The sequence below is a fragment of the Pseudomonas fluorescens genome (assembly GCF_902498065.1).
Taxonomy (GTDB): Bacteria; Pseudomonadota; Gammaproteobacteria; order Pseudomonadales; family Pseudomonadaceae; genus Aquipseudomonas; species Aquipseudomonas fluorescens_BJ.
Genome location: NZ_CABVIR010000010.1, coordinates 55922 through 112248 on the forward strand (window position 1 = coordinate 55922; position 56327 = coordinate 112248).

The following is a 56327-nucleotide window of genomic DNA, read 5'->3' on the forward strand; positions in this document are numbered from 1 at the left end:
ACGTGACGAGATGTTCTTGTGTAAGAAGTTTCTGAAAATAATTAAAAGTCTCAAGACTTTGTTGGGTGTGTCGATATTCAGCTTGTGGCTTTAACTCAAGAGGAATAATCAATGAGTGTGATAATAAAAACGCCCGCCTTATCGAAGCAGGCTGATGCCTACGTTATTAAAAATCCGTACGAGACAACCAATGTGCACACGATAACGGATGCCAGGGACGCTGCGGGGGTATTGAAACTGAGGAGTGACGCTATAATTGACAATTTAAAAAATTTTATTAAAGGGTTTGATTTTACATCGATAAGCACTAATGAGCTTGCCAGGGTTGGGTCTGAACTCTATGCGAGTGAGTTGATAGATAATCATGTGGCGAGCCATTTTATATCCGGCAATATGGCTTATGATCAGTATGGTCGCCAGACTGAAAAAGATGTCAAATTTAATGCGATTGCGCTGTTCAATCAAAAGTTAGGTGATAACAAGGATTACGCCAGCAGTTGGCCCATGTACGCTCACCAAGAGTCATTCAAGGAGGTGACGAGGGCCTTGCTGGGGGCTAATCAAGTCATCAATGCACTCTCCTATTTTTCCCGATCAACTAGGAATGATTTGTCAATTAGCATTCAGGCCTGAATCACCGGCATCCGAAATATTTTTTGGACGCCGGTACTTTGTTGGCTATCGATTATAGCGGGTGGTTCCAGAATATTGTCTGTCGACCGTTAGAGTGTTGGAGTGGCGGATTCTGTAAGTTCCCAGAGGGCCAAGCACAGAGGCAGTATTGCCAGTGCCACCGGCGACCGTCCTCCAGGTTGATCCAGTTAATCTTTCAATATACAAATCCGGGGGAGAACCCGAGCCTACAGCAGTAATAGTGGAAGAGATGTTGGCTTGCCGGCATCCGTTTGCGCCGGTAATGGTAAAAGGCCCTTGGGCAATGACGTCGGAGCTGGCGGATACCGTGCCATTGTAGGTATTCCGAATACTGGTGCATGCTGCCGAAGCTTGACTCGCAAGGATCAGCCCTGCGAAAGAAAACGCAATAAGGACTTTCATAGAGACGCTCGTTGGAAAATTAGTAGGTTGTGCGGTAGCGGCGCAATGCGTGTTCCGCATGACAAAAGACTATCGATGATGCCCCTTACCCACCAGTTCACGCCGGCCACCAAGCCTTGAGTGAAACGTCCGAGCAAGGCGTCCTTAAAGACCGATTTTTTTTTGAGAAAAAGAGTTTTTCCTACCTGTGTGATGCCCTTGTCTGAAAGGCGATGCTTGCAATCAGGCGATTGCACATCTCGCGCCCCTTATTCCCATAAGCCATAAGCACCGCACTTTGCGTGATATGGCCTTCCAACGTTTGCCGGTATGATAGGCGCCCCCGCAGTCTGGATTGCGAATACGCCATGACCTTGCAGTACCCAACCATCGCCGATTGCGTCGGCAACACTCCGCTGGTCCGTTTGCAGCGCCTGCCCGGCGCCACCAGCAACACCCTTTTGCTCAAGCTCGAAGGGAACAACCCGGCGGGTTCGGTCAAGGACCGTCCGGCGCTGTCGATGATTACCCGCGCCGAGTTGCGCGGGCAGATCCACGTCGGCGATACGCTGATCGAAGCGACCTCGGGCAACACCGGGATCGCCCTGGCGATGGCCGCCGCGATCAAGGGTTACAAGATGATCCTGATCATGCCGGACAACTCCAGCGCCGAGCGCAAGGCCGCGATGACGGCCTATGGCGCCGAGCTGATTCTGGTCACCCAGGAAGAAGGTATGGAAGGCGCCCGCGACCTCGCTCAGCGAATGGAAGCCGAAGGCCGTGGCAAGGTGCTGGACCAGTTCGCCAACGGCGATAACCCGGAAGCGCACTACACCACCACCGGCCCGGAAATCTGGCGTCAGACCGAGGGCACCATCACCCATTTCGTCAGTTCGATGGGCACCACGGGCACCATCATGGGCGTGTCGCGCTATTTGAAAGAGCAGAGCGACACCGTGCAGATCGTTGGCCTGCAACCGATGGAAGGCTCGGCGATTCCGGGCATCCGTCGCTGGCCGCAGGAATACCTGCCGAAAATTTACCAGGCCGATCGCGTGGACCGGATCGTCGACATGGCGCAAAGCGAAGCCGAGGACGTGACTCGTCGTCTGGCCCGCGAAGAAGGCATCTTCTGTGGCGTGTCCTCGGGCGGTGCCGTGGCAGCGATGCTGCGCCTGTCCAAAGAAGTTGAAAACGCGGTGATCGTCGCGATCATCTGCGACCGTGGCGACCGTTACTTGTCGACCGGCATTTTCGACGCGCCCAACTGATGGCCAAGCACGAGAGAGGCCTGCGCTTCCAGCCCACCGGCGGCAGCAAGGCCCCGCAAATTCCGACCGGCAAAAAGCAGCGCCTGACCATCGAGCGTCTGGCCAATGACGGTCGCGGTATCGCGTTTTTCGAAGGTCGGACCTGGTTCGTCCTCGGCGCATTGGCCGGTGAAGAAGTCGAGGCGCGCGTGTTGGGTGCCCACGGCAAAGTGGTCGAGGCGCGCACCGAACGGGTGTTCCAGGCCAGCGAATTGCGTCGCCCGGCGCCGTGCCCGCATGCCGGTCGCTGTGGTGGCTGCAGTGTTCAGCACCTGCCTCACACCGAACAACTCGCCCTGAAACAGCGCATGCTCGCCGAGCAATTGTCCAAGGTCGCCGGTGTCGAACCCGAAGAATGGGCAGCGCCGTTGAGCGGTCCGGAGTTCGCTTACCGTCGCCGCGCCCGTGTAGCGGTGCGCTGGGACATGAAAGCGAAAAAGCTCGAAGTCGGTTTCCGTGCGGCGGGCAGTCAGGACATCGTTGCAATCAATGAATGCCCGGTGCTGGTACAACCCTTGCAGCCGATCATGACCCGCTTGCCGGAGATGTTGCGGCGCTTGAGCAAACCTCAGGCGCTGGGGCATGTGGAATTGTTCAGCGGTTCGTCGCTGGCGGTGTTGCTGCGGCACATGGCGCCGTTGTCCGAATCCGACCTGACGATCCTGAAAGATTTTTGTGCATTCCATGAAGCTCAATTGTGGCTGCATGGCGAGGGCGAACCGCAACCGGTCGAGGCCGATCAGTCATTGGGCTATCGCCTTGAACAGTGGGATTTGAACCTGGCGTACCGGCCGGGAGATTTCATTCAGGTCAACGCGGCGGTCAACGAAGCGATGGTCGCCCAAGCGCTGGACTGGCTGAAGCCGAACGCGGATGAACGCGTTCTCGATCTATTCTGTGGGCTGGGTAACTTTGCCTTGCCGCTGGCCAAAGCGGTTCGCGAAGTGGTGGCGGTCGAAGGTGTGCAGGCGATGGTCGAGCGGGCAGCCGCGAACGCCGCTAGCAACAATCTGCATAATGCGGCGTTTTTTCAGGCCGATTTATCCCAGCCTTTGACCGATGCCGAATGGGCGCGCGAAGGCTTTTGTGCGGTACTCTTGGACCCACCGCGTGACGGTGCTTTCGAGGTGGTGCGCAAGCTCAAGGCCCTGGGCGCCGAACGATTGGTGTATGTGTCGTGCAACCCTGCAACTCTGGCGCGCGACACGGTCGAATTGATCAAGCAGGGCTACCGGTTAAAACGTGCCGGGATTCTCGATATGTTTCCTCAGACGGCACATGTCGAGGCCATGGCGTTATTTGAAGCGAGCTAGGAAGGCTCGTCTGGTCCGACTGGCCGGCCCGTGCAGCCGCGTACCAGCCCGATGTGGGCTCATGGGCAACGAAGGTCAGCGATTTGACGCATTGAATCTGCGTCGTAGGGAAGGTAAGCAAGATGGTACAGGTGAGAGCACACCAGCCGATCAACACCGACGGCAGTATCAATCTCGAGGCTTGGCTCGATCATGCGGTCAGTGTCGATCTGGCACTGGATCGCGAAGCCTTGAAGGACGCGTGCGAGTTCGCTCGCACCTCCGAACAACAAGCCAATGCGGCGAAAAACCTGTGGTCCGAAGGGACTTCGAGTTTCCGCACCGGCCTTGAGATCGCCGAGATTCTCGCCGACCTCAAACTCGATCAGGATTCGCTGGTTGCAGCGGTCCTGTACCGTGGCGTGCGCGAAGGTCAGATCGAACTGCCGGCGGTCAGCCAGCGCTTCGGTCCGGTGGTCGCCAAACTCATCGACGGCGTTTTGCGCATGGCGGCGATCAGCGCCAGCCTGAGCCCCCGTCAATCCTTGGTGCTGGGCACGCAAGGCCAGGTGGAAAACCTGCGCAAAATGCTCGTGGCGATGGTCGACGACGTGCGCGTCGCGCTGATCAAACTGGCCGAGCGCACCTGCGCGATCCGTGCGGTGAAAACCGCAGACGACGAGAAGCGCAACCGCGTCGCTCGGGAAGTCTTCGACATCTACGCGCCGCTCGCCCACCGTCTCGGTATCGGTCACATCAAGTGGGAACTGGAGGATTTGTCCTTCCGTTACCTCGAGCCCGATCAATACAAACAGATCGCCAAGTTGCTGCACGAGCGGCGTCTGGATCGTGAGCGCTTCATCGCCGATGTGATGAACCAGCTGAAAGTCGAATTGCAGGCCACCGGCGTCGAGGCCGACATCAGCGGCCGGGCCAAACACATCTATTCGATCTGGCGCAAAATGCAACGCAAGGGTCTGGAGTTCAGCCAGATCTACGACGTGCGTGCCGTTCGCGTGCTGGTGCCGGAAATGCGCGACTGCTACACCGCGCTCGGCATCGTCCACACCTTGTGGCGGCACATCCCGAAAGAATTCGACGACTACATCGCCAACCCGAAAGAGAACGGCTACCGCTCGCTGCACACCGCGGTGATCGGCCCCGAGGGCAAGGTGCTGGAAGTGCAGATCCGCACCCACGCCATGCACGAAGAAGCCGAACTGGGGGTTTGCGCGCACTGGCGCTACAAGGGCACCGACGTCAAATCCGGCTCCAACCATTACGAAGAGAAAATCTCCTGGCTGCGTCAGGTGCTCGAATGGCACGAAGAGTTGGGCGACATCGGCGGTCTGGCGGAACAGCTGCGGGTCGATATCGAACCGGACCGGGTGTACATCTTCACCCCGGACGGTCACGCCATCGACTTGCCGAAAGGCGCGACGCCGCTGGACTTCGCCTACCGTGTGCACACCGAGATCGGTCACAACTGCCGTGGCGCGAAGATCAACGGGCGCATCGTACCGCTCAACTACAGCCTGCAAACCGGTGAACAGGTCGAGATCATCACCAGCAAGCACGGCACTCCGAGCCGCGACTGGCTGAACCCGAACCTGGGTTACATCACCACGTCCCGGGCGCGGGCGAAGATCGTTCACTGGTTCAAATTGCAGGCGCGCGATCAGAACGTCGCGGCCGGTAAAACCCTGCTGGAACGCGAACTCAGCCGCCTTGGCTTGCCAGCGGTGGATTTCGACAAGCTGGCCGACAAGGCCAACATGAAAACCGCCGAGGACATGTACGCCGCATTGGGCGCCGGCGATTTACGTTTGGCGCAACTGGTGAACCTGGCGCAACAACTGGTCGAGCCGGAACGCGGCAACGAGCAGCTGGAACTGATTCCGCGCAAGGCCACCGGCTACAAACCGGGCAAGCGCGGCGACATTCAGATCCAGGGCGTCGGCAACCTGATGACGCAAATGGCGGGTTGCTGCCAGCCATTGCCCGGCGATGCAATCGTCGGTTACATCACCCAGGGGCGCGGTGTGAGCATTCACCGCCAGGATTGTGCCTCGGTGTTGCAACTGGGCGGGCGCGAGCCGGAGCGGATCATTCAGGTCAGCTGGGGCCCGGTGCCGGTGCTCACCTATCCGGTTGACATCATCATCCGCGCCTACGACCGTTCCGGTTTGCTGCGTGACGTCTCGCAAGTGCTGCTCAACGAGCGGATCAACGTGCTGGCGGTCAACACTCGTTCGAACAAAGAGGACAACACCGCGTTGATGTCCCTGACCATCGAGATTCCGGGACTGGATGCGCTTGGGCGGTTGCTGGGGCGGATTTCCCAGTTGCCGAACATCATCGAAACCCGGCGTAACCGTACCCCTTGAAGATGCCCCCGTGTGGGAGCAGGCCTGCCAGCGATGCAGGCACCTCGGTCTTTCAGTAGAGTCGAGGTGATGCCATCGCTGGCAGGCCAGCTCCCACAGGTTTTGTGGTGAGAGATAAATGATGTACGGCCTTGAAGACTTGCTGCACCTGATGAACCGACTGCGCGATCCGCAGTTCGGCTGCCCGTGGGACATCAAGCAAACCTACGCGACCATCGTCCCGCACACCCTTGAGGAAGCCTACGAAGTCGCCGACGCCATCGAGCGCGGAGACTTCGATCACTTGCAGGGTGAATTGGGCGATCTGCTGTTCCAGGTGGTTTATTACAGCCAACTGGCCCGGGAAGAAGGGCGCTTTGAATTCGCTGGTGTCATCGACAGCATCACCCGCAAGCTGATCCGTCGTCATCCCCATGTCTTCCCTACCGGTGATCTGTACGCGCCGCAGGATGTTCCGCGTTTGAGCGAAGAACAGGTCAAACAGCGCTGGGAAGAGATCAAGGCTGAGGAGCGCGCCGAGAAATCTGCGGCGCCGCAACAACTGTCCTTGCTTGATGACGTGCCCGCCGCGTTGCCGGCATTATCCCGTTCGGCGAAGTTGCAGAAGCGCGCAGGGCAGGTTGGTTTCGACTGGCCGGACGCCTTGCCAGTGCTGGACAAGGTCCGCGAAGAGCTCGATGAAGTGCTCGAAGCCATGGCCGATAACGATTCGGCAGCGATTGCCGATGAAGTCGGTGACCTGCTGTTTTCCGTGGTCAATCTGGCGCGTCATTTAAAGGTCGATCCGGAAACCGCACTGCGTGGCGCCAACAGCAAATTCGAAAGACGCTTCCGTTTTATCGAACAGGCATTGCGCGACACCCACCGTCCCATAGAAGATTGCACCCTCGAAGAGTTGGACGCCTTGTGGGGCGAAGCCAAACGTCAGGAAAAGAATTTGCCCAGCTGCGGTTGAGCAGTGGCCTAAGTGAGAAATAAGCACCATGAGCATTTCCCTTCGCGACCAGTTGCTCAAAGCAGGGCTGGTCAACCAAAAGCAGGCCAAACAGGTCGGCAAAGAGAAACAGAAACAGCAGCGTCTGGTCCATAAAGGCCAGATCGAACAGGACGATACCCAGCAGCGTCTGGCGCAGGAAGCACTGGCCGAGAAGGTCAAACGCGACCAGGAGCTGAACCGTCAGCAACAAGAGAAGGCGGAGGCCAAGGCCCGCGCCGCGCAGGTCAAGCAATTGATCGAAGTCTCGCGCCTGCCGAAGCTGACCACCGAGGACTACTACAACTTCGTCGACGACAAGAAGGTCAAGCGCTTGTCCGTCAATACGCTGATGCGCAACAAGCTCAGCAACGGCTCGCTGGCGATCGTGCACCATGCCGGCGGTTATGAAGTGATCCCCCGTGAGGCGGCCCTGAAGATCCAGGAGCGCGATCCGCAGCGCATCGTGCAGCTGAACGTGCAAACCGAAGAAGCGGCGGCTGAAGACGATCCGTATGCGGCCTATCAGATTCCTGACGATCTGATGTGGTAAGCAGTTAACGGCTGCTACAACGAAAAACCCCGCTCATGGCGGGGTTTTTCGTTTTCAATGCTGTCATTGCTTATGCGGATTGGAGCGCTCGTTGCTGCTCCAGTTTTTCCAGTTCGGCCTTGTAGCTGTGGGCGTCGGTCTCTGAGTGGAACATCCCCACCAGCATGTCTTGTTGGTGCACGTCCCAGATTCGGATACCGGCGGCTACGCCTTCGTGGGACTTATGTGAATCGTCGCGTTCAGTTACTTTTACAGTCATCGGCTAGCTCCAATCTCTGTTATCTGCAGCAAGGCGTGTGCAGGCCTTTGTTATATGTTTGGTTAGCCTGCTAAGTAAACGACAGAGTTTGCCAACGGTTTTTTGCAAAAATGGAGAAAGTCCTGCAGGCCGCGGAATACGCGGCATTCGGTCGCAGGGTGCTTAGTTTCATGACAAAAGCTTCATGTTCGCGATGGCTCGAACACCGCAAAACCTGTGGGAGCTGGCAAGCCAGCTCCCACAGGTTTTGTGCATTGTCTGACCATTTGTTTCAGACACAAAAAAACGCCCCGAACCAGTCGGGGCGTTTTTGTGTGCTGCGTAGCGACGGGGTATTACTTACCCTGCCAGCGCTTCAGTACCAGGGTCGCGTTGGTGCCACCGAAGCCGAAGCTGTTGCTCATCACGGTGTTGATGGTGGCGTTTTCGCGGGTCTTGGTCAGGATCGGCATATCAGCTACCGCCGGGTCCATCTCGTCGATGTTGGCAGAACCGGCGATGAAGTTGCCTTCCATCATCAGCAGGCAGTAGATCGCTTCGTGAACGCCGGCGGCGCCCAGGGAGTGACCGGACAGGCTCTTGGTAGAGCTGATGGCCGGAGCCTTGTCACCGAATACCGCACGCACGCCTTCCATTTCCTTGGCGTCGCCGACCGGAGTCGAGGTGCCGTGGGTGTTCAGGTAGTCGATTGGGGTGTCCACGGTGGACATTGCCATCTGCATGCAACGGATGGCGCCTTCGCCGCTTGGGGCAACCATGTCGTAGCCGTCGGAGGTCGCGCCGTAGCCAACGATTTCCGCGTAGATTTTCGCGCCGCGAGCCAGAGCGTGTTCCAGCTCCTCGACCACTACCATGCCGCCACCGCCGGCGATGACGAAACCGTCACGCTTGGCGTCGTAGGCACGGGAGGCCTTTTCCGGAGTTTCGTTGTACTGGGTGGACAGGGCGCCCATGGCGTCGAACAGGAACGACTGGCTCCAATGCTCCTCTTCACCGCCGCCGGCAAACACGATGTCCTGCTTGCCCAGCTGGATCTGCTCGACCGCAGTACCAATGCAGTGAGCACTGGTGGCGCAGGCGGAGGAGATCGAGTAGTTCACGCCCTTGATCTGGAACGGCGTGGCCAGGCAGGCGGAAACGGTGCTGCCCATGGTCCGAGTCACTCGGTAAGGACCAACGCGCTTCACTCCTTTCTCGCGCAGGATGTCCAGCGCTTCCATCTGGTTCAGCGTGGAGGCGCCACCGGAACCGGCGATCAGGCCGGTACGCGGGTTGGAGACTTGCTCATCGGTCAGACCGGAGTCGGCGATGGCGTCTTTCATGGCCAGGTAGGCGTAAGCCGCCGCGTGGCCGACGAAGCGATAGATCTTGCGATCGATCAGCTCTTCGAGGGGAAGGTCAATGGAGCCGGAAACCTGGCTACGCAGACCCATTTCGGCATATTCCGGGTTGAACCGGATGCCAGGGCGGCTTGCACGCAGGTTAGCGGAGACGGTCTCTTTGTCATTGCCCAGGCACGAAACGATGCCCAGACCAGTGATAACGACGCGGCGCATGCGGATAACCCTTAGAAGTTGTCAGTGGAGGTGAAAACGCCGACCCGGAGGCCTTCGGCGGTGTAGATCTCGCGGCCGTCGACACTGACCGAACCATCGGCAATGGCCAGGTTCAGCTTGCCCTTCAGCACGCGCTTGATCTGAATGTTATACGTAACTTTTTTGGCGGTCGGCAGGACCTGACCAAAGAATTTCACTTCGCCCGAACCCAGCGCGCGACCGCGGCCCGGCAGGCCTTGCCAGCCCAGGAAGAAGCCGACCAGTTGCCACATGGCGTCGAGGCCCAGGCAGCCCGGCATCACCGGATCACCTTCGAAGTGGCAGGCGAAGAACCACAGGTCCGGAGTGATATCCAGCTCTGCGACCAATTCACCTTTGCCGTACTTGCCACCCTCTTCGCTGATATGGGTGATGCGATCCACCATCAGCATGTTCGGGGCGGGCAGTTGCGCGTTACCTGGGCCGAACAGCTCACCGCGACTGCAGCGCAGCAGGTCTTCCCGAGTAAAGGCGTTTTGTTTGGTCATGCGAGCTCCTCAATAGTCCCATGCGGCAGGTGGGGCGAATCTTCCCGGCCGATCGAAGCGTTCATGCCTCGAGTCAGCAGCCTACTCATAGACTATTGCGTTGTGGTGAAAGTCACAGCACCAAGGACATGAATGTACACTTGTGCACTGAAATTTTTATTCAAGCCCCATTTCGGGCTTGTTCGGGTGCCTAAGACTGCCGCACTTTCGCCTTTCACGCCAGTCGCAGATGGTCGAAAGGCCTGCACTACTGCACCCATCGCTGCAGAATCTGCTGCAGATCAGTGCGTTTGAAGGGCTTGGCCAGGTAATCGTTCATTCCCGCCGATAGACAGGCTTCGCGGTCGCCCTGCAAGGCGTTGGCGGTCAGCGCGATGATCGGCAGGTCGGTACAGCCGGGCAATTGGCGGATCTGGCGGGTGGCCTCGTAGCCGTCGATGATCGGCAGTCGGCAGTCCATCAGAATCGCTTCGAAAATCAGACTTTCGGCACTTCGCACCGCTTGAACGCCGTCGGTGACGACGCTGACAGTAAAGCCCAGACTGCGCAACATTGCTTCGATCACGGTCTGGTTGACCGGGTTGTCCTCGACCAACAACACATTGCGCCCTTCACCATCGCCGCTGCCGGTCGGTATGCGGGGTGTCAGTACCGGCAGCTTCTGTTTATACAGGGCCAGCGGGATTTCCAGGGTGAACACTGAGCCGCGACCTTCCTCACTCTGGGCACGCAAGGTGCCGCCCATGCGTTCCGCCAGGGTGCGGGCGATCGGCAGTCCCAGCCCGGTGCCGCCGTAACGCCTTGAAATAGAACTGTCGGCCTGCTGGAACGCGTTGAACATCAGCTCCAGGCTTTCGGCCGAGATACCAATCCCGCTGTCGCGCACGGTGCAGGTAAACCACAACAGTTCGTGATCCAGCGACTGCCACTGCGGTTCGATGGTAATGCGTCCCTGCTCGGTGAACTTCAGCGCATTGCCCACCAGGTTCACCAGGATTTGCCGGATACGTGTCGGGTCGCCCTGAACCTGCAATGCACGCATATCCTCGGGAATCAGCAACGCCAGGTCGAGCCCACGCTGCACCGCGCTGTGCGAGAAGGACTGGGCGCAACTGCTGATCAGGTCGGCGAGGTTGAACGGGATGTGCTCCAGTTCCAGCTCCGAACGTTCGATGCGCGAAAAGTCGAGAATGTCGTTGATGACTTTGAGCAAGTGTTCGGTGGACTCCGAGGCCAGCGCCGCGTACTCGACCTGCTCCTCGGTCATGTCGGTGGTTTCCAGCAGTTGCAGCATGCCGAGCACGCCATTCATCGGTGTCCGCAGTTCGTGGCTCATCATCGCCAGGAAATCCGACTTGGCGTTGTTGGCCTTTTCCGCTTCTTCGCGCGTCTGGATCAACTGCGCCATCGCCTGATGCTGTTCGCGGCTGGCCTGTTCGAGGCCGCTGGCGAGGTTGTTGATGTGTTGCGACAGCGCGCCGAGTTCGGTGTCGTCGACAATCGGCAGCGGCGTTTTGTAGTCACCGCTCTGGATCGCCTTGACCGCGTTGCCGATGTCGCGGATCGGCTGCGACAGGCTGCCGGCCAGGCGCCGGGCGATCAGGAAGGTAAATAGCAGCGCAAACAACGCCAGGATGCCGGCCTTGAAGAGGATTTCCTGTTGGCGCTTGTTGAAGGCGTCATTCGACAGACCGACGATGACCCGGCCCAGATAATCCTCGGAGGGGACGGTGATGGCGGCTTTACTGCCCTGAAAGAAATCATTGTGCAGCGCGATGCGTTGCAAGCGCACCGGCGCCTGGAACACTTCAACCTGTTGCGAGCGGGTGTGGGTTTCCGAGGGGTGCTCGACGTACACCAGAATCCGGTTGGCGCTGTCCTGGACTTCCAGAAAGCGCACATTGGGTGTCGCCAGGGTGGCTTTGAGCAAACTTTCAAGCACCTCGTTGTTGCCGGAAATTACCCCGTATTCGGCGGCCGGCGCCAGTTGGTTGGCGATCAGTTGACCGGTGTGATTGAGCTCCTGGCGCAGGTCCTGGATCCGCACGAAGGTGAAGAAGCTGATCAGCAGCAAGGTCAGCAGCAGGGCAGGGCCGAGGCTGATGATCTGGGTTCGCGTGTTGATGTCCCAACGACGATGAAAAGTCATGGGCGGCTTTCTCCTTCGGCCAACTGTGTTGCGACCAACGCTTCATTGATCTGTTCAATACCTAAAGAGCGAGCCACTTGCGGGTTACTCAATACTTTGAAGCGATTGGCGTAGTGCGTGCGCGGCCAGGTGGCCGGTGGCTGGTCGAGCAGATCGTCGAGAATCGCCAGCCAGTCGCTCTGATCGCTGTAGGTGCTGGCCAGGCTTCCGGCCTTGACGAACCCGGCGTTGGGACCGATCAGCGCGATTTGCCGTGTGTAGCTGCTGAGCAGCAGGTTTTTCGCGGTTTTGGGGTTGTACAGGTCGGGATCGTCGAGGCCCAGCAGCACGTCACTGTTTTTCAGCAGCGCCTGCAACGGTCGGCTGTCATGGGTGTTGTCCCAGCGCTCGGTGACGATTTCCAATCCCAGGGGCCTGGCGATCTCGCGCAGTTCGTCCAAGAGAAATTCGCTGTGGCTGTCGTAAAGCACCCCGACCCGTTTGACCTCAGGCAATAGGATTCGGGTCAGGCGCAATTGCCGATCCAGCGGTGGATCGCTCCACAACAGGCTCAAATGTGCCGGCAAGTTCGCGCCGAGGCGTTGGCGGGCTTGCAGCCGGCTGATGCGCAGCACCAACGTCGCCGGGCCTCGGGTGTCTTGCAGGCGCCAGTCGAGACTCGGCAGGTCCAGCAGAATCAACCGGGTGCCGTCGGGCAATTTGTCCGGCGTCGGCAGATTGGCCAGTGGCTGAAAGCGCACGTTGTCAGCCGGGCGCAAGTCGCTCAGGGCCTGGGCGAAAGACTGCATGCCCGCGCTGTCGTCGGCACCGGCCAGCAGAATCTCGGCAGCGCTGGCCGAGAGGCTGCCCAACCCCCCGGCAACCACCAGGCACAACCCGGCCAGCAGCAGGCCAGGGTTTGGCATCATCCGTGATAGAGAGCGCAACATTTAGAACGCCATCTCCGCGCTGAAGTAGAGCACTCGCCGTTGGTCGTAGCGGTTGTCGATGAACGTCGAGGGCTGATTGTCGAGGCGCTGCGCAAGCACGCCGGCCAGTTCCAGGTTGGCTTTGCCCAGGCCAATGCGCTTGGCGATGCGCGTGTCGACCCGCTCGAAGCGATAGCCGTTCAACGCGTCGTCACCATAGTAGAAGAGCGCGCTGTTCCAGCCGTGGCCCCAATCGCGCAGCCAGCCGGCGGAGCCGCTGTTGCGCGCGGTCTGTTGCGCATCCAGCGGATTGCTCGCCTCGGCATCGACGTAGGCGTAAGTCAGGCGCAAGCGGTCGGCACTGCTCAGGCGCCAGTCGAGCTGGGTTTCCGTGCCGGTGAAACGCGAGCGGTTGCCGTTACTGGCGATGTACTGATTGTTGCGCAGCGGCTCGCTGATCATGCTGGTGATTTCGTCGTGAAACACCTTCACGTCCACCGCCAGTCCCCATTCGGCGAAGTAGCCGTTGTAGCCCAGTTCTCGTGAACGCATGTGTTCTTGGTCGAGATTGCCGGGGCCGCGGGTCCTGACGAAGTAACGAGCGCTGTTCTGGCCATACGCAGCGGGTTGCAGGTTGGTCACCCGGTAACTCCAGTTGACGTTGTTCTCGAACATGTCCGGCGAGCGGATGGCTTGCGAATACACCGCGCGCAAACCGTGGCGAGGCGTGATCAGGTAGTTGACCGCCATTCGCGGCGTCAGCGAGCTGCCGATCAATTGCGTGTCTTCGAACATCGCACCGCCCTGTAGCAACCAGTGGTCGCTGGCGCGCCACTCGAGCTGGCCGAACGCGCGCCACGTCGTGTCGTCGAGTGTGCCATTGAAGTAAGTCTCGGAATCTGCCCGGTCGTAACGATAGTTCAGGCCGCTGACCAGTCGCAGACTGTCGGACAGGCTGAGGGTGTCTTGCAGTTCGAGGTCGTAGCGCGATTCGCGGGTGCTTTGGTCAATGTCACCGCACAGGGTTTGTCGGGCGCCGTTGCGCCACTGGTCTAGCACCCTATTGGCCAAGGCCTGTTCCGCCGACGTGCCGGAGGGTGCGCCGGAGCCGACGTAACGCGCAATGTTGCGCGCCAGGCGTTCGGTGTAATTCGGATTGAGCTGCCAGAGCTCGGTCAGTTCAGGGCTGAACGAGACCTCGGCGTCGCAGGCGCGCCAGGTTTGCTGACGATCCCAATGCTGGGCCGAGCCCTGAATATAAAGACTGTGATCAGGATTTACATCGAGGTTCCAGCGCAGGGAGCCGGCGTAGTCCTTGGCCACGACGTCGGAATTGTTCCCGGCGGCGGTAATCCCCGAGAACACCGGGCGGTAGGTATAAGGCCGCTGGTTGCTCCCGTCCTTGGCATTCAATTGCCAATCGAGGCTTTGCTGTTCGTTGAGCGTCTGGCTGACGGCGAGGTTGAAGCGGTTCAAGCGGCGGCTGTCGCGGTAATCGGCGCCGCTGCGGTCCGAGTCAAAGCCGTCGTCCTGCTGGCCGGACAGCGACAGGCGCAGGTCGCCACCGTCCCAATCCACACCCTGACTGGCGTAAAAGTCATCGATGCCGCGCTGGCCACGGGTGACTTTGAGCCGCGTACCGTGGCTGTCGGCCGGGTTGCGGGTAATGATGTTCACCACTGCCATCAACGCATTGGCGCCATAGCTGACCGTGTTCGGGCCGCGGAAAACCTCTATGCGCTCGATGTCTTCCATGGCCACCGGAATGTCGCTCCAGTCGACCGTGGCCAGGCCGGCGCGGTACACCGAGCGGCCGTCGATCAGCACCTGCATGCGCCGCGCTTCGCTGGCGTTGGTGCCGTGATAGTTCACCGTCGCCTGATTGCCGCTGATATTGCCGACCATCATCCCCGGCACCAGTCGCAGCAATTCGCTGATGTCGCGGGCACCACTGGCGTTGATCAGTTCGCTGTCGATCACCGTCATGCTTCCCGGAACTTCCGCCGGCGACTGTTTAAGACGCGTAGCCGTCAGCACTTGCGGCAGCGGCTCGTTGTCGAGAAACAGGTCGTCGGCCAGCAATGGCGGGCTGAATATCAGCGCCAGAACCAGCGGTGAGCGAGGTGCAGCGGGGCCAAACGACACAACACATCCTTGATAGCGATTGACGGGCGCGCATGTTAACCGAGCGGGTCGACTTTTTCAGTCACGATGCCGGCATTTTCCTCGGTTTTATCAGTCTTCTTTCTACAAGTGTCGGTAATTGACGCGAGGGCTGGTCGCCACTGGGCCGCTCCGTATAATGCCGACATCGCCACTGGTATGGATTAACGGATTGCATATGACTGAACAGCGCCCAATTGCGGTCCTGGGAGGCGGAAGTTTTGGTACCGCCGTGGCTAATCTGCTGGCCGAGAACGGGCATCAGGTCCGGCAGTGGATGCGTGACCCCGAGCAAGCCGAGGCCATTCGGGTCAATCGCGAGAACCCGCGTTACCTCAAAGGCATCAAGATTCTCCCGGGAGTGGAAGCGGTCACGGACCTGCAAGCCACACTGGAGGCTTGCGACTTGTGTTTCGTTGCGCTGCCGTCCAGCGCACTGCGCGCGGTATTGGCCCCGCACGCCGAACGTTTGAGCGGCAAGCTGCTAGTCAGCCTGACCAAAGGCATCGAAGCCCACACGTTTAAACTGATGAGCGAGATCCTCGAAGAGATCGCCCCGCAAGCGCGCATCGGTGTGCTGTCCGGGCCGAACCTGGCCCGTGAAATCGCCGAACACGCCCTGACTGCCACCGTGGTCGCCAGCGAAGACGAAGAACTCTGCCAGCGGGTTCAGGAAGCGCTGCACGGCCGTACCTTTCGCGTGTACGCCAGCGCCGACCGCTTCGGCGTGGAGTTGGGCGGGGCGCTGAAAAACGTCTACGCGATCATCGCCGGCATGGCGGTGGCGCTGGGCATGGGCGAAAACACCAAGAGCATGCTGATCACCCGGGCGCTGGCGGAAATGACTCGCTTTGCCGTGAATCAGGGGGCCAACCCGATGACGTTCCTGGGGCTCGCGGGGGTGGGTGATTTGATCGTGACCTGTTCGTCGCCCAAGAGCCGCAACTATCAAGTCGGCTTCGCCCTCGGCCAGGGTTTGAGCCTGGAAGACGCGGTGACGCGGCTGGGCGAGGTCGCGGAAGGCGTCAATACCCTGAAAGTGCTCAAGGCCAAGGCCCAGGAAGTGGGCGTGTACATGCCGCTGGTCGCCGGGCTGCACGCGATTCTGTTCGAAGGGCGCACGCTGAATCAGGTGATTGAATTACTGATGCGCGGCGAACCGAAAACCGACGTCGACTTTATTTCCACCAGCGGTTTCAACTGATCACGCTTTCCAGAAAAGCAGGGAGTTGCACATGAACGATCCGAAAACAGAAGCCAAGTACGAATCCATCCTGCTGCGGGTGTTGTGGATGATCGTCTTCCTGCTGGTCTGGCAGGTGGCGCAGTTCATCCTCGGCGCCGTGGTGCTGGTGCAACTGATCTATCGTTTGTTCTATGGCGCCCCGAGCGCCAGCCTGATGAATTTCGGCGACAGCCTGAGCCAGTTCCTGGCGCAGATCGGTCGTTTCGGCACGTTTCATAGCGACCAGAAACCCTGGCCGTTCGCCGACTGGCCGACGCCGCGTACACCGGAAGGTGAAGCGCCCCACGTCGTGGCGCCTGCACCGCATCCGGTCCGAGATGAGGAACCCAAGCTATGAAACTCTGGGTATTGCGTCATGGTGAGGCCGAGCCTTACGGCTCGCGTCCGGACTCCGAACGGGCACTGACCGCCCACGGTCGTGAAGAGACGCTGCGCAGTGCTGCCGAGCTGATCGGTCAGCCGATCACGGCTATCTATGCCAGTCCTTATCTGCGTGCTCAGCAGACGGCCGAGCTGGTGCGTGAAGCACTGGGTTTTCAGCCGGACATTCGCACCGTCGAATGGCTGACCCCCGATAACCGCCCGCAAGCGGTGGCAGAGCAATTGGTGTCGGTGGATTACGCGTTGCTGGTGAGCCATAACCCACTGGTGGGCAATTTGCTGGGTTACCTGCAACACGGTCATGTACAACAACCCGAAGCGGTGAAAACCGCCGGCCTGGCGGAACTGGAGGGTGATTTGCCGCTGGCGGGCGCGATGAAGCTCAACGGCATCAAGCACCCGTAGCCTCAGGTGCCCTCGTTCTACTGTGGGAGCGTGGCTTGCCCGCGATGATATCTACTCGGTTTCCCTGATACACCGCGGTGCCTGCATCGCGGGCAAGCCACGCTCCCACAGGAGCGGTGGCGTTACTGATTTTTTGTAATGAAATAGTCAACCAAGCAACCGCTTGGTTGACTACGCTTGCTCCAGACCAAAAATAAAGGAGCGAGTCGCATGTCTGCTGCTTTTCGTTTGCCGCTGGACGTCTTCTACGAGCGCGAAGCCCGTCATCCCCGCCAGCGCTTTCTGGTTCAGCCCACGGGCGGTGGCCAGGTCGAAACCCTGACCTGGGAAGACGTCGGTCACCAGGCCCGTTGCGCCGCGCACTGGCTGCGCGCCCGGGAACTGCCGCAAGGCAGCCACATCGCCCTGATCTCGAAAAACTGCGCACACTGGATCATCGCCGATCTGGCGATCTGGATGGCCGGGCATGTGTCGGTGCCGTTGTACCCGAATCTCACCGCCGACTCCGTCGCGCAAGTCCTCGAACACTCCGAAGCGGCGCTGGCGTTCATCGGCAAACTCGATGACTGGCCGGGCATGTCCCGCGGCGTCAGCCCCGACCTGCCGACCATCAGCCTGCCGTTGCACCCACCGGGCAACTTCGATTTCAGCTGGGCCGACCTGCAAGCCTGCTCACCGATTCAGGACGACCCCCAGCCTTGCGCCGAGCAACTGGCGACCATCATTTACACCTCCGGCACCACCGGCATGCCCAAAGGCGTGATGCACAGCTTCGGCAATCTGGGGTTTGCCACCACCCGTGGCACGCAGTTGTTCGGCCTCAATGAGTCGGATCGGTTGCTGTCCTACCTGCCGCTGTGCCACGTCGCCGAACGCATGTTCGTCGAGCTGGCGTCGATCTATACCGGGCAAACCGTATTCTTTGCCGAGAGCCTCGACACCTTTCTTACTGATTTGCAGCGGGCGCGGCCGACCGCGCTGTTCGGCGTGCCGCGTATCTGGACCAAATTCCAGATGGGCGTGTATGGCAAGATCCCGGCCAAACGCCTCGACTTCCTGCTTGGGCTGCCCTTCATCGGCAAGCGGGTAGGGCACAAAGTGCTCGCCGGGCTCGGGCTGGACGCCTTGCGCGTCGCGTTGTCCGGCGCGGCGCCGGTGCCGCAGACGTTGTTGCTGTGGTACCGCAAACTCGGACTGGACGTGCTGGAGGTCTACGGCATGACCGAGAGCTGCGGCTATTCCCACATCGGCCGGCCCGGCGACAATAAGCCGGGCTGGATCGGCAAGCCCTGCCCGGAGGTTGAAGTGCGGATCGCCGAATCGGGCGAAGTCATGGTGCGCAGTGGCGCGACCATGCTCGGCTATTTCAAGGAGCCGGAAAAAACCGCCGACACCCTCACCGAGGACGGTTTCCTGCGCACCGGTGACAAGGGCGAACAGGACGCCGAAGGCTATTTGCGCCTGACCGGACGCCTGAAGGAAATCTTCAAGACCAGCAAAGGCAAGTACGTGGCGCCGGCGCCGATCGAGAATCGTTTGGCCGTGCATTCACGCATCGAACAAGTCTGTGTAGTCGGCGATGGGTTGAGCGCGCCGCTGGGGTTGTGCGTGCTCTCGGCGGTCGGGCAGCAGGACGCCGGTGGAACCGCGCGTGCAGGCCTGCATTCAAGCCTGGAAAAACTTCTCGAAGAGGTCAACGGCGCCCTCGATAAACATGAGCGGCTGCGTCGGCTGGTTGTCGTCAAAGACAGCTGGGCCGTGGAAAACGGCTTCCTGACGCCGACCCTGAAGATCAAGCGCAATGTGATCGAAGCGGCTTATGGGCCCCGGTTCGAAGAATGGAGCGAGCGCAGCGAAGCGGTGCTGTGGCAGGATTGAGTCACGAATAAAACCAACAAAGGATGTGTGCAATGAGTTTGTGGCGTACCACTCCCAACATCGAGCAGTTGAACGCAATCCAGAAAAACACCATCGGCGAAGTGCTGGATATCCGCTTTGAAGCCTTCGACGAAGAATCCCTGACGGCAAGCATGGTCATCGATCATCGCACTCACCAGCCTTATGGCTTGCTGCACGGCGGTGCTTCGGTGGTGCTGGCCGAAACGGTCGGTTCCATGGCCAGTTATCTGTGCATCGATGCCAGCAAATTTTACTGCGTGGGCCTTGAGATCAACGCCAACCATTTGCGTGGATTGCGCAGCGGACGGGTGACGGCGGTGGCCAAGGCGATTCACATCGGGCGAACGACGCATGTCTGGGACATTCGGCTGACCAGCGATGAGGGCAAGGCCAGTTGTGTGTCGCGGTTGACCATGGCGGTGGTACCGTTGGGGGAGAACCCGCCGGCCCGTTGATTGACGGCCCGTTCTGTTGAGGGATCTGGCCAGGTTCCCTGAAACACCGGCATGACCGGACTGTCATCTTTCCTGGCAGTTACGGTCATTGCTGCGGGACGTCGTCTTACGGACAATCAACGCCTGTTCTCGCTTATGGATTTGCCGGTATGTCGCAGCAGATATTTTTCGCCCACGCCAATGGGTTTCCCTCGGGAACCTACGGCAAGCTGTTCGCGGCGTTGGCGCCTGAGTATAAGGTCGCCCATTTGCAGCAGCATGCCCATGACCCGCGTTTCCCGGCGGATGACAACTGGCACAACCTGGTGGACGAGCTGATTCATCACCTCAAGCAACAGGCGGAACCGGTGTGGGGTGTAGGCCACTCCTTCGGTGGCGTGCTGCATCTACACGCCGCGTTGCGCTGTCCCGAGCTGTATCGCGGCGTGGTGATGCTCGATTCGCCGGTGCTGACCCGCACCGATCAATGGGTGATCCGCGCTGCCAAACGTTTCGGTTTTATCGACCGCCTGACCCCGGCCGGTCGTACGCTGGGGCGGCGCGAAGAGTTCGCCGATATCGAGAGTGCCCGGCGTTATTTCGCCGATAAAACCCTGTTCCGCGGTTTCGATCCGGAATGTTTTGATGCTTACCTGCAACACGGTTTGCATAAGGTCGGCGACAAACTGCGTCTGCGTTTCGACCCCGCCACGGAAATCAGCATCTACCGGGGCGTGCCCCACACCAGCCCCGGTCGCGCACGGCAATTGAAAGTGCCGCTGGCGGTGGTGCGCGGGCACAAAAGCCGCGTGGTGATGCGCCATCACGCCAGTTCTGTCGGACGCATGCCGTTGGGTGAATTCCTGACCATGCCCGGCGGCCACATGTTTCCTCTCGAACGTCCCCAAGACACCGCCACGCTGCTGAAAAACCTGTTCAACCGCTGGGACGCTCGCCATCAGCAGGATTGCGCATGAGCCATACCGTCGAAGAAGTTCGCCTGAGCCTGCCGCATATTGAGCTGGCAGCGCACTTGTTCGGCCCCGAGGACGGTTTGCCGGTGATTGCCTTGCATGGCTGGCTGGACAACGCCAACAGCTTTGCCCGGCTGGCACCGAAGCTCAAGGGGTTGCGCATCATCGCGCTGGACATGGCCGGCCACGGTCATTCCGGGCATCGTCCAGCGGGTGCCGGTTACGCGATGTGGGATTACGCCCATGACGTGCTGCAAGTTGCCGAACAGCTTGGCTTGAAGCGTTTCGCACTGATGGGACACTCCATGGGGGCGATCGCTTCGTTGATCATCGCCGGGTCGCTTCCTGAGCGGGTCACGCACCTGGCCTTGATCGACGGCATCATTCCTCCTACAGACAAAGGCGAAAACGCTGCCGAGCGCATGGGCATGGCCCTGCAAGCGCAACTGGATCTGCAGGAGAAACGCAAACCGGTCTATACCACCCTTGATCGCGCCATCGAAGCGCGCATGAAAGGCCTGGTAGCGGTCAGTCGCGAAGCTGCCGAATTACTGGCGCAACGCGGCTTGATGCCGGTGCCGGGCGGTTACACCTGGCGTACCGATAACCGTCTGACGCTGCCATCGCCGCTGCGTCTTACTTCCGAACAAGCCATGGCCTTCGTCCAGCGCGTCAGTTGTCCCGCACTGCTGGTCGTCGCCGCTGACGGCATGCTCGCCAAACATCCAGAGTTGCTGGACCGTCTACCCTTTAGCCGTGAACAGCTGCCTGGCGGTCATCATTTGCACCTGAATGACGAACCCGGTGCCGACCTTGTCGCAGACTGTTTCAATCGGTTCTTCGCCGCTCCTTGACTTGCGTCGGGCAACTGTCGAGGCTGGTCGGGTTGAAATGGGAGACAACCATGATAGATCTCTACACCGCTGCGACCCCGAATGGCCACAAGGTCTCTATCGTGCTCGAGGAACTCGGCCTGCCCTATACGGTGCACGCCCTGAGTTTCGACAAAAAGGAACAGAAGTCCGCGGACTTCCTCAAGATCAACCCCAATGGCCGGATCCCGGCGATTGTCGACCGCGCCAACGGCGATTTTGCCGTGTTCGAATCCGGCGCCATCCTGATTTATCTGGCAGAACTGAGCGGCAAGCTGTTGCCCAAGGACCCGAAGGGGCGTTCGGTGGTGTTGCAGTGGCTGATGTTCCAGATGGGTGGAATCGGTCCGATGCAGGGCCAGGCCAACGTATTTTTCCGTTACTTTCCGGAAAAGCTCCAGGGTGCCATTGACCGTTATCAGCATGAAACCCGTCGCCTGTATGAAGTGCTCGACACGCGCCTGCAAGACGTAGAGTTCCTGGCGGGCGAATACAGCATTGCCGACATCGCGACCTATCCGTGGGTCCGCGGTCACGAGTGGTCCGGGGTAGCAGTGGACGGCTTGTCGGCCTTGCAACGCTGGATGGCGACAATGGAGGCGCGCCCGGCGGTGCAACGAGGGTTGCTGGTGCCCGAACGCATTGACGATGCCAGCGTCGTCAAGGGTGCCCAGGCCATGCTGATCCGATGAGTCTTTCCATGCGCTCCATCAGCCTGCTGGCCCTGTGTTGTTTCAGTCCTTTGTTGTTTGCCGCCGATGTGCCGGGCAGTCAGGACCTGCCGATCGTGCCGCGGCTGGCCGATTCGCAGATCGTCGACTATCGCCCGCCGGCTGAATTCGAGCGGATCTACCCGCTGGGTTCGATCCGCAAGATCAGCGGGCAGTTGCGCTTCGACGGTCAGGTCAGCGCCCGCGGCCAAACCACCTCGGTGACCTACGAGCTGCCTGCGGAGCATTCCTCCACCGAAGCCTTCACTGCCGCTCGGGAAGCCTTGCAGAAGCAGGACGCCCAGTTGCTGTTCTGGTGCCAGGCCCGCGATTGTGGCGAGAGCAGCCTGTGGGCCAATGAGGTCTTCGGCAATGCCAAGCTCTATGGAGCCGACGATCAGCAGGCGTATTTGCTGTTGCGTCTGGCGGCGCCGCGGGACAACACCCTGGTGGCGCTTTACAGCATCACTCGCGGCAACCGCAAAGCCTATCTGCACGTCGAGCAATTCGACGCCGCCGCTCCGTTGGGTGATTTGCTGCCGACTTCCGCCACCTTGCTTCGAGAGCTCAAAAGCACCGGTGAGCTCGATTTTCCCAAGCTGACCGGTGATCCTGACGATACCTGGTTGCGCCTGATCTCTCGTGGACTGAATCTGGACACCACGTTGCGGGTCAGTGTTTCCGGGCCGAAGGCCGAAGCCTGGCGTCAGGCCCTGATCGGCCAGGGCGTGCGGACGGCCAGGATGGAAACCGGTAGCGTCGAAGGCTCTGGCCTGCACATCGAGCTGTTGCGGTAAGCTGTGGCAGGCGAACGTGCTTGCCGCGTTCGCCTACTCTATTGGCTGACTGACTTTTTTCGAGACGTGGATGATCAATAACGATCGGCTGTTGGTGCAGATCCTGCTCCTGGTGCTGTTTGGCGCGAGCCTCTGGGTGATGGCTCCGTTCTGGTCGGCCATGTTCTGGGGCGCGGTGCTGGCGTTCGCCAGTTGGCCACTGATGCGTTTGCTGACCCGTTGGCTCAATGGGCGAGAATCTCTGGCGGCGGCATTGCTGACTCTCGGCTGGATGTTGCTGGTGGCGGTGCCGCTGGTGTGGCTGGGTTTCAACCTGGCGGACCATGTGCGCGACGCCACGGCGTTCATCAAGGACGTGCAGATGGATGGCTTGCCTGAAGCGCCCACCTGGCTGGGCAGTATTCCTTTGGTAGGCGGGCGTCTGGTGGTGATCTGGAACAGCATCGATCAGCAGGGCGCGGCGATGATGGTGTCGCTCAAACCTTATCTGGGACAGGTCGGCAACTGGTTGCTGGCGCGTAGTGCACAGATTGGCGGCGGCATTCTCGAGCTGACACTCAGCATTGTGTTCGTATTCTTTTTCTACCGGGACGGGCCGCGTCTGGCAGCGTTTGTCCATGGGCTGCTGCAACGGTTGATCGGTGATCGTGCTGGTTACTACATCGAACTGGTGGCGGGGACGGTGCAGCGGGTGGTGAACGGTGTGATCGGGACGGCGGCGGCGCAAGCGGTGTTGGCGCTGATCGGCTTCCTGATTGCCGGGGTGCCTGGCGCGTTGGTGCTGGGCATCGTCACCTTCTTGCTGAGCCTGATTCCCATGGGGCCACCCTTGGTGTGGATTCCCGCCACGGCGTGGCTCGCCTGGAAAGGTGAGTACGGGATGGCGGTGTTCCTCGGGATCTGGGGGACGTTCATCATCAGTGGCGTCGACAACGTGCTCAAGCCTTACCTGATCAGTCGCGGCGGCAATTTGCCGTTGGTGATCGTGCTGTTGGGCGTGTTTGGCGGGCTGATCGCATTCGGGTTCATCGGTCTGTTTATCGGGCCGACGTTGCTGGCCGTGGCGTATAGCCTGTTGACCGACTGGAGCAAGAGTCAGGCGCGGGTGGAAGATCGCCGACCGTGAACACCATCATTGCAGGAGCCGGCAAGCCGGCTCCTGCAGGGTCAGCTTGTGACGTTCAGGTACTTGCCCACCGTCGCCACCTTGTCGAGCGAGTACTGCTTGCTCAGGTTGGCGATCATTTTGTTCAGCGCTTCAGTCACGTTCACCTGATCGGTGGCGCTGTTGCTGTTTTTCTCGCGACCGGCTTGCAGCGCGGCTTCCAACTCGTCGCTGCTGACGCCGCCACTGCTGTCGCTGTCCAGCACCTTGAGCAACGCGGCGCTGGTGTCGCTGCTGGTGGTTGAAGTGCTGCTCGCCTGCAACGCACTGCTCAATTCGCTGTCGCTGACACTGCCGTCGCTGTTCGCGTCGAGTTGACTGAACAATTCGTCGCTGGACGCCTGTTGCGGCGGCGGTGGTGGCGGAGCGAGGCCGGCGGTGAGTTCATCCTTGCTGACGACGCCGTCTTCGTTTTTGTCCAGCGCCGAAAAGATCTCTGTGCTGTCGGCGCTGCTGCCGGCGCTGGTCAGGCCGTTGTTCAGTTCATCGCTGCTGATGGCACCGTCACTGTCGGCGTCCAGTGCGCTGATCAGCGCGTCGGCCAGTTCGGTGTCCGGTGCCTGATCACGCGGCCGCGCTGGCGGTGGCGCCATCGCGGTCATTTCTTCGCTGCTCAGGCTGCCGCTGTCGTCACTGTCCAGGTCGGCGAAATTCTTGCTCAGGCTGACCAGCAGACCGTCCTCGGTTTTCTGTGACAGAGCGCTGGTGAGCTCGTCCTGATCTACCGAACCGTCGCTGTTGGTGTCGAGCCTGGTGAGCAATTCTTTCTGGAATTGCTGGCTGCGAGCATTGTTGGTTGTGGTTGTGGTGGTGCTGGTATAGCTCGTGTAGTTGCTGACGCTACCGATCATTGGGCTCACTCCCTGGAATGGAAAACCGGTGGGTGCACCGGCTTATGCAGCCTCAAGGAGCAAGTTGTCTTGGGTGTGTGGGGTTTGTACCGAGTGGTACACACAGATCCCATGTTTGCCACAGATCCTGTGGGAGTGAGCCTGCTTGCGAAAGCGGTTGAGCATTCAACATTGATAGTGACTGACCCACCGCTTTCGCGAGCAGGCTCGCTCCCACAAGGAGATAGATGTAAGGCTCAGGCGCGGGGCAAGCGGATCACTGCGGTCAAACCGCCACCGGAGGTCTCTTCCAGCGTCAATTGACCACCCAGCCGTTCAGCCGCCTCGCGGGCAATGGTCATGCCCAGACCGACACCGCCGGAGTTGCGGTTGCGCGAACCTTCCAGACGGAAGAACGGTTCAAACACCGCTTCACGTTTATCTGCTGCAATCCCCGGTCCGTGGTCGATGACCCGGATCACCAGATGTTCGCGATTGTCTTCAAGCGCGATTTGCGCCTGCCCGGCATAGCGCAGCGCGTTATCCAGCAGATTGTTGAGGCACGAGCGCAAGGCCATCGGCTGCACTTGCAACGGTGCGCAATGGCCGCTGGCCTGGACATCGCAACCCTGGTCCTGGGCGTTTTCACTCAAGGATTCGACCAGCGCCTGCACGTCCATCCACTGCAGTGCCTCGCTGGTACGCTGCTCGTGCAGGTAGGTGAGGGTGGCGTCGAGCATGCTGATCATGTCGTCCAGATCCTGACGCATCTGGCCTTGCAGTCTGTCGTCGTCGATCTGTTCCAGCCGCAGCTTGAGGCGTGACAGCGGCGTACGCAGGTCATGGGAAACCGCGCCGAGCATTCGCGAGCGCTGCTGCATCTGTTCGATGATGCGTTTTTGCATCAGGTTGAAGGTGTAGGCCGCTTGCCTGGCCTCCCGTGGACCGGACTCATCCAGTGGTGGACTGTCGAGGTTTTCGCTGAGGCGCTCGGCGGCGTCGCTCAGGCGCTGGATCGGCCGGGTCAGCAGTTTGGCGCCGTACCAGGCGGCAATGATCAGCGAAATCAGCTGGAATGTCAGTGGCACCAGCGGCCCACCGAACCAGGGTCGCGGTGGTCGGTTGTCGAAACGCGCGTCCGGCGGTGGGCGTTGTCCGTCGACACCTTGGGAGAACTCGGGCGGTGGCGGCGGCGGAGGTGGGCCGTAATGGTGAAACCAGGCAAACGCGAGCAGATGCGCCAGGATGATCGCCAACAGCAGCACGCCAAACAGGCGACCGAACAGCGTATCGAAGCGCGCACGCATCAGCCGATGTCTCGTGCGTCGAACAGGTAACCCTCGCCGCGAACGGTTTTGATCAACTGTGGGGCTTTCGGGTCGTCCCCGAGTTTTTGGCGCAGGCGTGAAACCAGCAAATCAATGCTGCGATCAAAGGCTTCGATCGAGCGACCGCGTGCCGCGTCCAGCAATTGTTCGCGGCTGAGCACTCGGCGCGGACGTTCGATGAACACCCACAGCAAACGGAATTCGGCGTTGGACAGCGGCACCACCAGGCCATCCGCCGCAATCAACTGGCGCAGCACGCTGTTCAGGCGCCAATTGTCGAAGCGAATGTTCGCACGCTGTTCGGTGCGGTCGTCGCGCACCCGACGCAGAATGGTCTGAATCCGCGCCACCAGTTCTCGCGGCTCGAACGGTTTGGCCATGTAATCGTCGGCACCCAGTTCCAGGCCGATGATCCGGTCGGTGGGTTCGCAACGCGCGGTGAGCATCAGGATTGGAATGTCCGATTCGGCGCGCAACCAGCGGCACAGCGACAGACCGTCTTCGCCGGGTAGCATCAGGTCGAGCACCACCACGTCGAAATGTTCCGCTTGCAGCGCCAGGCGCATGGCCGCGCCATCGGTGACGCCACTGGCATGGATGTTGAACCGGGCCAGGTAGTCGATCATCAGTTCGCGGATCGGGACGTCATCGTCGACGATCAGGGCGCGAATGCTCCAGCGTTTGTCGTCGCCGGGCGCTTTTTGATCGTCGTTCACAGGGGCGTGGGTGTTGTGCATGCGTGCGTTCATCTGCCAGGTAGGCTGCCAACCACAAAGATGGGCTGCGAGGTTGTGGCTTCAGCATAGGCGTCCGGCCCGGAGGCGGGAAGTGCTGTAAGGACGTGTTGCGGCTGCCGAGGGTAGCGGGGAAGGGTGTTGCGGGCGTGTCCTGTGTGTATCGGTCTCGACACAATCGGCGAAAGGGCTAGTCTTGGCTGAGCGCCGACGACGATTTACCGATCATCGGGTCCCGCAGCCGCGCTGGTTCCGCTACAATGCGCGCCGATTTCGTCCTGCCTGAGAGCCCGCACATGTCCGTCTGCCAGACTCCTATCATCGTCGCCCTGGATTTCCCCACCCGTGACGCCGCACTGAAGCTGGCCGACCAGTTGGACCCGAAACTGTGCCGGGTCAAAGTCGGCAAGGAACTGTTTACCAGCTGCGCGTCGGAAATCGTCGGCACCTTGCGCGACAAAGGTTTCGAAGTGTTCCTGGACCTCAAGTTCCACGACATCCCGAACACCACGGCCATGGCGGTAAAAGCCGCAGCGGAAATGGGCGTGTGGATGGTCAACGTGCACTGCTCCGGCGGTCTGCGCATGATGGCGGCTTGCCGTGAAGTACTCGATCAGCGCACCGGCCCGAAACCACTGCTGATTGGCGTGACCGTGCTGACCAGCATGGAGCGTGAAGACCTGGCCGGTATCGGTCTGGACATCGAGCCTCAGGAGCAAGTGCTGCGCCTGGCTGCGCTGGCGGAAAAAGCCGGGATGGACGGTCTGGTGTGCTCGGCGCTGGAAGCCCAGGCCTTGAAATCGGCTCACCCGTCGCTGCAACTGGTGACCCCGGGTATTCGCCCGGCGGGCAGCGCTCAGGACGATCAGCGCCGCATTCTGACGCCGCGTCAGGCGTTGGATGCCGGTTCCGATTATCTGGTGATCGGCCGTCCGATCAGCCAGGCGGCGGATCCGGCCAAGGCGTTGGCTGCCGTAGTAGCCGAAATCGCCTAAACGCCGCTAAACCTGTGAGAGCGGGCTTGCCCGCGATGGGGCCATAACATTCAGCATTGGTTGTGAATGCCAGTCCGTCATCGCGAGCAAGCTCGCTCCCACAGGGTATTGTTGCCGCCAGGTAGTGCGTTAAACCTTCAACACCAACTTGCCGAAATTCTCGCCGCTGAACAACTTCATCAGCGTCTCCGGGAACGTCTCCAGCCCTTCAACAATATCTTCCTTGCTCTTGAGCTGCCCCTTGGCCATCCACCCGGCCATTTCCTGCCCGGCTGCGGCGAATTGCGCGGCGTAGTCCATCACCACAAAGCCTTCCATGCGTGCGCGGTTTACCAGCAGCGACAAATAGTTGGCCGGCCCTTTGACCGCTTCCTTGTTGTTGTACTGGCTGATGGCGCCGCAAATCACCACCCGCGCCTTCAGGTTGAGACGGCTCAGCACGGCGTCGAGAATGTCGCCGCCGACGTTGTCGAAATACACGTCCACCCCTTTCGGGCATTCGCGCTTGAGGCCGGCGGCGACGTCTTCGCTTTTGTAGTCGATGGCGCCGTCAAAACCCAGTTCGTCGATCAGGAACTTGCACTTGTCCGCGCCGCCCGCGATACCGATCACGCGGCAACCTTTGATCTTGGCAATCTGCCCGGCGATGCTGCCCACCGCTCCCGCAGCACCCGACAGCACCACGGTCTCACCTTCCTTCGGTGCGCCGACATCGAGCAGGGCGAAGTAGGCCGTCATCCCGGTCATGCCCAGCGCGGATAAGTAACGTGGCAGCGGCGCCAGTGTCGGATCGACTTTATAGAAGCCTCGCGGCTCGCCGAGGAAGTAATCCTGCACACCCAGGGCGCCGTTGACGTAATCCCCGACCGCAAACCCCGGATGGTTGGACGCCACGACTTTGCCTACACCCAGTGCGCGCATGACTTCGCCGATACCGACCGGCGGGATGTAGGACTTACCCTCGTTCATCCAGCCACGCATGGCCGGGTCCAGGGACAGGTATTCGTTTTTGACCAGGATCTGACCCGCGGCCGGTTCGCCGACCGGTACTTCCTGATAGGTAAATGTCTCGCGGGTCGCCGCGCCCACCGGACGTTTGGCGAGCAGGAACTGGCGATTGGTCTGGGTAGTCATGACAGGCACTCAAGATGAATGAAGCCTTGTTGATAGACCTTCATGGACCGCCCCGCAAGTTTGGCTGATGCGGCGAATGCACCTCGATCCAGTGCAGTGATAGTCAGTGTGGCGGTTCTATCACTGCAACTCATGGTCACTTAACCGGGCTTTTGATAGTGCTGCCGCGAGGGGCGTGCCTGTGGCTAGACTGGCCGCACGCTAACCTGCGAATTCTTCTCTTCGAGGGCATCACAATGAGCATGACGTTTTCCGGCCAGGTCGCTGTAGTCACGGGCGCCGCCAATGGTATCGGCCGCGCGACCGCCCAAGCGTTCGCCGCCGAAGGGTTGAAAGTGGTGGTGGCCGACATGGATACGGCAGGTGGTGAAGGCACCGTGGCGCTGATTCGCACGGCGGGCGGCGAAGCGACCTTCGTGCGCTGCAACGTCACCCTGGAAAGCGATGTAAAAAATCTGATGGACGAGGTGGTGAATACCTACGGCCGTCTCGACTATGCCTTCAATAATGCGGGCATCGAAATCGAGAAAGGCAAACTGGCCGAAGGCACGGTCGACGAATTCGACGCGATCATGGGCGTCAACGTCAAAGGCGTCTGGTTGTGCATGAAATATCAGCTGCCGTTGCTGCTGGCTCAGGGCGGTGGCGCGATCGTCAATACCGCTTCGGTGGCTGGCCTCGGCGCTGCGCCGAAGATGAGCATTTATGCGGCGTCGAAGCACGCGGTGATCGGCCTGACCAAATCAGCGGCGATCGAATACGCCAAGAAGAAGATTCGCGTGAACGCGGTATGCCCGGCGGTGATCGACACCGACATGTTCCGCCGTGCCTATGAAGCGGACCCGAAGAAGGGCGAATTCGCCAACGCCATGCACCCGGTGGGTCGCATCGGCAAGGTTGAAGAAATCGCCAGTGCCGTGCTGTACCTGTGCAGCGACGGTGCCGCGTTCACCACCGGTCATTCGCTGGCGGTGGATGGTGGGGTCACGGCGTTCTGAAGCCGGACAATGCCACGCAAGAAAACCCGCACGTGTGCGGGTTTTTTTTGCCTCGGGAATGGCTCGGGCAATGTGTTTCAAATGGTTAGAACCATGAGTTTTGGCGGCGTTGTCGCACAGCCCATCCTGCGCTGCTGTGATTAACTGTTTTCCGCCAAACGAACAGGAGTTTGCTTGCTCATGGAATTGAGAATCGATCGACAGGCAATGGTGCCGGTCGTACAGCAAATCGTCGACGCGCTGGCTTGCTGGCTGCGTCAGAACGAGATGGAACCGGGGACGCGATTACCTTCGGCGCGGCAAATCGCACGGGTCAATTTGCTCAGTCAGTCCAGCGTCGTTGAAGCCTGCGAGCGCCTGGTAGCTCAAGGCATGCTGGTGCCGCGTCATGGCGCGGGCTTCATCGTCGCAACCCCGGCGCTGATCGCTGCGGACTTGCCTTGGTCCGAGGGTGCAGAGGTCAATCCGCGCGGCAGCGGCAGGGAACTGCAATTAGGGGGGGGCGGGCTTCCCGAAAGCTGGCGTGAAACCGACGACCTGATCTACGCGATCCGTCAGGTCAGTCGCACTGACATGGCTGCGCTGTTCAACTACAGCACGCCGCAGGGTTCGCGGGCGCTGCGTCAGCAAATTCTCAAGCGCCTGAGGCTGCTGGATATCGTCGCAGAAGAAAGCCGAATCATGACAACGGCGGGCGCCAGTCAAGGGCTTGACCTGATCGTGCGCACTTTGCTCAAGCCAGGTGATTGTGTGGTGGTGGAAAGTCCCGGTTATTCCTTGCTGTTCGAGCTGCTCAGGCTTCGTGGTGTCAACATGCTTGAAGTACCGCGCACACCACGCGGGCCGGACATCGAAACGCTCGAGGTACTGCTGCGGGAGAACAAGCCCCGGGCATTGTTCATCAACAGCTTCTATCACAACCCGACGGGCAGCAGTCTGGCGCCGGCGGTGGCGGAGCGGGTCCTGCAACTGGCGAAAACCCATGGCACGCTGGTGATCGAAGACGATGTCTACGCGGATTTGCACAGCGGCCCGGGCGCGCGGCTCGCCGCCCTGGAGACCGATGACAATGTGATTTACCTCGGCAGTTACTCCAAGATCCTCAGCAGTTCGTTGCGGGTCGGGTTTGTCGTGGCTGGCGCTGAAGTCATTTCAAGGTTGGCCGAGGTCAAGAGGATCAGCAGCATGGGCTCTTCCGGTTTTTGCGAGTCGGTGCTGGCCTGCCTGTTGGCGAGCGGTGCCTATCGCAAAATGGTACTGCGGCTGCGACAGCGTTTGAGCAGTGATCGACAGGCCGCATTGCAGATGCTGGAAGACGCCGAGTGGGAGGTCTTCGGCAAACCCGTCGGCGGCTTGTTCATCTGGGCGCGATCGCGCAAGTCCGACTACGCTCACGTGCGGACACAGGCTCGGCGCTATGGTGTCCTGCTGTCTTCTGCGACAGCCTTCAGCCCCACCGGTGAGACCCATGCCTGGCAGCGTATCAATGTGGCCTATGCCTGTGATCCGCGAGCCCGGGCATTTTTTCAGGCCACCGCTTCGGATCGACCTCAAGCGTTCTGAAAACGACGTTGGCGTAGCTTTTTGCCATTATTCCGACGCCAGAGACTTGTGTTGATACAGGCCCGTTGCGAATCTGCGTTAACAGACTATGTCAGGGGACTAAGTGCAATGATTTCGGCCGTGCAAGGACGTTTTGCCAACCTCGGTATGGCAAAAAAACTGGGTGTCGGGTTTCTGCTGGTGCTGCTGTTGACAGCCTTGGTGGCGGCCATTGGCGTATGGTCCCTGCAAACCATCAGCCAGCGTTTCGACGGGCTCAAGCAGATGTCGTCGCTAAACAGTGGCCTGCTCAAGGTACGACTGCTCGAGCAGGAATACGCCTTGCACGGCAACCCGAAAATCGTCACTGCGTTGCACGAGGGCGTTGAAGGCCTTGTCGTTCTGGCGAACCAGCTCAAGGCGCAATCACCGGCCAACGTGCCGGTGATGAACGACGTCGAGCAATCGTTGGGCGCTTACCGCAAGGCGTTTGACGAGTTTGTCTCGCTGAGTCAGGCCAAGGATCTGGCGCTGGAGATGGCCAGTTGGTCGGTGTCCAGCGTGGCCAACAACCTCGATGTGCTGCAGGCCGGCCTCGCCGACGATGGCGCTTATTCCTTGAAGGAGTCCGAGGGCAAGGACGGTAGCCAGTTCATCGAACAGGCCAATCAGGTCAGCCAGGTATCGCGGCTGATGTTGCAAGCCATGAACGAAGCGCGCGTGCGTCTGGACCAGAGCCGCAAGGGTGACGACAGTGCCGGCCAAGGCAAGATCGAGCAGGCCGATCAGGCGCTGGTTCAGGCCGAGCAACTGAAAACCACGGTCAAGGATGAGGGTTACCAGACTGTCCTCAATGAGGTGGTCGGGCACATTGGCGGTTTCAGCGAAAAACTTGCCGAGTACACCGGCCTGCTGGCGCAGGAAAAAACCGTCTATGAACAGCTGAATCAGCGCGCCGCGCAGGTAGTAGAGCGGGTGGATCAGGCCTATGTCGCCGAAGACCATTCGATGCAGGCCGAGCTGAAAAAGAATTCGCTGCTGATTATCGGTTCATCGGCCCTGGCCTTGCTGGTCGGGCTGATCGCGGCGTGGGTGATTACCCGATTGATCGTAGGGCCGTTGCGCAGTGTGATTCGTGTCGCTCAGCAGATTGCCGCAGGCGATTTGAGTGCAACGGTCGAAGTGACCCGCCGGGATGAGATCGGCCAGCTGATGCAGGCCATGCAGCAAATGGGCGCGGGGCTTAGCAGCATTGTCAGTGGTTTGCAGGCGGGCATCGAGCAGTTGGCCAGTTCGGCGCAATCGTTGTCGGCGGTGACCGAGCAGACCAATCTTGAAGTCAGCAGTCAGAAGGAAGAAACCGAGCAGGTCGCAACCGCAATGAACCAGATGACCGCTACCGTGCACGACGTTGCACGTAACGCGGAAGAAGCTGCCCAGGCTGCGCAGATGGCGGACGACAAGGTCGAAAGTGGCCAGGTGGTAGTGCGCCAGAGCATGGCGCGAATCGAACAGTTGGCAGACTCGGCGTCCTCGGCCAGTTCCAGCATCGAAAGCTTGAGTGCGGAAATCCAGAATATCGGCACGGTGCTCAGCGTGATCAAGAGTGTCGCCGAGCAGACCAACCTGTTGGCACTGAACGCGGCCATCGAGGCGGCACGGGCCGGCGAGCAGGGCAGGGGGTTTGCCGTGGTCGCTGATGAAGTGCGGGCCCTGGCGAAGCGGACCCAGCAATCGACTGAAGAGATCGAACGACTGGTCAGCGCCTTGCGTTCGGCAGCGCAGTCGTCGGTGCATCAGATCCAGAGCAGTGGCGAGTTGGTGAAGATGGCGGTCAGTGATGCGCTTCAGACCGAAAGTGCCTTGGGCAGTATTGCGGCGGCGGTGTCGTTGATTCAGCAGATGAACCAGCAGATTGCAGCGGCTGCCGAGGAGCAGAGTTCGGTGGCTGAGGAGATCAACCGCAGTGTGACCAGTATTCGTGCGAGTGCTGATCAGTCTTCATTGGCGATGCAGGGGAATGCGGCGTCGAGTATCGAGCTGGCGCAGTTGGGGGTTGAGTTGAAGGGGATGGTCGGGCATTTCAGGCTTTGACGCTTTGGAACTTGGCGGCCTGACAGCCGACCTGTTCTCGTGGATATACCCGGAACCCCTGTGGGAGCTGGCTTGCCAGCGAAGGCGGCCTGACAGCCGACCTGCTCTCATGGATATACCCGGAACCCCTGTGGGAGCTCGCCCACCAGCGATGGCTACCTGACAGCCAACCTGCTCTCATGGATATACCCGGAACCCCTGTGGGAGCTCGCCCACCAGCGATGGCGGCCTGACAGCCGACCTGCTCTCATGGATATACCCGGAACCCCTGTGGGAGCTGGCTTGCCAGCGATGGCGGCCTGACAGCCGACCTGTTCTCATGGATGTACCCGGAACCCCTGTGGGAGCTGGCCTGCCGGCGATGGCGGCCTGACAGCCGATCATTTTTTCCGGATGTAACTGCCCATCAAATTCAATGCAAAAAAAACCACCTCTTCAGGTGGTTTCTTCTCAACAATTCTGATCAGTCGTAAATCACTTTCTTCTTCCAGTCCGCATCCGCCTCGACGTCTTTGAGGCCTTCGGTCAATTGGTTCACTTCGCCTTCAGCCGGTGCAATGTTGTCCATGACTTGTGCATTTGCGCGGGCCAGGAGCTTTTCCAGGTATTCCAGTTGTTCGGCGTAGACCTGAGGTTCCTGCTGTTTGCGCAGGTATTGCACGCCACGCTCGAACGCCAGTCGAGCCTGACCAGGCTGGTTTTGTTGCAAGGAGTGCTGGCCGAGGTTGTTGAAGAATTCGATGTGCAACAGGACGAGGATGTGGCGAACTTCGCGGATCCAGCGTTTGGCTTCGTTGGTCGGCAGAAAACCGTCCTGTGCCGCGCGGGTGATCTGCCCGTGCAGGGCCTCGAGCAGGAAGCGTACATCCTTGGCTTTGGCTTCGGTCTGGATCGGTGCCGGCGGGTTGTTGACCGGGATCGATTCACCCTGCGCAACCAGGGTGTTCAGTTCGCTGATCCGCACCTTGAGGTTGGCGCTGGATTTTTCCATGTTCAACAGGCGCTGGCAGACGTTCAGCTCCAGGCGAGTCAACAGCAGCTTGAGTGCCGGTGTCATCAACTGGCCAGGGAACGTTTCGGTAATTTCACCACAGCGACGCAGGCGGTCGTTGAGTTCAATCTTGGTGCGGGCCTTTTCCAGTTTGTTGTTTTCCACCACATGGTTCATGTACCCAATGGCGATCAATAGTGCGATCCCGGCTACGACTAGCAGGGTGATCATGAGTGGTGTCACCGGTAAGACCTCTTTATGGGATTCGCGTGCGAGTGTAGTGGCTTGGCAGGGGAGCGCATAGGGCCGCTCGACGGGTTGAAACGAACGGGCTTATGCCTGTATCGACCGCAACCCTGCTTATATAAGTAATCGTGTGCGAGGTGCACATTGCCATCATCTGTTGCTTGGGTGGACTATAACGTCTTGGCGGGTGTCAGAATATAGGCGTCAAACACCGGGCGAGCAAAAAGCCGTATTCAGCGTCCAAAGCAGGGCGAAGTCATTGATTTAAATAAATTTATATCTGGGGGTTGACGACCTCTCAATCCATCCATAGAATGCGCGCCACTTACAGCGTAAAGCACACAGCGAAACGCGGTAGGGAGTGAATGTTGTACGTGTGTCCCCTTCGTCTAGTGGCCTAGGACACCGCCCTTTCACGGCGGTAACAGGGGTTCGAGTCCCCTAGGGGACGCCAATATGCGGGAATAGCTCAGTTGGTAGAGCACGACCTTGCCAAGGTCGGGGTCGCGAGTTCGAGTCTCGTTTCCCGCTCCAATTTTAAACAGCGTTGCTTTCGGGCAGGGCTGAGTGAAACCAGAACCAAGTCTTCGGATGCGGGTCTGGGCACCGAAACACACACCATGTGTTCCGGGCAGCGTGTCCCCTTCGTCTAGTGGCCTAGGACACCGCCCTTTCACGGCGGTAACAGGGGTTCGAGTCCCCTAGGGGACGCCATTTGCGGGAATAGCTCAGTTGGTAGAGCACGACCTTGCCAAGGTCGGGGTCGCGAGTTCGAGTCTCGTTTCCCGCTCCAAATTCACAAAAACGCCGCTCATTGAGCGGCGTTTTTGTTTGTGCAAAATGTGTATCCAAGCCTGAAAAAAAGGCCCGCCAGTCAGACTGAGCGGGCCTTTTGTGTGGGCGGTGTTTTTACATCGACAGAATCAGGCGCCCGGCGAACAGGATCAGAATCACCCCCATGGTGCGTTCGAACCAATGCCCCATGCGCATGAACAGCACGCGTACCCGGCTGCTGGAAAAGAACAGGGCAACGATGACAAACCACAGTGCGTTCACGAAACACATCCAGAGGCCGTAGAGCGCCTGAACGTTCAGCGGAGTCGTGGCGCTGATGAGGGTGGTGAAGATCGCCAGGAAAAACAGCGTGGCCTTGGGATTGGTCGCGTTGGTCAGAAACCCGGTGGTGAACGCCTTCAGCAGCGTTTGTTCGACAACCGGCTCGTCGGCTTCTTTGTCACCTTCCAGCGCAGATTTGGGCTTGCTGCGCAACAGGCTCACGCCCAGGTACAAAATGTAGGCACCGCCGATCACCTTGGCCACGGTCAGCAGCCAGGGCGTGGTGTGCATCAGCGCGCCGACACCCAGCAGGGTGTAAAGCACGTGCACGGAAATGCCCGCACCGATGCCCAGCGCGGTACAGATGCCTACCCACCGACCGAAACGCACGCTCTGGCGGATGGTGACCGCAAAATCCGGACCGGGAGCGACCACGGCCAGAAAGTGAATCGTCGCCAGCGCCAGGAACTCGCCCAGGTAATTCGAATACTGCATCTCAACTCCAGAACGTAAGGGGTGAAGCATTGCCGCGATAGCCGACAAAGAACGAAAGGCTCAAGCGCGGATCGGCCACACCCGGTGTCACCGAGTGCATGCAGCGCGAATTGAACATGATGAAATCACCGGGTTCCGGAAGGATCTCCAGGATCGGAGCGCCGAGCAGCGCCGGATCGATGCCGTAACTGTCGCCACGCATTTCATCGAACTGGTCGGGCGAAATGTCGTGATCCCACATCTGCAGTGCGCCGCCTTCGGCGGGCATGTTCAGGTAAACATTGCAGGCGAACTGCGCGTCGAGGCTTCTGGCCTGGTAACTGTCCGGAGCGTCCTTGGCGAAGATGTCGTGGTGGGCCAGAAAGCACACGCCGGGTTTCACGACTCGAGACAACCCGACATACATCTTGCGCCCGTAGAGGTTCTCCAGATGCGCACCCGCCGGCCAGGACTCATCGAGCATGCAACGCAGGGTGTCGACCGGGGACGAGTAGGGCGCGCAACGGTTGCGCAATTCGGCGATGTTGCGCGTGGCGCGTTCGAAATAGTCCTCAATCAGCAGTGGCTGGTTTTCCGCTTCATAAAACGCCATGCCGATACGGCCGATGCTCGGCGCGTTGATGTAGCCCTCGAAGCCGGGCGCGAGAATCTTGTCGCCGATCTGCGTTGCCAACGGCGGGGGCAGGAAGCCTTTGACCCGAATGGCGAGGACTTCTTCGTTGGCCAGTTTTTTTATGCACGTCTCATCGAGACGCTCGACGTCAAGCATCATGGTTCAGGTCCATCTATCGGATAGTCAACGGAACCCGCGAATGCAGGCTCCCCCGGCGCCAGGCGAGGCCGGGTTCGGTCTCGCCCACTTGCTCAATCCACGCTGTAGTGGACTGACAGCGTTCCTTTCTTCTGCGAAACGGAAGCGATCGTGACCGTGCCCAACTCCTTCAGGCTACGTACGTGGGTGCCGCCGCAACCATAGGCGGGCAGTTCACCGAAACCGATTTCCCGTGCACCTTCGCGCAACGATGTCAGGCGCGGCAGGTCATGGGCGATCCATTGCTCAATGCCGAACTCGACGGTTTGGGCATCAACTTCCTGTGCGGAGTCCGTCGGTTTGAACTGCACACGTCCTTCGCCCGGCCAGTGATGAGCCTTGATCGGCATCCAGCCCATGGCCTGGACGAAATGGCCGATCAGATGGCCGGCGGAATGCATCCGCGTATTGAACTGACGACGCGGCTCATCGACGCGAATCTGGATCATGCCGAGAGGTGCCGGGCGGTCGACAAAATGGATGATCCGGTCCGGGTCCTGGACCACGCGCAAGACCTGGCTTTCGCCGATCCAGCCTGTGTCAAACGGCTGTCCGCCGCCCTGAGGGTGAAACAGTGTTGCGCGCAGCACCACGGCGAACTCGTTCTCGTGCGGCGTGCAATCCAGTACTTCCACGTTGGCCTTGAGGTCATCACTATGGAAAAAGAGGCGAAGCGTCATATTCCATGCCCTCATTAAAGATTCTGTTTTTTATTATATGAAGCGTGGAATTGCGTGATAATCCGTTCAAACATCAAAGGAATGTTGCGCTGTGAGCATAAATCTCCCTCTGCCGTTGCTCGGTGAAATGGCGATATTCGTCAAGGTTGTCGAGACCGGAAGCTTCTCCGAAGCGGCGCGTCAGTTGGGCTCATCGCCTTCGGCGGTCAGTCGCAGCATTTCGCGTCTGGAGAAGGCGCTCGCCACGCGCCTGTTGCAACGCACCACGCGCAAGCTGCGGCTGAGCGACGGTGGCGAGGAAGTATTCAAGCGTTGCCAGGAAATGGTCAGCGCGGCCAAGTCGGTGATGGAAATCAGTGGTCAATTCACCCATGAGGCGGAAGGACTGGTGCGAGTCAGCGTACCCAAAGCCGTAGGACGATTCGTGATTCACCCGCATATGCCGGAATTTCTGCGGCGTTATCCTAAAGTGGATGTGGAACTGTTACTCGAAGACCGTCAGGTGGATTTGATCGACGACAACGTCGATCTGGCGATTCGTATCACTGATCGCCCACCCGCCGGGCTGGTGGGGCGGCAATTGCTGACCATCGACCATTTGCTCTGTGCCACCCCGCAGTACCTTGCCGAGCACGGCACGCCGACTCATCCTCATGATTTGCTCAACCACAGTTGCATCTACCTGGGAGAGACCCCCAGTGATGCGCGCTGGAAATTCAAGAAAGGCACCAAGGCCGTCACCGTCGGTGTGCGTGGGCGTTATGCCGCCAATCACACCGGTGTGCGGTTGGGCGCGGTATTGCAGCACATCGGGATTGGCAGCCTGCCGTATTTCACCGCGCGCTATGCGCTGGAGCAGGGCTTGATTGTGCAGGTGCTGCCGGACTGGACGTTTCTGGCGTCGTACCACGGCGGTGCGTGGTTGCTGTATTCGCCGACCCGTTACATGCCACCCAAGCTGCGGGTGTTGATTGATTATCTGGTGGAATGCCTGGAGAAGGAGCCGACGCTGAGCAAGCCGGGCAAGCCTGGTGCGCTGGGTAAGGTCGCTGCGGAGTATGAGTTGCCGGAGAGTGATGGGTTGCTCTGACGGACGCCTTCGCGGGCAAGCCCCACAATGATTTGTGTGATGCCAGAGATTGCGTCTCCACCACAAAAACCTGTGGGAGCGGGCTTGCCCGCGATGGCGTCCGTCCAGACACCGCAATACTCGGTAATGCCACAAAAAAGGCCCGCATGTTCAACCATGCGGGCCTTTTTGCATTTCTGATCAGCAATCAGTGCTTGCTGTCATCGTTCGACATCGCCAGAAGCTGTTTTTCCTGATTCCAGTCGAACGGTTCATCGTTCTGTTCAGCTTCAAAGCGACGTTCTTCGAGGGCCTGATACAAATCGATTTCATCATCGGGCATGTAATGCAGGCAGTCACCGGCGAAGTACCACAGCAGGTCGCGCGGGACCAGGTGGGCGATTTGCGGGTAACGGGTGATCACCTGGCACAGAATGTCCTGGCCCAGGTATTGGCTTTCGATCGGGTCGACCGGCAGCAGTGCACGCAGTTCGTCGAAGCGCTCCAGGAACAAGGCATGGCTTTCTTCGGGAACCTGTTCGGCCTCACCCACGGCGACCAGGATGCTGCGCAAGTGGTCGAGCAAGACGAGATGATCGGCAACGACGTTGGACACGAGATAAGTCCTCAAGAGCAAAACGGGCGCGGGAGTATAAAGCTCCCGCGCACCTTTTTACATGACTGGCTGGATCAGCGGACTTTTCCGGCCGCCAGCACCAGCTCTTCTTTGTCGAAGTCATCGACATCGATCACCTTGCGCCGCGCCACTTCGGCATCCCGCAGCTTTTGCGCTTCGGCCGGCTGCAACACGCCCGACTCCAATGCCGCATCGATGACGTTTTCCCCGGCAACCGGTTTGACCTGACCGCTTTTAAGCGCCACATGCAGTTTTTTCTGCAGGGCCTGCGCCGCGTCCAGCAAGTCGCAGGCGTGTTGCAGGGCACCCACGGCGTCATCGGCCGATTGCGGGCGGAAGCACCCACCGAGCAATTCTTCGAGAGTCGGATCGCCCTTGGCCCGCCCAATCACCGCGGCCACTTCGGCACCGAGTTTGTCCGAAGGCCCTTTGTGACGGCGACCGAACGGGAACACGATCACGCGTAAAAGGCAGCCCAATACCTTGTTCGGGAAGTTGCTCAGCAGTTCATCCAGCGCGCGTTCCGACTGGCCAAGGCTTTCTTCCATGGCCCAGGTAAACAGCGGCGCCATGTGTTCCGGAGAATCGAGGTCGTGGTAACGCTTGAGCGCGGCAGAGGCCAGGTACAGGTTGCTGAGCACATCCCCCAGACGTGCCGACAGACGCTCGCGACGTTTCAATTCGCCGCCCAGCAACATCATGCTCAGGTCAGCGAGCATCGCGAATGCAGCAGCCTGACGGTTGAGTGCACGGAAGTAACCCTGGCTGAGCTTGTCCCCTGGCGTATGTTCGAGATGTCCGAAGCCGAGGTTCAACACCAACGTGCTGGCAGCATTGCTCACGGCAAAACCGATGTGCTTGAGCAACAGGCCATCGAATTCGGTGAGGGCCTGATCCTTGTCTTCACGACCGGCGAGGGCCATTTCTTTCAGGACGAATGGATGGCAGCGAATCGCGCCCTGGCCGAAGATCATCAGGTTGCGCGAGAGGATGTTCGCGCCTTCGACGGTGATGAAGATCGGCGCGCCATTCCAGCTGCGTCCGAGGTAATTGTTCGGTCCCATGATGATTGCCTTGCCGCCATGAACGTCCATGGCGTGGCTGATGCACTCGCGGCCGCGTTCGGTGAGGTGATATTTGAGAATCGCCGACAGCACCGACGGTTTCTCGCCCAGGTCCACCGCGTTGGCAGTGAGCATCCGCGCTGCGTCCATCATCCAGGCGTTGCCGCCGATGCGCGCCATCGCTTCCTGAATACCTTCAAACGCCGACAATGGTACGTTGAACTGCTCACGAATCTGCGCGTATTGACCGGTCACCAGACTGGTGAATTTCGCCGCGCCGGTGCCGACCGCAGGCAATGAAATCGAACGCCCGACAGACAGGCAGTTCATCAGCATCATCCAGCCTTTGCCCAGCATTTCCTGGCCGCCAATGAGGAAGTCCAGCGGAATGAATACGTCCTTGCCCGAGTTCGGGCCGTTCATGAACGCAGCGCCCAATGGCAAGTGACGACGGCCGATTTCCACACCGGCGGTATCGGTCGGGATCAACGCAAGGCTGATACCCAAATCTACTTCATCGCCCAGCAAGTGATCCGGGTCGTACGCCTTGAAGGCCAGGCCGAGGAGGGTGGCGACCGGGCCGAGCGTGATGTAGCGCTTTTCCCAATTCAGGCGCAGGCCGAGGGTTTCCTTGCCTTCCCATTCGCCTTTGCAGATTACCCCGGTGTCGGGCATCGAGCCGGCATCGGAGCCGGCCAGTGGCCCGGTCAATGCGAAACACGGGATGTCATCGCCGCGCGCCAGACGTGGCAGGTAATGATTGCGTTGTTCGTCGGTGCCGTAATGCAGCAGCAGTTCGGCCGGGCCGAGGGAGTTGGGGACCATCACGGTGGAGGCGAGGTCGCCGCTGCGGGTCGCCAGTTTCATCGCCACCTGGGAGTGGGCGTAGGCAGAAAACCCCTTGCCGCCGTATTCCTTGGGAATGATCAGGGCGAAGAAGCCGTTTTCCTTGATGTGGGTCCAGGCTTCGGCAGGCAGGTCCATGTCCTGGCCAATCTGCCAGTCAGTGACCATCGCGCAGAGTTCGTCGGTCGGGCCGTCGATGAAGGCCTGTTCCTCTTCGGTTAACTGTGCTTTTGGGTAGGACAGCAATTTGTCCCAGTCAGGACGCCCGCTGAACAGTTCGCCGTCCCACCATACGGTGCCGGCGTCGATGGCGTCGCGTTCGGTTTCCGACATGGGCGGCAGGGTTTTCTGGAACCAGTTGAACAGCGGCGCGCTGAAGAATTTACGCCGCAGGTCGGGCAGCAACAAGGGCGCCGCGACAGCCGCGATCAACACCCAGAGCACCAGCAACAGCCAGCCTGGCGCGTGGCTGAAGGCGCCCATCGCCACCACGTAAACGGCAACGATGCACAGGGCGGGGAGCGGGGCGATGCGGCGGTGGGCCAGATAAGCAATTCCGACAACCAGAACCAGTATCCACAACAGCAGCATATTTAATCCTCCGTGAAACAAGGGCAAAAACAACCTTCAGAGCTTAGACGGCATCCGCAAAACAGGGTGGTCAGAGCGAGGTGATTGATTTCGTGGGAAACCTTCGATGAGTTTTGTAGGGCCGGTTGGCAACGGGCCGTGCGAATCGTTCGTTGGGCGGGCGGCAAAGCGTCCATGTTTGGCCGAAACGTCGTTATCTCTGTGCTGAACCTGTCGCTAGACTCGTGGCTTCCCCAGGAGATTGTCCTCATGCACGAGTATCTGCGTCCCGGCCGCTTCATCGATAGTGACCACCCGTCGGTGGTGGAGTTCGCCGAAAAACATCGTGGCAGTCGCCGCGACCCGCTCGAGCAGGCGATCAATCTCTATTACGCAGTGCGCGAGGCCGTGCGTTACAACCCCTATACGTTCAGCCGCGATCCAGACACCTTGCGTGGCAGTTTTGCGCTGGCGGCCGGGGAAAGTTATTGCGTGCCCAAGGCCACGCTGCTGGCGGGTGCGGCCCGGCATTGCGGGGTTCCCGCGCGGATCGGTCTGGCGGATGTGCGCAATCATTTGTCGACCCCGCGTTTGCTGGAATTGCTCAAGAGCGATGTGTTCGCCATGCATGGTTATACAGAGCTGTACCTGAACGATCGCTGGGTCAAAGCCACGCCGGCGTTTAACCAGAAACTCTGCGAATTGTTCAACGTTGCGCCGCTGGAGTTCGACGGAATCAACGACAGTGTTTTCCATCCGTTCAATCGTGATGGTGAGCAACTGATGGAGTACCTGATCGATCACGGTCAGTTCACCGATGTGCCGGAGGCGTTCTTTTTCGAACACCTGGAAAAGTGCTATCCGCATCTGTTCGGCGAGCAACTGCCGCTAATGCTGGGGGACATGCAGAGCGATTTGAGTCGCACCTGATCCGGCGTATGCTGCCTGCGCATTCATCAAACAAGAGGCGGTCATGCTGAAGATCTGGGGTCGGAAAAATTCGTCGAATGTCAGAAAACCTTTGTGGGCCGCCGAAGAGCTGGGCCTGGCCTATGAAGCCATTGATGCGGGCGGCGCCTTTGGCGTGGTCGATACGCCCGAATATCGTGCGATGAACCCCAACGGTCGCGTGCCGGTGATTGAAGACGACGGCTTCGTGCTGTGGGAGTCCAACGCCATCGTGCGTTACCTGATGGCTCTCCACGCCAGCGGCACAGCCTGGTACCCGGAAAATCTGCAGGCCCGCGCCACTGCGGACAAATGGATGGACTGGACCACTTCAAGTTTTGCCGGCCCGTTCCGCACGGTTTTCTGGGGCGTATTGCGCACCCCGGCGGACCAGCAGGATTGGCCATCAATCAACGCCGCAATCAAAGAGTGCGATGCTCTGCTGGCGATGGCCGATCAGGCCCTGGCGGCCAAACCGTACTTGTCCGGCGATGAAATCGGCATGGGCGACATTCCGCTGGGCAGCTTCATTTATGCCTGGTTCGAGATGCCGATCGAGCGTGCCCCGCAGCCTCATCTGCAAGCCTGGTATGCACGACTGAAGCAGCGTGCGGCGTACAAGAAAGCCGTCATGACCGCGTTGACTTAATACTCACTATCGACACACTTGACTGTACTTGTGTGGCGGCGACAAGCACCATTGCGCTCATGCGCCGCGGTTGCATTGCTCGCCGCCCGCCCTTATTGATCCCTTTCTTCCCTTCTTGGTGCGTAAATCCGATATGAGTTCCGCTCTGTCCATCCGGCAGCTAACCAAAACCTACGGCAACGGTTTCCAGGCCCTGAGTGGTATCGATCTGGACGTCGCTGAAGGTGACTTTTTCGCCTTGCTCGGCCCCAACGGCGCCGGCAAATCCACGACCATCGGCATTCTCTCGACCCTGGTGAACAAGACCAGCGGCACGGTGAATATCTTCGGTAACGACCTGGACAAGAATCCTGCGCAGCTCAAGCGTTGCATCGGCGTGGTGCCCCAGGAATTCAACTTCAACCAGTTCGAGAAAACCTTCGACATCGTCGTGACCCAGGCCGGTTACTACGGCATCCCGCCGAAAATCGCCAAGGAACGCGCCGAGCAGTACCTGACCCAGCTCGGGCTGTGGGACAAGCGCGATGTGCCGTCGCGTTCGTTGTCCGGCGGCATGAAGCGCCGCCTGATGATCGCCCGCGCACTGGTTCACGAACCGCGTCTGCTGATCCTCGACGAACCGACGGCCGGCGTCGATATCGAGCTGCGTCGTTCGATGTGGACGTTTCTCACCGAGCTGAACCAGAAAGGCATCACCATCATCCTCACCACCCACTATCTGGAGGAGGCTGAGCAGTTGTGCCGCAACATCGGCATCATCGATCACGGCACCATCGTCGAGAACACCAGCATGAAACAGCTGCTTGGCCAGCTGCATGTGGAAACCTTCCTGCTCGATATCAAAAACACATTGAGCGTCGCACCGCAGCTGCTCGGTTACCCAACCAAGCTGCTCGACAGCCACACGATTGAAGTCCAGGTCGACAAGGCCATGGGCATCACCGCGCTGTTCACTCAACTGGCGCAGCAGAACATCGAAGTGTCGAGCCTGCGTAACAAAACCAATCGCCTCGAGGAGTTGTTCGTGTCCCTGGTGGAGAAAAATCTGTCGAAGGTGGCGGTATGAGTTCCGAGCTGCAACCCAACCTCGTCGCGCTCAATACCATCGTTTACCGCGAGGTCAAGCGCTTCACCCGGATCTGGCCGCAGACGCTGCTGCCGCCGGCGATCACCATGGTTTTGTACTTCGTGATTTTCGGCAATCTGATCGGCCGGCAGATCGGTGACATGGGTGGTTTCACCTATATGGAATACATCGTGCCGGGGCTGATCATGATGTCGGTGATCACCAACTCGTACGGCAACGTGGTGTCGAGTTTCTTCGGCAGCAAGTTCCAGCGTTCCATCGAGGAATTGATGGTGTCGCCGGTGTCGCCGCACACGATTCTGATCGGCTACACCCTGGGCGGCGTGCTGCGCGGGTTGATGGTCGGGGTGATTGTGACGCTGTTGTCGCTGTTCTTTACCCAGCTGCAGGTGCATCACCTGGGCGTGACCATTCTGGTGGTGGTGCTGACGGCGACGATTTTCTCGTTGCTGGGTTTCATCAACGCGGTGTTTGCGCGCAACTTTGATGACATTTCGATTATTCCGACGTTTGTGCTGACGCCGCTGACTTACTTGGGCGGGGTGTTTTACTCGATCTCGTTGTTGCCGCCGTTTTGGCAGACTGTGTCGTTGGCGAACCCGGTGTTGCACATGGTCAATGCGTTTCGGTACGGGATTCTTGGGGTTTCGGATATCCGGATCAGTGTGGCGATTACGTTCATGCTGGTGGCGACGGTGGTGTTGTATGTCGGGTGTGCGCGGTTGTTGGTGAGTGGGCGGGGGATGCGTACCTAAGCTCGCCAGCTCGCCATTAGGATGTACCCCGATCCCATCCGCTCCACAAAAAAGGCCTCCCGACGCGGAGGCCTTTTAACATTCACAACATCCGTTTTTTCTTCCGCCGAGCCCACTGCCGACTCACCCACCACCGCCAGTACATCATCACCAGGCAGTACGCGAGCGCACCCAATACCAGCCCCGTCACAACCGACCCCAACAAAAACGGCTGCCACAGCGTAGACAGCTCGCCGCTGATCCATTCCCAGGTCAACTCATCCGGCAAGTGCCGGGCAGGCACGTCCATCAACCACGCCCCAGTCTGATAGGTACAAAAGAACACCGCAGGCATGGTGATCGGATTAGTCAGCCAGACCAGACTGACCGCAATCGGCATATTGCCACGCACCATGATCGCCAGAACGGCCGCCACCAGCATCTGCAACGGAATCGGCAGAAATGCCGCAAACAAACCCACCGCCATGGCTCGTGCGACCGAGTGACGGTTGAGGTGCCAGAGGTTCGGGTCATGCAACAGCGTGCCGAGAAAGCGTAAGGATTTGTGTTCCCTGATGCTGGTCGGGTCTGGCATGTAACGTTTGAATAAGCGCCGGGGCATAGGGCTTCTCGGTCGGTTAAGGCGGCAAGTATGTCTGGATTCTATGAGCCGCCCATTCAGACTTTGTGACAATTAATAACGATGCACGTGCCGTGGGCCGGCTATGCCTAGGAGGGGACTCTCAAGGACGGGCGTATGCGCACAGGGATGATGGCGCTGGCGTTGGGTCTGCTGACCCTGCGCTTTTTGCCGGTATTACCGCCGGTCTGGTTATGGCTGGTGTTGCCTGTAATGGGATTGATGGTGCTTCCGTTCCGGACGTATTCATTGGCATTTTTTCTGTTCGGATTCAGTTGGGCGGGCGCGAATGCACAGTGGGCGCTGGATGATCGTTTGCCAGGAAATCTCGATGGCGAAACCCGTTGGGTCGAAGGTCGCGTGACCGGTTTGCCGCAGAACAATGATGGGGTTGTGCGTTTCGAATTGACGGACGCCCGGTCGCGACAGGCAAAGCTGCCGCAGCGGATGCGCCTGGCCTGGTATGACGGACCGCCGGTCAACAGTGGTGAACGCTGGCGGCTGGCCGTGAAGTTGAAACGTCCTGCCGGGCTGCTCAATCCTCATGCCTTCGATTACGACGCCTGGTTGTTGGCACAACGCGTTGGTGCGACCGGTACGGTCAAGGATGGCCAGAGGCTTGCCGAAGCCCGATGGGCCTGGCGCGACAGCATCCGCCAGCGTTTGCAAGCCGTGGATGCCCAAGGACGAACCGGGGCGTTGATTGCGCTGGTGTTGGGAGATGGCGCCGGGCTCAGTCGTGAAGATTGGCAGGTGTTGCAAGACACCGGCACCGTGCATTTGCTGGTGATTTCCGGACAGCACATCGGGTTGCTGGCGGGGGTGGTGTACCTGCTGATTGCCGGACTCGCTCGCTACGGGGTGTGGCCGAACCGTTTGCCGTGGCTGCCATGGGCGTGCGCGCTGGCATTCGCCGCAGCCCTTGGTTACGGACTGCTGGCGGGGTTCGACGTGCCGGTGCGGCGGGCCTGCGTGATGATCGGCCTGGTGCTGTTGTGGCGGCTGCGATTTCGTCACCTTGGCGCCTGGTGGCCGCTGTTGCTGGCACTCAACGCTGTTTTGTTGCTGGCCCCGCTGGCGAGCCTGCAACCGGGTTTCTGGCTGTCCTTCGCCGCGGTGGCGGTGTTGATCTTCACTTTCGGCGGTCGGCTGGGCCCTTGGCGATGGTGGCAAACCTGGACCCGTGCTCAATGGCTGATCGCGATCGGCCTGGGCCCATTGTTACTGGTGCTGGGATTGCCGATCAGTCTCAGCGGCCCGGTCGCCAATCTGCTGGCGGTGCCCTGGATCAGTTTGTTGGTATTGCCGCCGGCCTTGCTGGGAACCCTGTTGTTGCCGCTGCCTTATGTGGGCGAGGGATTGTTGTGGTTGGCGGGTGGGTTGATCGATGGATTGTTCAAGGGCCTGGGGTTGATGGCCGGTCAATTGCCGGCTTGGGTGCCCGTGGCGATTCCATTGTGGGTATGGGTATTGGGCACCCTCGGCGCGTTTCTGCTGTTAATGCCGCGCGGTGTGCCGCTGCGCCCACTGGGTTGGCCGTTGCTGCTGTTACTGGTTTTTCCACCTCGGCCACTTTTGTCAGAGGGCATCGCCGAAGTCTGGCAGCTGGATGTCGGCCAGGGATTGGCGATTCTGGTGCGAACCCGTCATCACACGCTGTTGTATGACACCGGACCCCGCTTCGGCGACTTCGATCTGGGCGAACGAGTGGTTCTGCCCACGTTGCGCAAACTCGGCGTGAACGGACTCGACCTGATGCTGATCAGCCACGCCGACGCCGATCACGCCGGTGGTGCGCGAGCGGTTGCCAACGGCTTGCCGGTAAAGCAAGTGCTCAGTGGTGATCCCTTGGCGCTGCCCGCCGAGTTGCGCGCTGAAGCCTGCGAGAGTGGCCGGCAATGGACCTGGGACGGCGTGAGGTTCCAGCTCTGGCAATGGCCTTCGGCCTCGGACAGCAATCAAAAGTCCTGCGTGCTGCAGATCGAAGCCAATGGTGAGCGAATATTACTGACCGGTGACATCGACAGCGCCGCCGAGCGGGCCCTGCTCGACAGTCCACTCGCTGTGACCACCGATTGGTTACAGGCGCCACACCATGGCAGCCGAAGTTCGTCGTCTGCGGCGCTGCTCGCGGTGTTGCAACCCAAAGCCGTACTGATTTCGCGCGGCAACGGCAATTCGTTCGGTCACCCGCATCCCACGGTCGTGGCTCGTTACCAAAAACGCGGCATGGCAATCCATGACAGCGCCGAGCAGGGCGCCATCCGTCTGCACCTCGGACGCTTCCAGCCACCGTGGACGATGCGTCAAGAACGGCGCTTCTGGCGATCCACGCAATAACCGCGCGTGATGAAAGCCCGACCGGATGCGACATCACGGTCTTCGGTGCGCCCACCCCCTATGTTAGAGTGGCGCACTTTTTCGAGGGGACTGTCACTGTGTGGGAATTGGTCAAATCCGGCGGCTGGATGATGCTGCCGATCATTCTGAGTTCCATCGCGGCCATGGCGATCGTCGCCGAGCGTCTCTGGACCCTGCGTGCCAGTCGTGTGACCCCGGAGCACTTGCTCGGGCAGGTCTGGGTGTGGATCAAGGACAAGCAACTCAACAAAGAAAAACTCAAGGAATTGCGCGCCAACTCGCCGTTGGGTGAGATTCTGGCGGCGGGCCTGGCCAACTCCAAGCATGGTCGCGAGATCATGAAAGAGTGCATCGAAGAAGCCGCCGCGCGGGTGATTCATGAGCTCGAGCGCTACATCAATGCGTTGGGCACCATCGCCGCCATGGCGCCGTTGTTGGGTTTGCTCGGCACCGTGCTGGGCATGATCGACATTTTCAGCGCGTTCATGGGGACGGGCATGGGCACCAACGCCGCCGTGCTGGCCGGTGGTATTTCCAAGGCCTTGATCACCACGGCTGCAGGCCTGATGGTCGGTATCCCGGCGGTATTCTTCCACCGTTTCCTGCAACGCCGCATTGATGAACTGGTGGTGGGCATGGAACAGGAAGCGATCAAGCTGGTCGAGGTGGTGCAGGGTGATCGTGACGTGGACCTGGCTGAGGGCAAAAAAGCGTGAAATTCCGCCGAAAACCGCGGGAAACGGTAGACATCAACCTCGCGTCGCTGATCGACGTGGTGTTTATCCTGCTGCTGTTTTTCGTTGTCACCACCACCTTCACCCGTGAAACCCAGTTGCGCGTCGATCTGCCGGAAGCGGTCAGTGGTTCGCCTGCCGAAGACCAGCAGGTCAAACACCTGGACGTCGCCATCAGTGCCGAAGGCGTGTTCTCCGTGAACAATCAGTTGTTGCCGAAAAATGATCTGGCGACCTTGATGGACGCGTTACAGAAAGAATCCAACGGTGATACCAACCTGCCACTGTCGATCAGTGCGGACGGCAAGACCCAGCATCAATCGGTCATCACCGCCATGGACGCCGCCGGCAAACTCGGCTTCAGTCATCTGCGCATGACCACAATCGAGGCGGCGCCGCCCGCGCCCTGATGGCCATGTCCGATCGCTTGCTCGCCGCGTGGTACCAAGGTCATCCGGCCCTGAAGCTGTTGCAGCCATTGGAGTGGCTGTATCGGCGCGTGGTTGTGAACAAGCGCAAACGCTTTCTGGCGGGTGAGGGCGAGATTTATCAGCCGCCGGTGCCGCTGATCGTCGTCGGCAACATCACGGTGGGTGGCACCGGCAAGACGCCGCTGATTCTGTGGATGATCCAGCATTGTCAGCGCTGCGGCTTACGGGTCGGCGTGGTCAGTCGCGGCTATGGCGCCAAACCGCCGCAACTGCCATGGCGGGTCGAAGCCGATCAAAGCGCCGACATCGCTGGCGACGAACCGCTGCTGATCGTCCAGCGTACCGGCGTTCCATTGATGATCGACCCGAACCGCAGCAGCGCGGTCAAAGCGCTGTTGGCGAGCGAACCACTGGACTTGATCCTCTCCGACGACGGCATGCAACATTACCGGTTGGCCCGCGACCTGGAACTGGTGCTGATTGACGCCGCCCGTGGCCTGGGCAACCAGCGCTGCCTGCCGGCGGGACCGTTGCGCGAACCGGTCGAGCGCCTGCAAAGCGTTGATGCGGTGTTGTACAACGGCGCCACCGAGGATCGCGACAACGGTTTTGCCTTCCAGCTGCAACCCACTGAACTGGTCAATCTGCACAGCGGCGAACGCCGGCCCCTTGACCACTTTCCCGCAGGCCAGGCGCTGCACGCCGTGGCCGGGATCGGCAATCCGCAGCGTTTCTTCACAACCCTCGAAACGCTACACTGGCAACCAGTCCCGCATGCATTTGCCGACCACGCCGAGTACAGCGTGCAGGCCTTGAATTTCACACCGTCATTGCCGTTGGTAATGACTGAAAAGGACGCGGTGAAGTGCCGTGCCTTCGCCGCCGCCGATTGGTGGTACCTGGCGGTCGATGCTGCGCCATCGCCGGCCTTCGTGGCCTGGTTCGATACGCAGTTGATGCGCCTGTTGCCGGCTCGTCTTTTGCCTTAAATCCGTTTTTATCCAGGGAATGCTCATGGACACCAAATTGCTCGACATCCTCGCTTGCCCGGTCTGCAAAGGCCCGCTCAAGCTCAGCGCCGACAAAACCGAGCTGATCAGCAAGGGCGCCGGTCTGGCGTACCCGATTCGCGACGGCATCCCGGTGATGCTCGAAACCGAAGCCCGCACCCTGACCACAGACGAGCGTCTGGATAAATGACCACAGCCTTTACCGTTGTCATTCCATCGCGTTACGCCTCTACCCGCCTGCCGGGCAAACCGCTGTTGCTGATCGCCGGCAAGCCGATGATCCAGCACGTCTGGGAACAGGCGTGCAAAAGCAGCGCCGAGCGAGTGGTGGTTGCCACTGACGATGCGCGCATTGTCGAGGCGTGCAACGCGTTTGGCGCCGAAGTGGTACTGACCCGCGAAGACCACAATTCCGGCACGGACCGTTTGGCTGAAGTTGCCGAAAAACTCGGTCTGGCGTCCGACGCGATCGTGGTCAACGTTCAAGGTGATGAACCGCTGATCCCGCCGAGCGTGATCGATCAGGTCGCGGCTAACCTCGCGGCCCATACCGAAGCGCGCATGGCGACGTTGGCCGAGCCGATCAAAGACGTTGAAACCCTGTTCAACCCCAACGTGGTCAAGGTCGTCAGCGACCTCAATGGCCTGGCGCTGACGTTCAGTCGCGCGACGTTGCCATGGGCTCGGGACGCGTTCGCGAAAAGTCGCGATGCGCTGCCGGAAGGCGTACCGTATCGTCGCCACATCGGCATCTATGCCTACCGCGCCGGTTTCCTGCATGACTTCGTCAGCTGGGGCCCGTGCTGGCTGGAAAACACCGAATCGCTGGAGCAGCTGCGCGCACTGTGGCACGGCGTGCGAATTCACGTCGCCGATGCATTGATCGCGCCGCCGACCGGCGTCGACACCGTCGAAGACCTCGAGCGCGTTCGTCGCCTGCTGGAGGCCTGATGCGGGTTTTGTTCGTTTGTCTGGGCAACATCTGCCGTTCACCGACGGCCGAAGGCGTGCTGCGGCATAAACTGCGGGAAGCGGGGCTGGCCGATCAAGTCGAAGTCGCCTCCGCCGGCACCGGTGACTGGCACGTTGGCAACGCGCCGGACCAACGCAGCCAGGCCGCGGCCAAATCGCGTGGTTATGACCTGTCCGCTCAACGCGGCCGGCAAGTGAGCCGCGCCGATTTCGCCACTTATGATTTGATCCTGGCGATGGACAACAGCAATCTGCGCAATCTCAAGGCCTTGCAACCGGCCAGTGGCAGGGCTGAGCTGGATCTGTTCCTGCAACGCTACCAGTTGGAAGTCGACGAAGTCCCGGACCCGTATCACGACGGCGAACAAGGCTTTGAGCAGGTGCTCGACTTGATCGAAAGCGCCTGTGATCTGCTGGTGATCGAATTGAAGGGCCGGTTATGAGTGTGCGGGTTCGGCCACAGGTTTCGCTCAAGCCTTACAACAGCTTTGGCGTGGACGTTCAGGCGCGCTTGTTTGCCGAGGCCCACAGTGATGCCGACGTGCGGGAAGCCTTGGCCTACGCCGCACAACATGACGTGCCGTTGCTGGTGATTGGCGGTGGCAGCAATTTGCTGCTGACCGCCGATATCCAGTCGCTGGTGCTGCGCATGGCGACACGCGGAATTCGTATCCTGAGCGACGACGGCAACAAGGTTGTGATCGAAGCCGAGGCTGGCGAGCCTTGGCATCCATTCGTGCAACACACGCTGGCGCAGGGGCTGTCGGGGCTTGAAAACCTCAGTCTGATCCCCGGCACCGTCGGCGCGGCACCGATGCAGAACATCGGTGCCTACGGTGTGGAGATCAAGGACGTGTTTGCCGGCCTGACCGCGCTGGATCGCCAGACCGGCGAAATGCGCGACTTCACGCTGGCCGAGTGCAACTTCGCTTACCGCGACAGCCTGTTCAAACAGGAGCCGGGGCGCTGGTTGATCCTGCGGGTTCGTTTCGCCCTCGACCGCGCCGAACACCTGCATCTGGAGTACGGCCCGGTACGTCAGCGTCTGACCGAGCAAGGCATCGATCAGCCGACCGCCAGCGACGTCAGTCGGGCGATTTGCAGCATCCGCAACGAAAAGCTTCCGGACCCGGCGGTGCTCGGTAATGCCGGCAGCTTCTTCAAGAATCCATTGGTGTCGGCTGCGCTGGTCGCTCAGCTCAAAGTCGAGTACCCGGACCTGGTGGCTTACGCGCAACCCGACGGGCAGATGAAACTGGCCGCGGGCTGGCTGATCGAGCGGGCAGGGTGGAAAGGTTTCCGCGAGGCCGACGCGGGCGTGCATAAATTGCAGGCGCTGGTGCTGGTCAACTACGGGGGTGCGACTGGTCTGCAGTTGTTGAACCTGGCACAACGCATTCAAAAAGATATTTGCGAACGTTTTCACGTCGATCTGGAAATGGAGCCCAATCGGTATTGAGGCTACGCTTTCAAGACTGATCTCAAAGCCCTGCACATCTTCGATTGTGCAGGGCTTTTTTGTTAATGCTGGGTTAACTTAGCCCCCTAACGATGCAAGCATTTGCTCCACCAAAGGCCCGATGCAGACGTCGCCGTCCGCATAAGAGAGCCTCATTAGCCTGAGTCGATCTGCGTGATGCCAACCGCTAATCCCCAAGCGGCAGATTGCTCGACCCCATAACCCATATAAATATGCGGGCGTGCCCATGATTACCCTGAAGCTCAATGGTCAAGACCATCAACTCGATGTCACCGAGGACATGCCGCTGCTCTGGGCCATCCGCGACGTGGTCGGTTACAACGGCACCAAATTCGGCTGCGGCATGGGCCTGTGCGGCGCCTGCACCATTCATATCGAAGGCGCCCCGGCGCGCAGTTGCATCACGCCGATCGGTTCGGTGATCGGCCAGAACGTCAGCACCATCGACAACCTGCACGCCGATCCGGTCGGGCAAATCGTTCAGCAGGCCTGGCTCGACACCGCCGTCGCCCAGTGCGGTTATTGCCAGGGCGGGCAGATCATGTCCGCCACGGCACTGCTCAAGACCAATCCGAACCCGAGCGACGAACAGATCGAAGAGGCGATGGTCGGCAATATTTGCCGTTGCGGCACGTACAACCGGATCAAGACCGCCATCCGCCAGGCATCCACCCACCTGAAGGAGGCCAAGGCATGAGCCAGTTACCGAATGATTTCGCCCTGAGCAACCTCAGTCGCCGTGGTTTCCTCAAAGGCGTCGGTGCCACCAGTGCGCTGGTAGTCGCCGCGAGTTGGGGCTGGCAGGACGCGTTCGCCGCCGAGAAGGAAAAGAAATTCGGCGCCGACGGCATGCCTAACGGTTGGGTTGATGATCCGAAGGTGTACGTCAGCATCGCTGCAGATGGCACGGTGACCGTGGTCTGCAACCGCTCGGAAATGGGCCAGGGCGTGCGCACCAGTTTGACCATGGTGGTAGCCGATGAACTGGACGCCGACTGGGCTCTGGTGAAAGTGCAGCAAGCGCCAGGCGACGAGGTGCGCTTCGGTAACCAGGACACCGACGGCTCGCGCAGCATGCGCCATTGGTACGAACCGATGCGCCGCTGCGGTGCTGCTGCGCGGACCATGCTCGAACAAGCGGCCGCCGAACAGTGGAAAGTTCCGGTCGGCGAGTGCCATGCGCAATTGCACAAAGTCATCCATAAACCGAGCGGTCGTGAACTGGGTTACGGCGCGCTCGCCGTCGCGGCCGGTGCGCTGGCGGTGCCGCCGCGTGACAGTCTACGACTCAAGGATCCGTCAGAATTCCGCTACATCGGCAAGGAAGGCACCAAGGCCATCGACGGTGCAGACATCGTCAACGGTCGCGCGATCTACGGCGCCGACGTGCATTTCGATGGAATGCTTTACGCCACCATCGCACGTCCGGCGGTCTACGGCGGCAAGGTCAAATCCTTGGATGACAGCGCTGCAATGAAAGTCCCCGGTGTGATCAAAGTCATCCAGATCGAAGGCCGTCCGCTGCCCTCGGAGTTCCAGCCGTTGGGTGGCGTGGCGGTGGTGGCCAGCAACACCTGGGCGGCCATCAAGGGCCGCGACGCGCTGAAAATCGAATGGGACGACGGCCCCAACGCCAGTTACGACTCGATCGCCTATCGCAAGGAAATTGAAGCAGCGTCACTCAAGCCCGGCAAAGTGGTGCGCAATACCGGCAACATCGATGAGGCCATGAGCAGCGCCAGCAGCACCGTTGAAGCCTCTTACTATTTGCCGCACCTGGCTCAAGCACCGATGGAGCCGATGGTCGCCATCGCCCGTTTCAAGGATGGTGTGTGCGAAGCCTGGGCGCCAAGCCAGGCGCCGCAGGTCACCCGTGAGCGAATCGGCGAACGCCTGGGCATTGCGTTCGATAACGTCACGTTCCACGTCACCTTGCTCGGCGGAGGTTTCGGCCGCAAGTCCAAGCCGGATTTCATCATCGAAGCAGCGATCCTCGCCAAGGAATTCCCCGGTAAGGCGGTGCGGGTGCAATGGACCCGTGAAGATGACATCCACTGTTCGTATTTCCACACCGTCTCGGCCGAATACCTGAAGGCCAGTCTGGGCAAGGACGGTCTGCCGTCGGGTTGGCTGCACCGCACGGTGGCACCGAGTATCACCGCGCTGTTCGCGCCGGGCATGAACCACGAGGCTGCTTTCGAGCTGGGCATGGGCTTTACCAACATGGCCTACGCGATTCCCAACGTGCGCCTGGAGAACCCGGAAGCGGCGATTCATACGCGGGTCGGCTGGTATCGCTCGGTGTCGAACATTCCTCACGGCTTTGCGATCCAGAGCTTTGTCGATGAACTGGCGCACAAGGCCAAACAGGATCCGCTCAAGTACCAAATCAAATTGCTCGGCCCGGACCGTCAGATCGATCCGCGCACCTTGAGTGAAGAGTGGAACTACGGCGAGTCGCCGGAGCGCTATCCGATCGACACCGGACGGATGCGCACGGTGCTGGAAACCGCTGCCAAAGCGGCGGGTTGGGGACGTGAGTTGCCGAAGGGCCGAGGCCTGGGGTTGGCGGTGCATTACAGCTTCGTCACCTATGTGGCGGCGGTGATCGAGGTCGAAGTCAAAGACGATGGCACATTGATTGTGCACAAGGCCGATATTGCCGTGGATTGCGGCCCGCAGATCAACCCGGAGCGGATTCGCTCGCAGTTCGAAGGTGCCTGCGTGATGGGCCTGGGCAACGCGGTGCTGGGCGAAATCAGCTTCAAGGACGGCAAGGTCCAGCAGGACAACTTCCACATGTACGAAGTGGCGCGCATGTCCCTGGCGCCGAAGGAAGTCGCCGTGCATCTGGTGACTCCGCCGGGCGTTGTGCCGTTGGGCGGTGTCGGTGAACCGGGCGTGCCGCCGATTGCGCCGGCGCTGTGCAATGCCATCTTTGCCGCCACCGGCAAACGCATCCGCGACTTGCCGGTGCGTTTTCAACTGCAAGGTTGGCAGAAGGCCGAGGCCTGATGGACAGCGTCGATCTGAACGTCCTGCGCAGTGTGCTGGAGTGGCGCCGCGCCGGTCAGCGAGTGGTGTTGTACAGCGTGGTCCAGACCTGGGGCACCGCGCCTCGGGCCCCTGGCGCGATGCTGGCCCTGCGCGAAGACGGGGTGGTGAT

At 60.0% G+C, this 56327-nt stretch carries 53 protein-coding genes, 4 tRNA genes and 1 pseudogene (1 of these 58 cut by a window edge); 41 read left to right on the forward strand and 17 right to left on the reverse strand.

Annotation, left to right across the window (positions count from 1 at the left end; translation table 11 throughout):
- Positions 1 to 111 precede the first annotated feature (111 nt).
- The 6 genes from F8N43_RS26810 (at position 112) to F8N43_RS26835 (ending at position 7550) form a co-directional block, all read left to right on the forward strand.
- A complete protein-coding gene (locus F8N43_RS26810) occupies positions 112 to 633 on the forward strand; it encodes a hypothetical protein (protein WP_150654595.1) in 522 nt (173 codons plus the stop codon).
- Between the two features lie 770 nt (positions 634 to 1403).
- Positions 1404 to 2306, forward strand: a complete 903-nt coding sequence (cysM, locus tag F8N43_RS26815) for a cysteine synthase CysM (protein ID WP_150636076.1) — start codon at positions 1404 to 1406, stop codon at positions 2304 to 2306.
- On the forward strand, positions 2306 to 3658 hold the full coding sequence (gene rlmD, locus F8N43_RS26820) for a 23S rRNA (uracil(1939)-C(5))-methyltransferase RlmD (RefSeq protein ID WP_150654596.1): 1353 nt from the start codon (positions 2306 to 2308) through the stop codon (positions 3656 to 3658). Before cysM ends, rlmD begins: the two co-directional genes overlap by 1 nt.
- 122 nt (positions 3659 to 3780) lie before the next feature.
- Positions 3781 to 6024: a GTP diphosphokinase gene (gene relA / locus F8N43_RS26825; RefSeq protein ID WP_150634150.1), complete on the forward strand. Its 2244-nt coding sequence runs from the start codon at positions 3781 to 3783 to the stop codon at positions 6022 to 6024.
- A gap of 121 nt (positions 6025 to 6145) precedes the next feature.
- Positions 6146 to 6979: a nucleoside triphosphate pyrophosphohydrolase gene (mazG, locus tag F8N43_RS26830; protein WP_150634165.1), complete on the forward strand. Its 834-nt coding sequence runs from the start codon at positions 6146 to 6148 to the stop codon at positions 6977 to 6979.
- A 28-nt stretch (positions 6980 to 7007) separates the two neighbouring features.
- Entirely contained in the window at positions 7008 to 7550 is a 543-nt protein-coding gene (locus F8N43_RS26835; protein ID WP_150634149.1) for a DUF2058 domain-containing protein, read from the forward strand.
- Between the two features lie 70 nt (positions 7551 to 7620).
- On the opposite strand, the gene F8N43_RS26840 is transcribed toward F8N43_RS26835, so the two are convergent.
- From F8N43_RS26840 to F8N43_RS26865, 6 genes are all read right to left on the reverse strand, one after another.
- Positions 7621 to 7809, reverse strand: a complete 189-nt coding sequence (locus F8N43_RS26840) for a hypothetical protein (RefSeq protein ID WP_008148017.1) — start codon at positions 7807 to 7809, stop codon at positions 7621 to 7623.
- Positions 7810 to 8144: 335 nt separating this feature from the next.
- Positions 8145 to 9365, reverse strand: coding sequence for a beta-ketoacyl-ACP synthase I (gene fabB / locus F8N43_RS26845; RefSeq protein ID WP_150634148.1), 1221 nt, complete (start codon positions 9363 to 9365; stop codon positions 8145 to 8147).
- A gap of 11 nt (positions 9366 to 9376) precedes the next feature.
- Positions 9377 to 9892: a 3-hydroxyacyl-[acyl-carrier-protein] dehydratase FabA gene (gene fabA / locus F8N43_RS26850; RefSeq protein ID WP_010211704.1), complete on the reverse strand. Its 516-nt coding sequence runs from the start codon at positions 9890 to 9892 to the stop codon at positions 9377 to 9379.
- A gap of 247 nt (positions 9893 to 10139) precedes the next feature.
- A complete protein-coding gene (locus F8N43_RS26855; protein ID WP_150636074.1) occupies positions 10140 to 12041 on the reverse strand; it encodes an ATP-binding protein in 1902 nt (633 codons plus the stop codon).
- Entirely contained in the window at positions 12038 to 12970 is a 933-nt protein-coding gene (locus tag F8N43_RS26860) for an ABC transporter substrate-binding protein (RefSeq protein WP_150634146.1), read from the reverse strand. Before F8N43_RS26860 ends, F8N43_RS26855 begins: the two co-directional genes overlap by 4 nt.
- A complete protein-coding gene (locus F8N43_RS26865) occupies positions 12971 to 15094 on the reverse strand; it encodes a TonB-dependent receptor plug domain-containing protein (protein ID WP_150636072.1) in 2124 nt (707 codons plus the stop codon).
- 196 nt (positions 15095 to 15290) lie between these two features.
- Between F8N43_RS26865 and F8N43_RS26870 the strand changes: the two genes are divergently transcribed.
- From F8N43_RS26870 to F8N43_RS26915, 10 genes are all read left to right on the forward strand, one after another.
- On the forward strand, positions 15291 to 16316 hold the full coding sequence (locus tag F8N43_RS26870) for an NAD(P)H-dependent glycerol-3-phosphate dehydrogenase (RefSeq protein ID WP_150634144.1): 1026 nt from the start codon (positions 15291 to 15293) through the stop codon (positions 16314 to 16316).
- 31 nt (positions 16317 to 16347) lie between these two features.
- On the forward strand, positions 16348 to 16695 hold the full coding sequence (locus F8N43_RS26875; protein ID WP_150634143.1) for a DUF4389 domain-containing protein: 348 nt from the start codon (positions 16348 to 16350) through the stop codon (positions 16693 to 16695).
- Positions 16692 to 17144 carry a phosphohistidine phosphatase SixA gene (gene sixA / locus F8N43_RS26880; RefSeq protein WP_150634142.1) on the forward strand — a complete coding sequence of 151 codons (453 nt, stop codon included), beginning with the start codon at positions 16692 to 16694 and terminating at the stop codon, positions 17142 to 17144. Before F8N43_RS26875 ends, sixA begins: the two co-directional genes overlap by 4 nt.
- A gap of 210 nt (positions 17145 to 17354) precedes the next feature.
- Complete coding sequence (locus tag F8N43_RS26885; protein WP_150654597.1) at positions 17355 to 19022, forward strand: AMP-binding protein; 1668 nt, start codon at positions 17355 to 17357, stop codon at positions 19020 to 19022.
- A 32-nt stretch (positions 19023 to 19054) separates the two neighbouring features.
- On the forward strand, positions 19055 to 19498 hold the full coding sequence (locus F8N43_RS26890; RefSeq protein WP_150634140.1) for a hotdog fold thioesterase: 444 nt from the start codon (positions 19055 to 19057) through the stop codon (positions 19496 to 19498).
- Between the two features lie 149 nt (positions 19499 to 19647).
- A complete protein-coding gene (locus F8N43_RS26895) occupies positions 19648 to 20454 on the forward strand; it encodes an alpha/beta fold hydrolase (protein ID WP_150654598.1) in 807 nt (268 codons plus the stop codon).
- Positions 20451 to 21305 (forward strand): alpha/beta hydrolase, encoded by an 855-nt coding sequence (locus F8N43_RS26900; protein ID WP_150634138.1) that lies wholly within the window; start codon positions 20451 to 20453, stop codon positions 21303 to 21305. Before F8N43_RS26895 ends, F8N43_RS26900 begins: the two co-directional genes overlap by 4 nt.
- Before the next feature lie 50 nt (positions 21306 to 21355).
- Positions 21356 to 22015 carry a glutathione S-transferase family protein gene (locus F8N43_RS26905; protein WP_150634137.1) on the forward strand — a complete coding sequence of 220 codons (660 nt, stop codon included), beginning with the start codon at positions 21356 to 21358 and terminating at the stop codon, positions 22013 to 22015.
- An 8-nt stretch (positions 22016 to 22023) separates the two neighbouring features.
- On the forward strand, positions 22024 to 22830 hold the full coding sequence (locus F8N43_RS26910; protein ID WP_150634136.1) for a DUF4892 domain-containing protein: 807 nt from the start codon (positions 22024 to 22026) through the stop codon (positions 22828 to 22830).
- Between the two features lie 70 nt (positions 22831 to 22900).
- A complete protein-coding gene (locus F8N43_RS26915; RefSeq protein WP_150634135.1) occupies positions 22901 to 23956 on the forward strand; it encodes an AI-2E family transporter in 1056 nt (351 codons plus the stop codon).
- A gap of 41 nt (positions 23957 to 23997) precedes the next feature.
- On the opposite strand, the gene xopAW is transcribed toward F8N43_RS26915, so the two are convergent.
- The 3 genes from xopAW to F8N43_RS26935 form a co-directional block, all read right to left on the reverse strand.
- On the reverse strand, positions 23998 to 24846 hold the full coding sequence (gene xopAW, locus F8N43_RS26920; protein WP_150654599.1) for an EF-hand domain-containing protein: 849 nt from the start codon (positions 24844 to 24846) through the stop codon (positions 23998 to 24000).
- Between the two features lie 236 nt (positions 24847 to 25082).
- Entirely contained in the window at positions 25083 to 26132 is a 1050-nt protein-coding gene (locus F8N43_RS26930) for a sensor histidine kinase (RefSeq protein WP_150634132.1), read from the reverse strand.
- Positions 26132 to 26890 carry a response regulator gene (locus F8N43_RS26935; protein ID WP_008029291.1) on the reverse strand — a complete coding sequence of 253 codons (759 nt, stop codon included), beginning with the start codon at positions 26888 to 26890 and terminating at the stop codon, positions 26132 to 26134. Before F8N43_RS26935 ends, F8N43_RS26930 begins: the two co-directional genes overlap by 1 nt.
- Positions 26891 to 27183: 293 nt before the next feature.
- Between F8N43_RS26935 and pyrF the strand changes: the two genes are divergently transcribed.
- Positions 27184 to 27882, forward strand: coding sequence for an orotidine-5'-phosphate decarboxylase (pyrF, locus tag F8N43_RS26940; RefSeq protein ID WP_191623683.1), 699 nt, complete (start codon positions 27184 to 27186; stop codon positions 27880 to 27882).
- Positions 27883 to 28011: 129 nt separating this feature from the next.
- On the opposite strand, the gene F8N43_RS26945 is transcribed toward pyrF, so the two are convergent.
- On the reverse strand, positions 28012 to 29016 hold the full coding sequence (locus tag F8N43_RS26945) for an NADP-dependent oxidoreductase (RefSeq protein ID WP_150636062.1): 1005 nt from the start codon (positions 29014 to 29016) through the stop codon (positions 28012 to 28014).
- Positions 29017 to 29252: 236 nt separating this feature from the next.
- Here F8N43_RS26945 and F8N43_RS26950 point away from each other — a divergent pair, with 236 nt between their 5' ends.
- The 4 genes and pseudogenes from F8N43_RS26950 (at position 29253) to F8N43_RS30065 (ending at position 33650) form a co-directional block, all read left to right on the forward strand.
- Positions 29253 to 30014 carry an SDR family oxidoreductase gene (locus F8N43_RS26950; protein ID WP_150631761.1) on the forward strand — a complete coding sequence of 254 codons (762 nt, stop codon included), beginning with the start codon at positions 29253 to 29255 and terminating at the stop codon, positions 30012 to 30014.
- 180 nt (positions 30015 to 30194) lie between these two features.
- Entirely contained in the window at positions 30195 to 31577 is a 1383-nt protein-coding gene (locus tag F8N43_RS26955; RefSeq protein WP_150631760.1) for a PLP-dependent aminotransferase family protein, read from the forward strand.
- 987 nt (positions 31578 to 32564) lie between these two features.
- Positions 32565 to 32789, forward strand: a pseudogene (locus tag F8N43_RS30060) (HAMP domain-containing protein); the annotation flags it as partial.
- The gene (locus F8N43_RS30065; RefSeq protein ID WP_412072605.1) at positions 32787 to 33650 is read left to right on the forward strand and encodes a methyl-accepting chemotaxis protein; all 864 of its coding nucleotides are present in this window, start codon (positions 32787 to 32789) and stop codon (positions 33648 to 33650) included. The pseudogene F8N43_RS30060 and the gene F8N43_RS30065, both read left to right, overlap by 3 nt.
- A gap of 463 nt (positions 33651 to 34113) precedes the next feature.
- On the opposite strand, the gene F8N43_RS26965 is transcribed toward F8N43_RS30065, so the two are convergent.
- A complete protein-coding gene (locus tag F8N43_RS26965; protein ID WP_191630157.1) occupies positions 34114 to 34872 on the reverse strand; it encodes a hypothetical protein in 759 nt (252 codons plus the stop codon).
- Positions 34873 to 35265: 393 nt separating this feature from the next.
- On the opposite strand from F8N43_RS26965, the gene F8N43_RS26970 reads away from it, so the two are divergent.
- The 4 genes from F8N43_RS26970 (at position 35266) to F8N43_RS26985 (ending at position 35680) form a co-directional block, all read left to right on the forward strand.
- A tRNA-Glu gene (locus F8N43_RS26970) sits at positions 35266 to 35341 on the forward strand.
- A 4-nt stretch (positions 35342 to 35345) separates the two neighbouring features.
- Positions 35346 to 35421, forward strand: a tRNA-Gly gene (locus F8N43_RS26975).
- Positions 35422 to 35525: 104 nt separating this feature from the next.
- Positions 35526 to 35601 (forward strand) — tRNA-Glu (locus F8N43_RS26980).
- 3 nt (positions 35602 to 35604) lie between these two features.
- A tRNA-Gly gene (locus F8N43_RS26985) sits at positions 35605 to 35680 on the forward strand.
- Positions 35681 to 35796: 116 nt separating this feature from the next.
- Here the strand turns inward: F8N43_RS26985 and F8N43_RS26990 are convergent.
- The 3 genes from F8N43_RS26990 to F8N43_RS27000 all read right to left on the reverse strand — a co-directional run bounded on the left by F8N43_RS26990 (position 35797) and on the right by F8N43_RS27000 (position 37929).
- Entirely contained in the window at positions 35797 to 36438 is a 642-nt protein-coding gene (locus F8N43_RS26990) for a LysE family translocator (RefSeq protein ID WP_150631757.1), read from the reverse strand.
- A gap of 1 nt (position 36439) precedes the next feature.
- Entirely contained in the window at positions 36440 to 37210 is a 771-nt protein-coding gene (locus F8N43_RS26995; RefSeq protein ID WP_150654600.1) for a 2OG-Fe(II) oxygenase, read from the reverse strand.
- A 92-nt stretch (positions 37211 to 37302) separates the two neighbouring features.
- A complete protein-coding gene (locus tag F8N43_RS27000) occupies positions 37303 to 37929 on the reverse strand; it encodes an alanyl-tRNA editing protein (protein ID WP_150654601.1) in 627 nt (208 codons plus the stop codon).
- 91 nt (positions 37930 to 38020) lie between these two features.
- Here F8N43_RS27000 and F8N43_RS27005 point away from each other — a divergent pair, with 91 nt between their 5' ends.
- Positions 38021 to 39019 carry a LysR family transcriptional regulator gene (locus F8N43_RS27005; RefSeq protein WP_150654602.1) on the forward strand — a complete coding sequence of 333 codons (999 nt, stop codon included), beginning with the start codon at positions 38021 to 38023 and terminating at the stop codon, positions 39017 to 39019.
- A gap of 187 nt (positions 39020 to 39206) precedes the next feature.
- Here the strand turns inward: F8N43_RS27005 and F8N43_RS27010 are convergent, their stop codons facing one another.
- Together F8N43_RS27010 and F8N43_RS27015 are read right to left on the reverse strand one after the other, a co-directional pair.
- On the reverse strand, positions 39207 to 39614 hold the full coding sequence (locus F8N43_RS27010; RefSeq protein WP_027924016.1) for a PA2817 family protein: 408 nt from the start codon (positions 39612 to 39614) through the stop codon (positions 39207 to 39209).
- 74 nt (positions 39615 to 39688) lie between these two features.
- Positions 39689 to 42136, reverse strand: coding sequence for an acyl-CoA dehydrogenase (locus tag F8N43_RS27015; protein ID WP_150636056.1), 2448 nt, complete (start codon positions 42134 to 42136; stop codon positions 39689 to 39691).
- 249 nt (positions 42137 to 42385) lie between these two features.
- Here F8N43_RS27015 and F8N43_RS27020 point away from each other — a divergent pair, with 249 nt between their 5' ends.
- The 4 genes from F8N43_RS27020 (at position 42386) to F8N43_RS27035 (ending at position 45554) form a co-directional block, all read left to right on the forward strand.
- A complete protein-coding gene (locus F8N43_RS27020) occupies positions 42386 to 43045 on the forward strand; it encodes a transglutaminase-like domain-containing protein (protein ID WP_150654603.1) in 660 nt (219 codons plus the stop codon).
- A 43-nt stretch (positions 43046 to 43088) separates the two neighbouring features.
- Positions 43089 to 43712, forward strand: a complete 624-nt coding sequence (locus F8N43_RS27025; protein ID WP_150631751.1) for a glutathione S-transferase family protein — start codon at positions 43089 to 43091, stop codon at positions 43710 to 43712.
- 133 nt (positions 43713 to 43845) lie between these two features.
- Positions 43846 to 44778, forward strand: coding sequence for an ABC transporter ATP-binding protein (locus tag F8N43_RS27030; RefSeq protein WP_150631750.1), 933 nt, complete (start codon positions 43846 to 43848; stop codon positions 44776 to 44778).
- Positions 44775 to 45554: an ABC transporter permease gene (locus tag F8N43_RS27035; protein ID WP_046049056.1), complete on the forward strand. Its 780-nt coding sequence runs from the start codon at positions 44775 to 44777 to the stop codon at positions 45552 to 45554. The genes F8N43_RS27030 and F8N43_RS27035 overlap by 4 nt, the downstream gene beginning before the upstream one ends.
- An 82-nt stretch (positions 45555 to 45636) precedes the next feature.
- Here the strand turns inward: F8N43_RS27035 and F8N43_RS27040 are convergent, their stop codons facing one another.
- Positions 45637 to 46155, reverse strand: coding sequence for a DUF2062 domain-containing protein (locus tag F8N43_RS27040; protein ID WP_150631749.1), 519 nt, complete (start codon positions 46153 to 46155; stop codon positions 45637 to 45639).
- A gap of 135 nt (positions 46156 to 46290) precedes the next feature.
- On the opposite strand from F8N43_RS27040, the gene F8N43_RS27045 reads away from it, so the two are divergent.
- The 11 genes from F8N43_RS27045 to F8N43_RS27095 all read left to right on the forward strand — a co-directional run.
- Complete coding sequence (locus F8N43_RS27045) at positions 46291 to 48513, forward strand: DNA internalization-related competence protein ComEC/Rec2 (protein ID WP_150654604.1); 2223 nt, start codon at positions 46291 to 46293, stop codon at positions 48511 to 48513.
- Between the two features lie 98 nt (positions 48514 to 48611).
- A complete protein-coding gene (locus F8N43_RS27050; protein ID WP_167362937.1) occupies positions 48612 to 49250 on the forward strand; it encodes a MotA/TolQ/ExbB proton channel family protein in 639 nt (212 codons plus the stop codon).
- Positions 49247 to 49678 carry an ExbD/TolR family protein gene (locus tag F8N43_RS27055; protein ID WP_150631747.1) on the forward strand — a complete coding sequence of 144 codons (432 nt, stop codon included), beginning with the start codon at positions 49247 to 49249 and terminating at the stop codon, positions 49676 to 49678. The genes F8N43_RS27050 and F8N43_RS27055 overlap by 4 nt, the downstream gene beginning before the upstream one ends.
- Positions 49678 to 50688: a tetraacyldisaccharide 4'-kinase gene (lpxK, locus tag F8N43_RS27060; RefSeq protein ID WP_150636050.1), complete on the forward strand. Its 1011-nt coding sequence runs from the start codon at positions 49678 to 49680 to the stop codon at positions 50686 to 50688. Before F8N43_RS27055 ends, lpxK begins: the two co-directional genes overlap by 1 nt.
- A gap of 25 nt (positions 50689 to 50713) precedes the next feature.
- A complete protein-coding gene (locus F8N43_RS27065; RefSeq protein WP_007945752.1) occupies positions 50714 to 50899 on the forward strand; it encodes a Trm112 family protein in 186 nt (61 codons plus the stop codon).
- Positions 50896 to 51660 carry a 3-deoxy-manno-octulosonate cytidylyltransferase gene (gene kdsB / locus F8N43_RS27070; protein WP_150654605.1) on the forward strand — a complete coding sequence of 255 codons (765 nt, stop codon included), beginning with the start codon at positions 50896 to 50898 and terminating at the stop codon, positions 51658 to 51660. Before F8N43_RS27065 ends, kdsB begins: the two co-directional genes overlap by 4 nt.
- Positions 51660 to 52124: a low molecular weight protein-tyrosine-phosphatase gene (locus F8N43_RS27075; RefSeq protein WP_150631744.1), complete on the forward strand. Its 465-nt coding sequence runs from the start codon at positions 51660 to 51662 to the stop codon at positions 52122 to 52124. The genes kdsB and F8N43_RS27075 overlap by 1 nt, the downstream gene beginning before the upstream one ends.
- On the forward strand, positions 52121 to 53140 hold the full coding sequence (gene murB / locus F8N43_RS27080; RefSeq protein ID WP_150636048.1) for a UDP-N-acetylmuramate dehydrogenase: 1020 nt from the start codon (positions 52121 to 52123) through the stop codon (positions 53138 to 53140). Before F8N43_RS27075 ends, murB begins: the two co-directional genes overlap by 4 nt.
- Positions 53141 to 53387: 247 nt before the next feature.
- Entirely contained in the window at positions 53388 to 53858 is a 471-nt protein-coding gene (locus F8N43_RS27085) for a (2Fe-2S)-binding protein (protein ID WP_150636046.1), read from the forward strand.
- Positions 53855 to 56176, forward strand: coding sequence for a xanthine dehydrogenase family protein molybdopterin-binding subunit (locus F8N43_RS27090; protein ID WP_150654606.1), 2322 nt, complete (start codon positions 53855 to 53857; stop codon positions 56174 to 56176). The genes F8N43_RS27085 and F8N43_RS27090 overlap by 4 nt, the downstream gene beginning before the upstream one ends.
- Positions 56176 to 56327 carry the start of an XdhC family protein gene (locus tag F8N43_RS27095; protein ID WP_150654607.1) on the forward strand. Its footprint extends 832 nt past the window's final position, so the window shows 152 of its 984 coding nt (coding positions 1–152); its start codon is at positions 56176 to 56178; its stop codon lies beyond the right edge, outside the window. Before F8N43_RS27090 ends, F8N43_RS27095 begins: the two co-directional genes overlap by 1 nt.

Excerpts from the sequence above, each read along its gene's own strand:
- F8N43_RS26895 (WP_150654598.1), top strand. The coding sequence starts at position 19,648 with ATGTCGCAGCAGATATTTTTCGCCCACGCCAATGGGTTTCCCTCGGGA.
- F8N43_RS26995 (WP_150654600.1), bottom strand. The coding sequence starts at position 37,210 with ATGATGCTTGACGTCGAGCGTCTCGATGAGACGTGCATAAAAAAACTG.
- kdsB (WP_150654605.1), top strand. The coding sequence starts at position 50,896 with ATGACCACAGCCTTTACCGTTGTCATTCCATCGCGTTACGCCTCTACC.
- F8N43_RS26810 (WP_150654595.1), top strand. The coding sequence starts at position 112 with ATGAGTGTGATAATAAAAACGCCCGCCTTATCGAAGCAGGCTGATGCC.
- cysM (WP_150636076.1), top strand. The coding sequence starts at position 1,404 with ATGACCTTGCAGTACCCAACCATCGCCGATTGCGTCGGCAACACTCCG.
- relA (WP_150634150.1), top strand. The coding sequence starts at position 3,781 with ATGGTACAGGTGAGAGCACACCAGCCGATCAACACCGACGGCAGTATC.
- F8N43_RS27085 (WP_150636046.1), top strand. The coding sequence starts at position 53,388 with ATGATTACCCTGAAGCTCAATGGTCAAGACCATCAACTCGATGTCACC.
- F8N43_RS27020 (WP_150654603.1), top strand. The coding sequence starts at position 42,386 with ATGCACGAGTATCTGCGTCCCGGCCGCTTCATCGATAGTGACCACCCG.
- F8N43_RS27000 (WP_150654601.1), bottom strand. The coding sequence starts at position 37,929 with ATGACGCTTCGCCTCTTTTTCCATAGTGATGACCTCAAGGCCAACGTG.
- F8N43_RS26870 (WP_150634144.1), top strand. The coding sequence starts at position 15,291 with ATGACTGAACAGCGCCCAATTGCGGTCCTGGGAGGCGGAAGTTTTGGT.
- F8N43_RS27025 (WP_150631751.1), top strand. The coding sequence starts at position 43,089 with ATGCTGAAGATCTGGGGTCGGAAAAATTCGTCGAATGTCAGAAAACCT.
- rlmD (WP_150654596.1), top strand. The coding sequence starts at position 2,306 with ATGGCCAAGCACGAGAGAGGCCTGCGCTTCCAGCCCACCGGCGGCAGC.
- F8N43_RS26915 (WP_150634135.1), top strand. The coding sequence starts at position 22,901 with ATGATCAATAACGATCGGCTGTTGGTGCAGATCCTGCTCCTGGTGCTG.
- lpxK (WP_150636050.1), top strand. The coding sequence starts at position 49,678 with ATGGCCATGTCCGATCGCTTGCTCGCCGCGTGGTACCAAGGTCATCCG.
- F8N43_RS26875 (WP_150634143.1), top strand. The coding sequence starts at position 16,348 with ATGAACGATCCGAAAACAGAAGCCAAGTACGAATCCATCCTGCTGCGG.
- F8N43_RS26855 (WP_150636074.1), bottom strand. The coding sequence starts at position 12,041 with ATGACTTTTCATCGTCGTTGGGACATCAACACGCGAACCCAGATCATC.
- F8N43_RS26930 (WP_150634132.1), bottom strand. The coding sequence starts at position 26,132 with ATGCGTGCGCGCTTCGATACGCTGTTCGGTCGCCTGTTTGGCGTGCTG.
- F8N43_RS26955 (WP_150631760.1), top strand. The coding sequence starts at position 30,195 with ATGGAATTGAGAATCGATCGACAGGCAATGGTGCCGGTCGTACAGCAA.
- F8N43_RS26945 (WP_150636062.1), bottom strand. The coding sequence starts at position 29,016 with ATGACTACCCAGACCAATCGCCAGTTCCTGCTCGCCAAACGTCCGGTG.
- murB (WP_150636048.1), top strand. The coding sequence starts at position 52,121 with ATGAGTGTGCGGGTTCGGCCACAGGTTTCGCTCAAGCCTTACAACAGC.
- xopAW (WP_150654599.1), bottom strand. The coding sequence starts at position 24,846 with ATGATCGGTAGCGTCAGCAACTACACGAGCTATACCAGCACCACCACA.
- F8N43_RS26900 (WP_150634138.1), top strand. The coding sequence starts at position 20,451 with ATGAGCCATACCGTCGAAGAAGTTCGCCTGAGCCTGCCGCATATTGAG.
- F8N43_RS27040 (WP_150631749.1), bottom strand. The coding sequence starts at position 46,155 with ATGCCCCGGCGCTTATTCAAACGTTACATGCCAGACCCGACCAGCATC.
- F8N43_RS27030 (WP_150631750.1), top strand. The coding sequence starts at position 43,846 with ATGAGTTCCGCTCTGTCCATCCGGCAGCTAACCAAAACCTACGGCAAC.
- F8N43_RS26885 (WP_150654597.1), top strand. The coding sequence starts at position 17,355 with ATGTCTGCTGCTTTTCGTTTGCCGCTGGACGTCTTCTACGAGCGCGAA.
- pyrF (WP_191623683.1), top strand. The coding sequence starts at position 27,184 with ATGTCCGTCTGCCAGACTCCTATCATCGTCGCCCTGGATTTCCCCACC.
- F8N43_RS26950 (WP_150631761.1), top strand. The coding sequence starts at position 29,253 with ATGAGCATGACGTTTTCCGGCCAGGTCGCTGTAGTCACGGGCGCCGCC.
- F8N43_RS27035 (WP_046049056.1), top strand. The coding sequence starts at position 44,775 with ATGAGTTCCGAGCTGCAACCCAACCTCGTCGCGCTCAATACCATCGTT.
- F8N43_RS26935 (WP_008029291.1), bottom strand. The coding sequence starts at position 26,890 with ATGCACAACACCCACGCCCCTGTGAACGACGATCAAAAAGCGCCCGGC.
- mazG (WP_150634165.1), top strand. The coding sequence starts at position 6,146 with ATGTACGGCCTTGAAGACTTGCTGCACCTGATGAACCGACTGCGCGAT.
- F8N43_RS26910 (WP_150634136.1), top strand. The coding sequence starts at position 22,024 with ATGCGCTCCATCAGCCTGCTGGCCCTGTGTTGTTTCAGTCCTTTGTTG.
- F8N43_RS26905 (WP_150634137.1), top strand. The coding sequence starts at position 21,356 with ATGATAGATCTCTACACCGCTGCGACCCCGAATGGCCACAAGGTCTCT.
- F8N43_RS26890 (WP_150634140.1), top strand. The coding sequence starts at position 19,055 with ATGAGTTTGTGGCGTACCACTCCCAACATCGAGCAGTTGAACGCAATC.
- fabA (WP_010211704.1), bottom strand. The coding sequence starts at position 9,892 with ATGACCAAACAAAACGCCTTTACTCGGGAAGACCTGCTGCGCTGCAGT.
- F8N43_RS27045 (WP_150654604.1), top strand. The coding sequence starts at position 46,291 with ATGCGCACAGGGATGATGGCGCTGGCGTTGGGTCTGCTGACCCTGCGC.
- F8N43_RS26835 (WP_150634149.1), top strand. The coding sequence starts at position 7,008 with ATGAGCATTTCCCTTCGCGACCAGTTGCTCAAAGCAGGGCTGGTCAAC.
- F8N43_RS27065 (WP_007945752.1), top strand. The coding sequence starts at position 50,714 with ATGGACACCAAATTGCTCGACATCCTCGCTTGCCCGGTCTGCAAAGGC.
- F8N43_RS30065 (WP_412072605.1), top strand. The coding sequence starts at position 32,787 with ATGGGCGCGGGGCTTAGCAGCATTGTCAGTGGTTTGCAGGCGGGCATC.
- F8N43_RS26965 (WP_191630157.1), bottom strand. The coding sequence starts at position 34,872 with ATGATCACCCTGCTAGTCGTAGCCGGGATCGCACTATTGATCGCCATT.
- F8N43_RS26990 (WP_150631757.1), bottom strand. The coding sequence starts at position 36,438 with ATGCAGTATTCGAATTACCTGGGCGAGTTCCTGGCGCTGGCGACGATT.
- sixA (WP_150634142.1), top strand. The coding sequence starts at position 16,692 with ATGAAACTCTGGGTATTGCGTCATGGTGAGGCCGAGCCTTACGGCTCG.
- fabB (WP_150634148.1), bottom strand. The coding sequence starts at position 9,365 with ATGCGCCGCGTCGTTATCACTGGTCTGGGCATCGTTTCGTGCCTGGGC.
- F8N43_RS27075 (WP_150631744.1), top strand. The coding sequence starts at position 51,660 with ATGCGGGTTTTGTTCGTTTGTCTGGGCAACATCTGCCGTTCACCGACG.
- F8N43_RS27090 (WP_150654606.1), top strand. The coding sequence starts at position 53,855 with ATGAGCCAGTTACCGAATGATTTCGCCCTGAGCAACCTCAGTCGCCGT.
- F8N43_RS26860 (WP_150634146.1), bottom strand. The coding sequence starts at position 12,970 with ATGTTGCGCTCTCTATCACGGATGATGCCAAACCCTGGCCTGCTGCTG.
- F8N43_RS27015 (WP_150636056.1), bottom strand. The coding sequence starts at position 42,136 with ATGCTGCTGTTGTGGATACTGGTTCTGGTTGTCGGAATTGCTTATCTG.
- F8N43_RS26840 (WP_008148017.1), bottom strand. The coding sequence starts at position 7,809 with ATGACTGTAAAAGTAACTGAACGCGACGATTCACATAAGTCCCACGAA.